This window comes from Clostridium tyrobutyricum DSM 2637 = ATCC 25755 = JCM 11008 (genome assembly GCF_000359585.1).
Lineage (GTDB): Bacteria > Bacillota > Clostridia > Clostridiales > Clostridiaceae > Clostridium_B > Clostridium_B tyrobutyricum.
The window spans coordinates 1-57671 of record NZ_APMH01000004.1 but is presented as its reverse complement, the minus strand read 5'-3'; the positions used below and the strand labels follow the sequence as shown (position 1 = coordinate 57671).

Here is a 57671-nt window from a genome sequence, read left to right as displayed (position 1 = left end):
AGTCCCTAAAGGTACAACTACTTTATGTGCAGACCTTATGGAAATTGCAAATGTATGTGGAATAGATGGAATCAAGGCACTTTTAAATTCCATAGAAAAATTACCTTACAGAACTTATATTGAAATTCCATCAAGAGTCCCTACGGCTCCGGGACTTGAAACTACAGGTGGAATCGTTGGCTTAAATGAAGTCATTGAAGCACTTGACTGGAAAGAGACGATCAGCCTTGGAGAACTTGATCCATCAAAAATATTATTTAAAAAAGAAGAGTACTTGAAGAAAATAGAAGCTGCTCTTAGCAGAAGAAAAATAGTTAACGGGCATGCTATAGGAATAACTGGAATAGATCTTAATGTATATTCTGCATCAGGTATGAGTGACGATCATGAATGTGTGTCCTTTGAAGAACTTCTTGAGAGAATAAGACTTGGAATGGACGTATTTATAAGAGAGGGAAGTTCTGAGAGAAATGTTGAGAGGCTTATAAAAGGTGTTGTAGAAAATAAGCTTTCCTATGAGCATTTGATGTTTTGCACTGATGACAAGCATGCCAGTGATATAAAAAGTGAAGGGCATATAAATTACAATGTAAATAAAGCTATTTCCCTTGGAGTACCACCTGTAAATGCCATCCAGATGGCTACTATAAACGCAGCTAGACATTTTAGACTGGAAGATGAAGTAGGAAGTATTACCCCTGGAAGAAAGGCAGATATTCTAATAGTGGAAGATTTAAATAATATAGAACCGAGTATGGTATTTTTTGAAGGAAAACTTGTAGCAGAACAGGGAAAGTTAACTTCATCAAAAGTTAGTTCTGAATATCCACACTGGATAAAAAATACTGTAAAGTTCAATAAAACAATAACTCCAAAATCTTTTGAAATAAAATCTAAAAGTAAAAATTCAACTAAAGTAAATGTAATAGAACTTATTAAAGATCAGATAATAAATAAATGGACAACGGAAGAACTTGAAATCAAAGAAGGATTAATTAAAAATAATTTACAGGAAGATATTTTAAAACTTGCAGTGGTTGAAAGGTATGGGAAAACTGGAGGTATTGGAATTGGATTTGTAAAGGGATTTCATATTAAAGATGGAGCATTGGCATCTTCTGTATCCCATGATCATCACAATATAGTATGTGTGGGTACGGATGATTACAATATATCACAGGCTGTTAATGAAGTTAAAAATATTCAGGGCGGTTTTGTGCTTGTAAAGAAAGGAAAAGTTATTGGAAAAATGAACCTCCCTATTGGAGGACTTATGAGTTCTCATGATTCGGCATCAGTTATAGATGAGATTACCAACTTAAATAATCTTACCCGTGAGATAGGATGTACACTAGCTGCACCTTTTATGACATTGTCATTTATTTCACTGCCTACTGTACCCGAACTTGGGCTTACAGATATTGGACTTGTTGATGTACTTAAGCATAAAATTATTTCTACAGAAATTAAAATATGATTTAAATGTCAAAGAAGGTGGTTCTCCATCTTCTTATTATTTTGATACGTTATAACATCTTTTATAATAAATATCCTTAATCATTTATAAAATACTAAAAAGTGATAAATAATCATAAAATATGACTATTAATTATCAATATTGCAATTAACATTAAAAAGTATTATTATATTACCAATGAACTTTTAGACAATATGTATTTAAACATAGTAGTACTGATTTTATATATTAGGTTATAATACGCTATATTATGTTATGTAATTATAATACGATAAAGGGAAGATGGTGTGACGTTAATGAAAGAAGGATTAGATACTTCTTCAACAAATATTAAAAAAGTGAGTAAATCCATAGTTAAAGAAAATGGACAAATTAAGAGAAATATATGTTATGCAAACTGGATATTTTTATTACTGCTTATAGTTACTTTTCTATTCTCCTTTACTGTAGGTACTTATAGATTATCAGTATCTGAAATTATAAATGTATTTTATACTAAAATAACAGGGGCTCCTTCTTTATATGGAGCAAATGTAGAAAATGTAATATTTAGGGTTAGAATGCCAAGAATATTTGGAGCTGTATTTATAGGATGTGCTCTTTCAGCAGCAGGTGCAGCTTATCAGGGATTATTCAGGAATCCAATGGTAGCCCCTGATATACTTGGGGCTTCAGGAGGAGCAGGATTTGGGGCAGCTCTTGGTCTTCTACTTTCTTTCAGTTCCGTGGAAACTCAGATCATCTCATTTGTATTTGGATTAGCAGCAGTACTCATTACGCTTGGCATTAATTCAGCAATAAATAGGGGAGAAGAAGGATCTGTACTTAGCCTTATACTTACAGGTATGGTTATATCAAGTCTTTGCCAGGCCTTTATAGCTTTAATCAAATATGTAGGAGATACAGAAGACAAGTTACCTGAAATAACATTCTGGCTTTTAGGAGGGCTTACTACTACTACTTCAAAAGATATTCTAATTATGATTGTACCAATGTTTATTGGATTAATTCCCCTATTTCTTTTAAGGTGGAATTTAAATGTACTTTCTTTTGGAGGGGAAGAAGCAAGATCACTTGGAGTAAACACTTATAGGATGAAGGCAATTGTAATAATCTGTTCTACGTTGATTACAGCTGCGTCGGTTTCAATAGGTGGAATAATTGGATGGGTAGGACTTATAATACCCCATCTGGCTAGAATGATTGTAGGCCCTAATTATAAAGTTGCCCTGCCTGCATCTATGATTATCGGAAGTATATATCTATTGCTGGTAGACGACATAGCAAGGGGAATATTTACAGCTGAAATTCCACTTGGAATACTAACTTCATTAATTGGAGCTCCATTCTTTATATATTTACTTTTAAAAGGAAGAAGGGGATGGATATGATTTTGGATATACAAAATATATCCTGTGGATATGGAGTAGAAACTATAATAAGCGATATATCCCTAACTGTAAAGTCAGGTGAAATATTATGTATTCTAGGACCTAATGGTGCTGGAAAAACTACTCTTTTCAAAACTATATTGGGATTTTTAAAATTAAAATCAGGTAAAATATTGATGGATAATGAAGATATAAAAAACTGGGACAGAAAGAGAATAGCAAGAGCTATAGGATATGTCCCCCAGGCACATACTACCCCTTTCCCATTTACAGTTGAGGATGTAGTAGTTATGGGGAGAACGGCTCATTTAGGTGCTATGGGTTCTCCAAGCAGCAAAGATATGGAAATTGCCGACAAGAATATACAAATGCTTGAAATAAGTTATTTGAAGCATAAAGTTTATACTGAAATAAGTGGAGGAGAGAGGCAGATGGTACTAATTGCAAGAGCACTTACTCAGGAACCGGATATTCTCATAATGGATGAACCAACTTCCAATTTGGATTTTGGAAATCAAATAAGAGTATTAAGGCAGATTTCAAATCTTGCTAAAAAAGGACTGGCAATTGTAATGACTTCTCACTTTCCTGATCATGCATTTTTGTGTTCTACACAGGTGGCACTTTTAGAAAAGAACAATAAATTTAGAGTTGGAAGTGCAAATGATATTGTTACAGAGGAAAATCTCAAAAATGCCTATGGAGTAAATGTAAAAATTATAACTACTAATTCTGGTGATGGATACGAGATCAAATCATGTGTTCCATTATTGTAAAACTAATCTTAGCTATCAAAGACAGGAAATACTGTCTAGGATATAAATAATTATATTAAAGGATGTGGAATTATAATGAAAAATAAGAAACGTATCAGAAATCTAGCTATAGTTATGCTTTCTGTAGTTTCACTATTGGCTGGATGTGGTCAAGCCAGTACAAACTCTAATAAGAGTTCTAGTGAAAATTCAACCAAGCAGGAAAGTAAACAGACTGTTGTCACAGATTCAACTGGTGCCAAGGTAACTGTACCTAACAAGATTACTAAAATAGCTGATGCATGGCCTGCACATAATGAAATAGTAGCAATGCTTGGTGGAAGCAGTAAAATAGTTGCAACTATTGATTCGAAGAAAGCATACCCTTGGCTTTATAAAGTATTTCCTGATATGAACAAGGCTCAGACTATATTTACCAATACAACTGTAAACACCGAAACCCTTGCAAAATTAAAACCAGATGTACTATTTATTCCAACTGAGTCTAAACTATTGGCAAAGACAAAGGAACTTGGAATTCCTACTGTTCAGTTGATATTCCAAAATTATGATGACTTGAAGAAAGTTGTAAATATAACAGCACAAACTCTTGGGGGCGATGCCCAGTCTAAAGCAGACAAGTACAATTCTTATTTAGACAACAGACTTAAATCAGTAAAGGCTGTAACTTCTAAAATACCAGATTCACAGAAACCAAAGATACTACATATAGAATCATTCAAACCACTTACAATTGATGGAAAAGATACTATAGTAGATGATTGGATACAGGCAGGTGGAGGTAAAGATGCAGCTGAAATATCTGGAAACAAGAAACCTGCATCTATGGAACAAGTACTTAAGTGGAATCCTGATATTATAATAATGGGAAAAAGTGTTTTGAATGACAAGAATAGTCCTATAAAGAGTTTGGATGAATTATACAGTAATCCTCAGTGGAGTCAGGTAAATGCAATTAAAAACAAGAAAGTATATGTAAATCCAATGGGAGTTTTCCTCTGGGATAGATATGGTATGGAATCGGCACTCCAATTTCAATGGCTTGCAAAATTGCTTCATCCAGATCAATTCAAAGATCTTGATATGGTAAAAGAAACACAGAATTTCTATAAGACTTTCTTGAATTACAATCTTACTGCAGATGAAGCCAACAAGATTTTAAACGCTCAGAATCCTTAACAATAAATAGCATCAAAGGAGATGTCCTTAAAATTATTTAGGGTCATCTCCTTCTTCTTTAATTTGTGTTTGAATAATACTTAAATAATATTCTAGTTAAGTGTTCAGCATGTTCTTTTTCATCACTTGATATTAGATAAATTACATGCTTGATATCTTGCTGGCGGAACTCAGCAAAAAGTTGTTCATACAAAATTACAGCTTCAAATTCACCTTTTATATCGGCTCTAACGTTATTTAAAATAATCTGACTATCATAATTGGGTTTGTATGATTGCATAACTGTTTTTATACCGGAGGATTCACTTTTTTGAATGTTGTACTTTTGATATTGAACTGGATCATATTTACGAAGTAAATTAAGTAACATTACGTAATGATTTTTTTCATCTTTCAGAATGCTTCTCCAAGCAGTATTGATATTCTCCATATTTGAGTCTGAAATGTGCTGCACATATCCATTTATAGCAATAATTTCACCTATAAGAGCTTCACGTATTTTATTTGTAAAAAAATATGGATATCCTTGCGGTTGGCCATTTTTAACTGTATAACTCATTATAATGCCTCCAAGTCTTTTATATTCATTATATTAGAGATTATTTAAAGTATGCTTAAATATAACAGTTTTTAATTTAATTTTAATCTGTTTAATATATAATATTAATGAGCAACATAACTTAAATACTGTTTTAGAGGTGATTTTTTGAAGAATTATGAAATACTTATAATTGAAGATGAAAAGAAAATGTCAATGTTTATTCAAATGGAACTTGATCACGAAGGATATGTTACTGATGTTGAATATAATGGTAGAGATGGATTGAAGAAAATACAGAATGGAAATTATAATCTTGTGCTTTTAGACATAATGCTGCCTGAACTAAATGGAATAGAAGTTTGTAGGAGAGTAAGACAGTTTTCCAAGGTTCCAATTATAATGATAACCGCTAAAGATGATGTTACAGATAAAGTAATGGGTTTGGATATCGGAGCAGACGATTATCTCACAAAACCATTTGCGATAGAAGAGCTTTTAGCTAGAATAAGGGTTATAAGAAGAAACAACGTTGAAAAATCCGGCAATCATGAGTATAAAGTAAATAATCTAATAATGAATACTAAAACACATGAGGTTATAAGAGGTGGAAAATTTATTGAACTTACCAAGAAAGAATATGATCTGCTGGAATTTCTTTTAAAGAATAAAAATGTAGTTTTAACAAGAGACAAACTTATTGAAAAAATTTGGGGATATGATTATTTTAGTGATACCAATGTAGTTAGTGTATTTATAAGATATCTTAGAAGTAAAATTGATGATGGATTTGATGATAAATTAATAACTACTGTAAGAGGGGTCGGATATGTAATAAAAGGAGATAAATAATGAGTTTGAATTTAAATATAATACGAAATGCAAAGATATCTGTTAAACTGACTGGAATATTTGCCATTATGTTCTCTGTAATGTTGACGATATCTAGTGCTTACATATTGAATGGAGTGAGGCATTATCTATATACACAGGCAAGTAAACGTGTAGAAGATGTAAATTCAATAATAATCAACAGATTAAAATCAAACAGAAATTTATCAAATAATGCGCTTTTTTCAGATATAATGCCAAACGAAAATATATTTGTAAAAGTTATAGATAGTAATAAAAAAATAATTAATGCGTCCAATGAATTTGATTACAATTTAAAAATTTCTAAACCATATGGAAAAGCAAGACATATTGAAAGTCAGGAAAGGCATCTTACTTATTTGAATGCAAAAATTTCGGATAAAAATCATGGGACCTTATATATACAGACAATTAAGGACATGGATAATGAATATGATTTTCTAAAGGTATTGTTCCTTTTTATGGCTGCAGCAGATCTATTTGGAATAATTTTATCCGTTTTATTGGGGTATATTACAAGTAAAAAAATGTTAAATCCAATTGCTGATATTACAAAAACTGCTGATGATATAAGCATTAATAATTTGAAAGAAAGAATATGCATAAAGGGACCCAATGATGAACTGAGAAGGCTTGCTGCAACATTAAATAATATGATTGATAGACTTCAGGGCTCTTTTAACAGGCAGGTCCAGTTTGTATCGGATGCATCTCATGAGCTCAGGACACCAATAGCTATAATTCAAGGATATGCCGGCCTTTTAGATAGATGGGGAAAGAATGACAGAGCAGCTCTTGAAAAGTCTATTGAAGCCATTAAATCCGAATCATACAATATGGGCAAACTTGTAGAAAAATTGCTTTTTCTGGCTCGGGGCGACAATAAGTCACAAAAGATAGAAAAAAATAAATTTCACCTTAATAAACTGATAGATAAAGTTGTGGAGGAAACTAGACTGATAGATAAAAAACATACTATATCAAATACTAACAATGAAAATATACAGATTATTGCAGATTATAAGCTTATAAAACAATTAATTAGAATAATTGTGGATAACAGCGTAAAATTTACGGCGGAACACGGTAATATAGATATAAGTTCCATTAAATCCGGGCAATACATTAATATAATAATAAGTGATACTGGAATAGGTATTCCGAAGAATGAAATCCATAAAATATTTGATAGATTTTATTGTGTAGATAAATCGAGATCTAAAGATCTTGGAGGAAGTGGTCTTGGATTATCTATTGCCAAGCAAATTATTGAAATATATAATGGAAACATTGATGTTAAGAGTGAAGAGGGAAAAGGTACAAAAATAACTATAAGTTTAAATATATGATTGAAGATTGCATATTATTGATTGCACGTCATTAGCTTAACTTAGCACGTTTATGTAGTATATTTTTAACTTCATTTATATCTTTTGCATTATTCTTTGCCATCTTTATATAAGCTAAAGCTGAAGGAATTAAAAATAGTTGAAATAATGATAAGGTAATTATGTAATTCTGAGGTTCTCTTATATTTACAGAGACAGCGGAAAGCAAAATTCCTATCCCAGCATTTCCTATAGTTCTACCCAGGCCATTAGCTAGATTAGCTATACTAAAAGCAGTTCCCCTGTGTTCTGGAAGATTTACGTCGGTTATTAAAGCAAGCCAATTTGGTGTATTTGCAGATTGCAGTGCGCTTGCAAAAAAAGACAATGTAAATATTATGCATATCCATGGGTTTGTTACAATTCCTTTTAATAAAGTCATAAGTATTATTAAAGGATAGTTGTTTTGCGGTAATTTAAGTCCATACATTGGAACTATAAACATTGCTATATAAAATGGTATTATGGCGAATACAACACATGAGGTGAGAATAGCTCTTCCTTTATATGTTTTTTTTTGAACCATATCGCCTATATGACCAAATAAAGGAGATGTTAAACCACCTAATTGAAATATAGCAAAAAGATATCCGGCAGCAATAATTGAAACTTTTGGACTGTAGTCTTGTTGCTGAATTTTTGAAATATATAGAGTTGGCAGCCATATTAGAGTACCAGTTGTAATATTCATAAAAAATGCCTGTAAAAACAATAAAATATTACTTCGCTTTGAAATGATTTCATATAAATGATTAAATTGAATGCTGTAATTGTATTCATGTCCTTCTTTAATAAGGTTTTGTAGTTCGGGTTCTGACTCGCCTACGGTAGGTTCTCTTATAAAAAAATATAATATAATTAATAAGAAACCTATGATACTTACAAATTCAAACGGTTTTCTCCAGCTTGTAAAAGAGGCTATCAGTGATGCCATTAGTGCTCCTGATATCCCACCAAATCCCTGAGCCATACCCCAAAGGCTTAATAACATTCCTCTGTATTTATTCGGAATATAGTCAGTTAAAATGCTAAAACCAATTGAGGCTATACATCCTAATCCTATGCCGGTAAAAATTTGAAGAATAAAGAGCTGAAGATAATTACTACAACGGGATATCAAAAATACTGAGAATGACCATATAATAGTTCCTATAATAACAAGTAACTTTCTATTGAATTTACCTGTGAGATAACCCCATAGAATTGATGAAAAAGATGTAACTAAAATGTTAACTGCTGAAATAATTCCCAATGAAGAAATTTGAACATTCATATCTTTTGCTATAGAAGAAAAAAGTGGTGGAAATAATCCTATGATAATATTATCAAAGGCAGCTAAAGCTATAAAAACAAAAACAGTGTAAATCATTTTTATATTATTGATGTCCATAAAAATCTACAACTCCTTTATTTTTCAGATCTTATTTATTATAATTCATTTTAAGATCAAATATTAAAATCTAATATAATCTTAATTAAGTTTTAATATTGATTTATACTTGATTATGTAAAATTATATATAGATGGTAGAAGGTTTCTACAAAATATTATTGGTAGTATCCATATTTTAACTTAACTAATGAAAGGAATTAATTATGATTAATAGTGTACTTATCATTTCGTCTAATTTTACTGGAAACGGACACAAAAGTATAGCTGAGTCTCTATGTGAAAAATTTTCAAACAATGAAAATGTCAAAATTCATATTGTTGATGGTTTTTCACTTGGTGGAACCACTTTGTTAAATATAGCCAAGGCATATGGACCCATAACTAGAAAATCAGAGAGTCTATGGAAGCTTATATGGGATATATCATCTGTTAAACCATATCTCATTAATGAAATTATTGAGTTAATGGTAAAAGATAGATTTTTAAACTTATTAAAAAAAATAAATCCAAATTTGATTTTGTCAATACATCCAAATTTCAATGGCTCTCTTATGAATATATTAAAAAAATATAATATCAAAATACCATTTGTTACACTTATTGCGGATTTGGTGAGCATATCACCTCTATGGGCAGATCCAAGAGCTAATTATATTATAAGCCCTACACAAGAAGCAAAATATAAATGTATGAAATTTGGTGTTCCTGCAGAAAAAATAAAGGTTTTGGGTTTTCCGATTCGTTCGAGATTTTATAATTGCTCATGTCAACGTGAAGAAAGTCAAAATTATAATATGAATAAACTTCTGAATTGTATGATAATGAGTGGTGGTGAAGGTGTTGGAAATATGAAAAAAATAGCCGAGATTCTGCTCGATAACTTTAATTGTACAGTAAAAATTGTGGCAGGCCGAAACGCAGAATTGAAAAAAAAATTGGAAAAATCATTAATCAAAAAATATGGCAATAAAGTTGAAATATACGGCTTTACCAAGAATATACAGGATTTGATGCGATGTTCTGATATTGCATTTACACGAGGAAGTCCTAATGTCATTATGGAAGCTATAGCATGTAATGTACCTTTAATAATAACTAATGCTTTACCTGGACAAGAAGAGGAAAATCCAAGATTTGTTGAAAAGTATAATCTTGGAGTTATATGCAAAGATACAAGAAAAATAGAAACCGTAATAAGTGATTTACTTGCGAATAATTTACAAAAACTAAATGAAATTAAAAATTCCCAGAGAATTTATGCCAAGCAAGATGCTGCAGAAGATATTGTAAATTTTATTTTAGGTATGAAAAATAATTTTAATGAAGTAGAAATAAAGGATACAAATTTTTTAATCTCAAAAGTAAAAATGTAAATGTTAAAATTTTTATTTAATTATAATTTCTTTTTAACCATATCTTAATTTTATATGTATAAGATAATACATAAAAAATTAAGTTAAAAATATTTAGCTTTTAAATAACAGAAAGGAAGAAAATTTATGAGTATTATCGGAAATCTGATTAACATTGTACTACATCTTGACAAATATTTGAATATTATAATGCAGAATTATGGCTTATGGACATACGGTATAATATTTTTGATTGTATTTTGTGAAACAGGACTGGTTGTTACACCATTTTTACCAGGTGATTCTATTATTTTTGCAACTGGAACGCTTGCTTCAGAAGGTATTATGGAAGTATTTACACTGTTTATGGTATTTTTTATTGCGGCAGTAATAGGTGATACCGTTAATTATTATATAGGCAAAAAGGTTGGAAATGGTATTCTAAAAAAGGGAAACATCAAATTTATAAATGGAGAATATCTTGATAAGGCACATAGATTTTATGAAAAACATGGAACTGCAGCCATAGTAATAGGAAGGTTTATTCCAATAATAAGGACATTTGTGCCATTTGTGGCCGGAGTTGGAGAGATGAAGTATTCAACGTTCATAATTTATAATATGTTGGGAGCATTTTTATGGATATGCTTATTTTTAGGTGGAGGATACTTTTTTGGAAATTTGCCAATTGTAAAAAATAATTTTTCCTATGTATTGATTATCATTATAATAATATCGCTTATTCCAGCGGTTATTACATTTATAAGAGGAAAGAAAAAGGATAATCATAGTGACGATATTGTCAATACGGAAATCTGATTTTTCATAAATGTAAATATATTTAATGTAAATACAATAGTTCCTTAAATAATATGGATATAAGATAATAAGTGTATTGCAAACAAATTATTATTAAATTTATCATAATATAAATGTTAAATTCATTGCATTTCAAGTTCTCAAGTAGGTATCCAATAGTATTTGGATACCCACTTTCATATAAAAGATCTATAGAATATATATTTTTGTAGAAAAGGGATGAAAATAACGATGCTAATGTTACAGAGATTTGATATATATATATTGTCTATTATCAATAAATATTTGAGAAATAAATACATGGATACATTTATGTGTATCATGACAAAATTAGGGGATATGGGTGCTATCTGGATTGCAATAGCTTTTATTTTACTATTGGACAAAACATATAGATACATGGGAAAGATGATAATAATAACTTTGGTTGCAAGCACAGTTCTTGGAGAGGGGATATTGAAACATCTGATAAAACGTTTAAGACCATGTAATGAAAAAAAGGATATCGAACTTATAATTAAGAAGCCAGTGTCATTATATTCATTTCCTTCAGGACATACTTTATCTTCTTTTGCAGTGGCAGGAGTCCTGTCAACATATTTTATACAATATGAGCTGATTTTTATTGTACTGGCATCTCTTATAGCTCTATCCAGGATATACTTGTACGTTCATTATCCTACAGATGTTATAGGCGGAATTATAATTGGATTAATGTGCTCAAAATTTATTTTGATATTTTGTAACTAATGCCATAGAAATAAAATAAGATATAGTTTTACTTTTTATTATATTTCAATTACATCCTAAAAAAATTAAAATCCCACTAAACTTAAAGATTTAAAATTTAATGTTAAGAATCTTGCTATATTGTCATTATTAAGGAAAATTTTCTATAATATTAATGCTGTCTTAATGTATATGTACTAAAATAATTAACGATAAACCGCTATTATTTTAATATATTTAAAAATGTTTATCATAAAAAACAAATTTAGGAAGGTGAATGAAAAATGTATATGTTATTTATAATAAAAGCAATTATAATAGGTATTGTAGAAGGAGTTACTGAATTTTTGCCAATATCATCTACAGGTCATATGATTATAGTAGGTGACTTGATAAATTTTAGTGCTCCAGCTTATAGAAAAGCTTATGTAGATATGTTTGAAATTGTAATTCAACTAGGAGCAATACTTGCAATATTGGTACTTTACTGGAATAAAATATCTGGTTCCTTAAAAAATCTCACTCCCGGAAAATGGGGATTTAAATTGTGGTGCAATATAATTATTGCATTTATACCAGCTGCAGTTATCGGATTCTTGCTCGATGATATAATACAGGCAAAATTATTTAATAGCATTACAGTAGCCTGTGCACTTATATTGGGTGGTTTTCTAATGATATTTATGGAAAATAAGTACAGAAGAGGGAATAAAACAGATAGGATTGAAGATGTAACTGCAAAACAGGCTCTAAAAATAGGATGCTTTCAATGTCTTTCTCTTTGGCCGGGGATGTCAAGATCTGCATCTACAATAATGGGTGCATGGACAAGCGGACTCACTAATGTGGCAGCAGCAGAGTTCTCATTTATTCTAGCAATACCCACTATGATAGCTGCAACAGGTTTTTCTCTGTTAAAAGTAAAAATAACGATGACTACACCAGAAATAATTGTACTTATTATAGGATTTGTAGTTTCGTTTATAGTAGCATTGGTTGTTGTTGACAAATTTATAAGTTTTTTAAAGCGAAAGCCTATGAAGGTTTTCGCTATATATAGAATATTTATAGGAGTACTAGTATTGATATTAGCATATATAAATATTATAAATGTTACAAAATGAATACTATTGAAATTAATTTTTTTACCTGTAGATTTGTACTCTAATATTTCTTAAAAAACATACATCAAAAAATGGGGACGATAAATGTAAATGTTACTTCTCCAAATTTGATAAAAGAAACCTATAAAGAATATAAGTCTCAACAATGTAATACTATAATAATAGATTTTGGACTTAATTATAATAATTATAACTAAAAATTTTAAATAAAATTGTTATTTGTTAATTAGTTGTTTTCTATCATTAAAAAACTTTTTATAGCTTAAGTAACCAGCTGTAAAGGAAGTTATAGAAGTAGCAGAAAGCATCATAAAAGTAACTATTATCTGATATTTTACAGCGCTAACAGGTGAAGTACCCGCTAAAATAAGTCCAGTCATCATACCTGGAAGTGCTACTACTCCAAGAGTTTTGGCTGAATCAATAGTAGGAATCATACCAACTTTAATAGAATCTTTTACTATATTTGAACATGACTGATAAATGGTTGCTCCAAGGGCGAGTTTTGTTTCAATTTCATCTCTTTTATCTTTGAAATTAAGTTTTATTTGTTTAAAACTTAATCCTAAGCTTATCATGGAATTACTTATGATCATTCCTCCAATAGGTATTATTTGATATGGCTCATATTTTATTATTCCTGAAAATATGAGAATGATTAAAGTAACTAATGTTCCCAAGGTTATTGATAAAAAAGATATAATAAAAATATTCCTGATTTTACCACCCCTTTTAGCTGCATTGTATGATGCATTTAATATCATGAATAATAATAAAAATGTAGTGAAGAATACATTTTTTAATCCAAATATATAATTTAATATATATCCTACTATAATTAATTGTACTACAGCTCTTGCCATGCTTATAAGTATATCTTTTTCAAGACCTAATTTCTGCCAATAGGAAAAGACAAGAGAAATTAAAACAAGTATTAGAGAAAAAAGAATAGAATAAATGCCAATATCTGCAGCCCTGTTCATTTTACAACCTCCAAAGATTTCAATTTTCCATTTTCAATCGATAAAATTTTGTTTGCATATCTTTTGCTTTGTTCTGGATTATGAGTTATCCATAAAATGGTAATACCTTTTTCGTTTAAAGATTTTATTATGCTTTCTACAATAAAAGTATTTTTTTCATCAAGTGCTGATGTAACTTCATCTAATAAGAGAATTTTAGGAGTAAAAATAAGAGTTCTGATTAATGAAATTCTCTGCTTTTCTCCGCCTGAAAGATCATTTATGCTTCTGGATAAATACCCGGCATTCATTTTGAAATCCTCCAATAGTTTTTTAATTATTTTTAGATCTACTTTTTTATTTCTTATAGAAAAGGGGAATTTTAGATTGTCCATAACAGTGCTCTCAAAAAGAGAAGGAGTTTGAAGGCAATAGGCTACTTGTCTCCTCCACTCTATAGGATCATATTCAGTATAAGGTATTTCCTTATAGAATATATTTCCATAGGATGGATTTATAAGTTGACAGCACAATCTAAAAAATGTACTTTTTCCACTGCCGGAAGGTCCAATTACAGATATGAAATCACTGTAGTCAATTTTTATAGAAATATCTTTTAATATAGCCTTATTATTTTTGATGTATGATACATTTTTGAATTCCATTAAAGACATAGAAAAATCTCCTTGAATATAAGTATATTTATCATAATATATAATTAACATTAAAATCAGATTAAATTCCAGAACTTATTAAAAATAGATATAGTTTATTATAGTGATATTAATAAAATTTTTAATATTATTAACAGCAAAATATAAGCACTGTATGTTGAATAAATTTTATGTTTCAAGTATTATTATATCAAGAAGATTTATATATTAAAAATGCTAAGTATGTATTATCGGTATATAAAAATTATATATTGAGTCTGTAAGCTTATCTTCAATTTAGATTTCTAAATTTTATGAGGTGAAATATATGGATATTAAGCAGCTTAAATACTTTCTTACTATAGCAGAAGAGGGAAAGATAACAGGGGCAGCTAAAAAGTTGAATATAGCACAACCACCTTTAAGTTATCACCTAAAACTGCTTGAAGAAGAATTGGGAATAAAACTTATGGATAGGGGAAATAGAAAAATTCATTTAACGGATGCAGGGAAAATACTTAAAAATAGGGCTGAACAGATACTTGAACTGGTGAATTCCACCGTTAAAGAACTAAAGGATTTTAATGAAGGAATCAGGGGGACGTTGTCAATTGGTACTGTGTCTTCCTCAGGGGCAACTCTTTTTCCTAAAATAATAGAAAACTTTCACTGCAAGTATCCAAATGTAAATTTTGAAGTGAGAGAAAGCAATACTTATAGAATAATGGAAATATTAAATAGTGGAGTTATAGAAATTGGTATAGTCAGGACTCCTTTTAATGAAGATGGATTGAATGTTGTATTTAGGCCTAAAGAGCCAATGATAGCAGTATTTAGAGATGATATGAAAAGTTTTGATAGAAATACACCCATAGAATTAAAGGAATTGGTTGATAAACCAATTATTGTATACAGAAGATTCGAAAAAATTATAATAGAAGCTTGTCAAAAATATGGGTTTGTTCCAAATATAATTTGCAAGGACGATGATGCAAGAACCACTCTCTTATGGGCGGAATCTGGCATTGGAATTGCGATAGTTCCCAAATCAGCAATAGATATTATGCAAATATATAATCTTGACTATACTCTGATTAAAGAACCAAGTTTGGAAACAAGTATAGCGGCAATATGTGTAAAGGAAAGATATATATCTTCTGTAGCTAAAAATTTTTTAGAGGTGTTTTCTACAATATAATAATATTGAATATTTTGAAAGGATGTGTTTTTATTGCCTGATTTAAGTAGAAAAATGAATAATTTTACTGATTCAGTTATAAGAAGAATGACAAGAATATCAAATAAATATGGAGCGGTTAATTTATCTCAGGGTTTTCCAGATTTTGATCCACCAAAAGAGATAAGAGACGCTCTTAAAATTGCGGCTGACAGGGGCCCCCATCAATATGCAATTACATGGGGAGCACCTAATTTTAGAGAAGCTTTGGCCGAAAAACAGTCTAAATTTATGGGAATAAATATTGATCCTGAAACTCAAATAGCAGTTACTTGTGGAAGTACAGAAGCAATGATGGCAGCAGTTATGACAGTGTGTAACCCGGGTGATAAAGTAATAGTATTTTCTCCTTTTTACGAAAATTATGCAGCAGATGCCATACTAAGTGGAGCCAAGCCTATTTATGTATCTCTTAAGCCGCCTGAATTTTCTTTTGACAGGGAGGAACTTGAGAAGGCTTTTGAGCAGAAGCCCAAAGCACTTATATTGTGCAATCCTTCAAATCCTACAGGAAAAGTTTTTACACTTGAAGAATTAAAATATATTGCAGAATTAGCTGAAAAATATGATACATTTGTTATAACCGATGAAGTATATGAACATATTGTAATGGATCCTTGTAAACATATTTATTTTGCCTCCCTTCCAGGTATGTTTGACAGAACTATAAGCTGTAGCTCCCTATCGAAGACGTATTCTATAACAGGATGGAGATTGGGATATGTTATAGCTAATGAAAGAATAATAGATAATGTAAGAAAAGTCCATGATTTTCTAACTGTAGGTGCAGCCGCTCCACTTCAGGAAGCAGCAGTAGCAGGACTTAAATTACCGGATAAGTATTATATTGAACTAAAAAATCTTTATACTGAAAAAAGAACTCTATTTCTTAAAGGATTAGATGAAGCAGGATTAAAATATTATAAGCCCAATGGAGCTTATTATGTTATAGTAGATGTATCTGAATTTAATGTAAAAAATGATTTGAAATTTTGTGAATGGTTTGCAAAAGAGGTGGGAGTGGGAGCTGTACCAGGTTCAAGCTTTTTCAAGGAAGATGTAAATTATCTTATAAGACTTCATTTTGCTAAAAAGGATGAAACACTCATAAAAGCTATTGATAGATTGAAAACACTTAAGGATAAGGTTAAATTTTATACAGAATAGAGTGTGATGTTGTGAATTCATATAGCTTTAAATATGGAAAAGATACTATCATCTTGTATGAAAGGTAAACACAATACTGACTAATAGATATGTAAGTATAAAAAAGCATATGAAATTAGCAATGATAATCCCAATGTAATTCTTATGCCATATGGAGGTAATACTCTTCCACTATTATAGGAGGGATAAGTATGAGTAAAATAATATGTATTTCAGGGGAAAGCGGAAGTGGAAAAACTACTATTGCGGAATTACTTGAAAAAAGGGGATATAACTATATAGAAAGTTATACTACACGACCTATGAGATTTCAAGATGAAGAAGGACATATATTTGTAAATATGGACAGATATAATAAGGACAAAAAAAGTGGAAATATGGTTGCAGAAACTTTTTTTAATGGCAATTACTATTGGACCTTAAAAGAACAGTATGAATCAGGAGAAAAATCTGTTTGTGTAATGGATGCAAGAGGTTCAGATGATTTAAAGCAGAAAGAATTAAATTGTCTGTGTATATTCTTAAAATGTGATGAAAAAACCAGAAAAAACAGAATGTATCTTAGAAAATATGGATATAAAATTAACAATATATTGGATTTTGAAATTGAAAATAGAATAGAACATGATAGGGATGAATTTAAAATAGTGAGATGTGATTATGTAGTAGACAGCAATAGAAGTATAGATGAAGTTTTTAGGTGTATAAAAACTATTATAGGAGAATTTTAAATATGAAGTTAGAAAATAAAAACTTAAATTTTAGTTTGAAATTAGTATGTTTTTCAGCATTAGTAATTGCATCTTATTTCTTTATAGAAAATCTATCATATATTGCAATAATACCTGTAATTATGTGTATATATGATGGATTTAAAATATTCAAATGTATGAAAAATAGAGATGGACTAAAGATAGTTTCATTTTTGGCAACAATCCTAGTATTGATCTTCATATTACATTTAGTGGTAGTAAGTGGAATCGGAAATCCTGTTCCGGTACTGTTGTTGTTTTTAATTACAAATTTATTTTTTATATATAATATAATTATATATATATACAATAGATACAGGAAACTTACTTTGCTGCTTCATATAATACTGTGGATATTATGTGACAGTATTCCAATTTTGATGATATTTATATTATCTGCAGGATTAACATCCTAATTTTAAGGTAGGTGAAATTTATGAAAAAGAATGATTCAAAAATAAAAGAACAATACGTAAACGGGAGGGTATCTCAGTGGTTTTTCATAATTCCTATAATTATAATTATTATAAATATAATTTTGGGATATGTATATTATAATTCACTACCTAATAAAGTTGCTACACATTGGGACTTCTCAGGAAATATAACAGGGTTTCAACCGAAATCCATATTTTTAATATGGGAGATGCCATTATCGCAGATATTTATTACTGTTGTGTTCTTTTTAATATATAAGGCTCTAGGACATTCCAAAAATAATACAAGTTTTTCAAATTCAAAATTTGATTTGCAAAGAAATAATATATTTGCAAGGACTTGGTCTATATACATGATAGTTTTCTGTGCTTTAATCAATATTGTACTTACTATGGGAACTCTACAAATATTAAATGTATTTTATATAAGTGAAAAGTTTTCTGCAATTGTAATCGGTATATTTTTGGTAATAACTTTCTCAAGTGTTATAATTCTTTCTGTGAAATTAGGACAGGGAGGCTCCAATATAAAATTAGAAGGTGAAACTAAGGAAAACAAAATCTCCAAAATACATAGAGATGATCGAAAATATTGGAAGTTTGGCAATATTATTTACTATAATCCAGATGATCCATCTTTATTTGTTGAGAAAAAGTTTGGAATAGGTTGGGCAATAAATGCTGGGAAACCTGCTGGAATGGCAATATATATAGGCCTAATAGTACTAATTGTAATCATTACTGCTTTAGCTAGGCATGTAGGTAGATGATTTGTAATTTAATAGCTGTAACTAATTTTTATTTTAGGGACTTGTATGATTTTATGAATTAAAAACAGCTGTATATCTTTTGAATAATATATACAGCTGTTTAGTACTTTAAACAATATTAAAATTAAGCCATTACCATTACGTTTGATGCTTTGATTACTGCTGTAGCTTCTGATCCTACTTTAAGACCAAGGCTCTTTATTGCATCCAATGTTATAACAGAACATACTTTTTTTCCGTCTCCTAAATCTATTACAACTTCTCCATTAACAGAACCTTCCTTAATTTCAACTACCTTACCTTTTAATTGATTTCTTGCACTTATTTTCATAATTGCTTCCTCCTGTATGTTAAAATTTATATTATTATAATTTACTTTACGTAATATTATTATACAAAAAATTCATTGAAAATCAAATTTTAGTTAAAATGATATTATGTGTAATATCATTTATTTATATATCGCTATATTATGTATTGATATATAAATAAGCTTATATAATAGTATAAATCTGTTTAAATATTAATAAAAAGCATATAAAAAAATTATTTTGTAATGTTATATGTATTTAAAAAATTATTTTTATATTGAAATCATACATATATTTCTTAAAAACAATATCGCCATTAAGCAATTTACTAATTGATACTATATATTTGACAATTGTATAATAATATACCTCTAAAATTATAAAATTAATAAAAAACACTTGATTGTTTATTTTATAGAATATATAATGTATAACATAGAATTGTAAAACTTAAGTGTATAATAAGTATATTATACGTTTTATCATGTTACATTAAGTTTGGCAGTAATTAAGTTTTGTATGCTGTTATAACGTTTTCACAATAAATTTTATATAAATTTAAAAAAACTTTGGGAGGGCTATTAATGAAAAGATCTAAAAAATTTTTATCTCTAATTTTATTTGTATTTATTACCATTGTATCAGTTGGATGTGGAAATACTGTACAGAAATCTGAAACCAATGATTCCAACAGTACAAAAGAGCAGGCTAAACCTGTAACTTTGACTGTATCTGCAGCAGCTAGTTTAAAGGATTCCATGAATGAAATAAAACAGCTGTACACAAAACAATATCCTAATGTAACCATTAATTATAATTTTGGAGGTTCAGGAACACTTCAAAAGCAAATTGAACAGGGCGCTCCGGCAGATTTATTTATTTCTGCTGCAACAAAGCAGATGGATGCACTGAAAAAGGAAAATTTACTTGTAAATGATACTATTAAAAACTTGTTGAAAAATGATGTAGTACTCGTAGTTCCCAAAGATTCAAGCAATGTTAAAACTTTTAATGATTTGACAGGAACTGATGTTAAAAAACTTGCACTTGGAGAACCTAAAAGTGTACCGGCAGGACAATATGCTCAGGAAATATTTACAAGCATGAAATTAACAGATAAAGTACAGTCAAAAGTTGTATATGCAAAAGATGTAAAGGAAGTTCTAACATGGGTTGAAACTGGAAATGCTGATGCCGGGATTGTGTATAAGACGGATGCACTTGTATCAAACAAGGTCAAGATTGTGGCTGCTGCACGTGAAGATTCCCATAAACCTGTTGTATATCCTGCAGCTGTAGTTAAGGCAACTAAAAATTCAAATGAAGCTAAAAATTTTCTCAAATATTTATCAGGAAATGATGCAAAAAAAATATTTGAGAAATATGGATTCAAATTTGGGGTTTAGTTAGAATACCAGATTGATGCAATAGGGGGAGATGCAATTATGGGATTTGATATTTCACCAGGATTGATTTCTATAAAAACTGTATCATTATCTACAATAATAACATTTTTTATTGGAATTGCAGTTGCTTACTGGATGACAAATTATAATGGAAAACTTAGAAATATTTTGGACACCATATTTACACTGCCACTCGTACTTCCGCCAACAGTAGTTGGATTCTTTCTACTCCTTATATTTGGGAAAAACGGCCCTGCAGGAAAATTACTTTTGAACATGGGTACTACTTTGATTTTTTCATGGCCGGCTACAGTTGTAGCAGCTACTATTGTTGCCTTTCCTCTTATGTATAGAACAACTAAAGGAGCTTTTGAACAGATAGACAATAATGTAGTAAATGCTGCCAAGACCCTTGGAGTATCTGACTGGAAAATATTTTGGAGGGTTATGATTCCAATGGCATGGCCAGGAATTGCAGCAGCTGCAGTTCTATCGTTTGCAAGAGCTCTTGGAGAGTTTGGAGCTACTCTCATGGTGGCAGGCAATATACCGAATAAGACTCAAACAATTCCTGTAGCTATTTATTTTGCAGCTGAGAATGGGGAAATGGGCACAGCATTTATATGGGTCATACTGATTGTTTTAATTTCAACTGTAGTAATTTTTTTAATGAATTATTGGAATGAACATCATCAGAAGAATATCTATGGAGTTAGGAGAAAGTAGTATGGGACTTTATGTTGACATTGAAAAAAAGTTTCCAGAATTTAATTTAAAAGTCAAATTTGAATCCAAAGATGGTGTCCTGGGTTTACTTGGAGCTTCAGGTTCAGGAAAAAGCATGACTTTAAAATGTATTGCAGGTCTTGAAACACCAGACAGGGGAAAGATAGTATTGAATGAAAAAATATTCTATGATTCAGGAAAAAATATAAATATACCAATTAAGAAAAGAAAGGTAGGATTTTTATTCCAAGATTATGCACTATTTCCGAATATGACTGTAAATCAGAATATAGGTTTTGCACTGGATAATATCTCTAAAAGCGAAAAAGGTGAAATAGTAAGAGAAAAAATAAACATGATGAATCTTACAGGGCTATCAGAAAGATTTCCAAGCCAGCTTTCAGGAGGACAACAGCAAAGAGTTGCAATTGCAAGAGCACTTGCAATTAATCCTGAAATATTACTATTAGATGAACCATTTTCAGCTTTGGACAGCCATTTGAGAAGTAAAATGGAGAAAGAAATTGTAGGTATATTGTCAACTTATAGTGGAAGTGCAGTTTTTGTATCTCATAATAGAGATGAAATATATCGTATTTGTAAAAATATTGCAGTAATTGATAATGGAGTTGTTGATGCATATGGAGAAAGGGAAGAAATTTTTTCTAATCCACCTACTCTGTCTTGTGCTAAACTTACAGGATGCAAAAATATATCAAAAATTAAAATAATAGATGAAAACACAGTAGAGGCGCTAAATTGGGGATGTACTATTAAAGTTAAAGATAAGATACAGGGATATCCAAAATATATAGGGGTAAGAGCACATTATATTGAATATACATATGATGAATATGGAGAGAATACTTTTAGCTGTATTCTTGATTCTATAAGTGAAAGCCCATTTACAGTTATGATTAATCTATATATATTAGAAAAAAAATCACCTGAAAAGTTAAAATGTATACAATGGGAAGTGAACAAAGAATTTTGGAATAAAATCAAGAATATTAAACAGCCTTGGAATATATATATCAATCCACAAAAGGTTTTTATGGTCAAATAAAATTTAATATATTATTAAATATATTCTTGTTTTTTTAAATAAGAATATATTTTTTGAGCGAATATATGCTAAACTACAAATAAACTAATGAAATTTTCTGAATGTTGTGCTATAGTAATATAAAATATGTAATCGGGGAGGAATACTATGAATGATGTAGATACCAAGTATGGAAAGTTAAAAGGAATATCACGAGCTGAATTTTATGAGAATGGTGCTATAAAAGAATGTACATTAAATGACATAAATGAATTGAAAACAGCTTATGGCATTTTAACTCCACAATATAAGGAAGATGGACTAAGAAGTAAGCATATAGGTTCACTTTCTTTTTATGATAATGGTAGTTTGAAAAGCATATATCTTCAAAATCCCACTGAAATAAAGTCTCCTATAGGATTAATTCAGGCAGAATTTATCACGTTTTATGAAGATGGAAATATAAAAAGAATATTTCCGTTGAATGGCAAAATAACTGCTTATTGGACTGAAGAAGATGAATATAAACTTTCCAAGGAAATAGAAATAAGTCTTTCTATAGGTTATTTAAAGAGAAAGGTTGTTGCTGTTCATTTTTATAAAAATGGTTCTGTAAATAGTATTACATTTTGGCGCAAAGATAAAATAAAAATAAATTCACCTTTAGGACAGGTCATAGCCCGTATAGGTATATCGTTTTATCCTGATGGAAAGCTTAAATCTTTTGAACCGGGCAACCCTGTAGATGCAAACACTGAAATAGGCATTATAAAGGCATATAATACTCAGGTCATAGGTATACATGGGGATTCAAATTCTTTGGAATTTTCAAAATGCGGTAAAGTAAAAGCACTTATAACTTGCACAGATAGAATAGAGGCAGTCAATAAGATAAGTGGGGAAAAACAGATGTACAGGCCATTGCTTAGAAAGAGTATAGTTAATGAAAATGCAATGGAAGTTATACCTTTAAATATAGAGTTTCAAGATAATAAGGTTATTTTCAGTAATGGAATGATGCATAAATTTCAGAATGAATTGAATATTGATGAATTTAACTTTAATATAAGTAATTTGAATCTTAATCTCAAATCACCTTGTTCATCCTGCAGCGAATGTTCAAATTGTAATGATTAAAAAAATGAAATGCAATTATAAAAAGCTTTACTTATGTATTCAATTTATTGTATAATATATTATATAAGGTAACAAATTGGGTTGAATGGCAAATTAGGTTTGTTAATTTTCTCTTTTTGTGTTATACTAGTATAATTAGAAACACCGATATACAAATAAATATATCAATTTTAAGTGTTTTATCTTTAGGAGGATAATAAATGAAAATAGGTACAGTAAAATGGTTTAATTCAGAAAAAGGATTTGGATTCATAGAAGTTGAAGGCGAAAATGATGTTTTCGTACATTTCACTGCTATCCAGAGTGATGAACCAAGAAAGAATCTTGAAGAAGGTCAAAAAGTTCAATTTGATGTAGAAGAAGGACCAAAAGGACTTCAAGCTGCTAATGTTGTTAAACTTTAATAAGTTTTGATATTATTGAATTTAGCGTTCATATAAACATTAAATGTTTTACCACCTTTTTTACAAGGTGGTTTTTTATATAAATTTGCACTTAACTCTTATTTAAAAGCTAGAATTTAAAACAAACTAATTATGTAAAGGAGTCTGTTATAGTGAGAAAAAATTATAGAATGAAGAAGACAATATCAGTAAAAATGTTCATTTCAGAATTAGGAGAGAAATTTTCAGAACATGTAAAAGACAGATTGATGGATTTAGATATTAGATGTGTACTTGGTAGAAAAGATAAGAATTATATAGTTGATGTAAAGCATGTTGAGCATATTAAATATGCTTGTAATGAAAGTGACAACTCAAAGGTAACTGAAAAAGAATATGTATATGGAGAGTTTATAACTATACAAGGTGTATTGTATTTCTCAAAAGAATTCATAAAAACTCCATACGTTATGCAGTCTGATGTGGCAAATAAGATATATGATTCGCTGACAAGTGAGGAATTTGTATTCAATAAAAATAATGAAGAAGATGAAAATGAAAATGAAGATGAAAATAAATCTGAAGAGGTTATATTGAAAAAGGTTGATGATACAAATATAGATTTTATAATTGACAGTATATTAGAAGTATGTCCTAATGTATCACAAAAATATCTTGATATTGTAAAAGAAATGACTTCCCATGCTGAAATTAAGAAAAATAATACATTTCATGTTAGCACTTATTAATAAAGTCTATTTATAGTTTTTCTATACTCTATATGATTTCTGTATAAAAGTTTTATTGATATTTATTTAAATTATTTATAAAAAACTGATATAGTTTTTTATGGCTATATCAGTTTTTGTACAATTAAGACATTTACTCCTTGTTATCCAACAATATTTCCAATTTATCTATTCGTTTTTCCTTAACACTTTCTATTTTAAAAGTTATATTCCCATATTTGAGAGTCTTGTACTCATTGTGTTTTGGAATATGTCCCAAGAGGTCTATTACAAAACCACCTATTGTATCAAATATATCATAAGGAAGATTTATATTTAATTCTTCATTTATATCGTCTATTGGTACAAGCCCATCAACTATATATGTGTTGGAGTTTATTCTACTTATTGGATCTGAATCATTATCACATTTGTCATGTTCATCTGGAATATTTCCCATTACCTCTTCTATTAAATCATCTATAGTTACAATACCTGTAAAATTACCATATTCATCTATCAAAATTGACATATGATTATTTGTAATCTGCATTTCTTCAAATAACTCATCTATATTTTTTGTTTCCGGAACAAAATAAGCTGATCTTATAAGATCCCTTACTGATTTATTGTTTAAAGTTCCACCATGAAATGATATAAATAAATCTTTCATATACAGTATACCAATTATATTGTCTATTGAATCCTCATATACAGGTATTCTTGAATATTGCTGTTTCGCAACTTCACTTAAAATTTCTTCTATAGGTGTGTCTACATTGATAACAAATACATTGACTTTTGGAGTCATTATATTTTTGGCAAGAGTATCATCAAACTTAAATACTCCATTTATCATTTCTTTTTCTGTCTCATTTATTATACCTGTTTCTTCTCCAGCATCTATCATAAGTTGTATTTCCTCTATAGAAATATTATCTTTTTTACCTGTAATATTGGTATTGGTTATTTTACCTAACAGATTTACTGAGAAAGTTAGTATTTTATCAAAAGGAAAAGTTACTTTTGATGTCCATAAAAGAGGTTTTACTACAAATAATGCTACTTTTTCAGAATTTTGCAAAGCCAATTTTTTTGGAAAAAGTTCACCAAAGACCAATGTAAAATAGGATAATATTAATGTTCCAAGTATTATTGATATTTCATTACTTGAAGGTATATTGAATTTTTCAAGTAATTTAGCTAAAGGCACTGAAAGCCATGTAGCTGAAAGTGCACTGGCGAGAAATCCTGCCAGGGTTATTACGTCCTGAATAGTTGCTAAAAATCTATTCGGTTCCTTCATGAGATCAAGCAGCAATTGAGCCTTTTTATTACCTTTATCTGCCATTATTTTTATTTTGGATTTATTTACAGATACTATTGCAATTTCTGCTGCTGAAAAAAAAGCGTTTAATAAGATTAATACAAAGATAAAAAAAACATCAAATAAAACGCTACTCGGACCGCTGTCCATACAAAAATTCCCCCTTGTTAATATAGAAATTGAATATATTATAACATATTATATCACATATTCAATTCCGTTAAGTTGATAAAGTCACAATTTTATTGTATTAATTTAAAATTTTAAAGGTTTCAATATGAGATTTAAGCTGTGAATAATATCAAAATGATACTAAATATTATCATTTTGATATTAAGATGTTTAAATGCTAGAATAAACTTGTTTTTCTAAAGTGGCACAAATATTGCTATTATATATATAAGGAGGGATTTTATATGCATATTCCAGATAATTATTTAAGCCCATCTACTTGTGCAGTTATGGGTGCAATCATGATTCCAGTATGGATGAAAGCTTCTAAAAAAGTGAAACAGGAAGTTAGCAAGAAAAAACTTCCTATACTTGGAGTCTGTGGGGCTTTTTCATTTTTAATAATGATGTTCAATGTTCCTATACCTGGAGGTACCACTGGCCATGCAGTAGGAGCAACATTAGCAGCTATTTTGTTGGGACCTTATGCTGCTGTTATTTCTGTTACAGTTGCACTTCTTATACAGGCACTCTTTTTTGGAGATGGAGGTATACTGGCATTTGGAGCCAACACATTTAATATGGCATTTATAATGCCTATGGTAGGGTATACCCTGTATAGGTTAATAAAGTCAAGAGTTAAAAGTGAAAAGGGAGAATACATAGCAGCTTTTGTGGGGGCATATGCGGGAATAGTTGCAGCAGCTTTTTGTGCTTCCATAGAATTTGGAATACAGCCTTTATTGTTCAAAGATGCAAGTGGGGCTGCACTCTATTGTCCTTATGGATTGAAAATAGCCATACCTGCTATGATTTTACCTCATCTTTTAATAGGATTTATCGAAGGAGGTGTTACCGCTGCAGTACTTGCATATGTTAAAAAAGTATCACCTGGAATAGTCTATAAACATGAACATACAAGTAAAAAACCATTGTATAGACTATTGATATTACTTATAATATTATGTCCTATAGGATTATTGGCAGCAGGAACTGCATGGGGAGAATGGGATATGAATCAAATAAAACATCTTGTAGGTTATGTTCCATCCGCTTTTCAAAATGGATTCAAATTCAATTCCATAGCTTCTGATTATTCCATATCAGGAACAAATGATATAATAGGATATGTTATATCGGCTGTGGCAGGAGTTGCCATTATACTTATAATTTTTAAATTAATTTCATCTGCAGGAAAAGAATCAAATTGATAGTAAAACAATAGGCCGAAACATTGGTCTATTGTTTTTTATATTTAAGTTTTTGACAATTCTACAAGGGATTCAGTTAGGATATCTATATCGCTTTTTGTGTTAAAATACCCTATTCCTATTCTTACACATCCTGTATTATAAGTACCAATAATCCTGTGGGCCGTAGGGGCACAATGAAATCCAACCCTTACCATTATATTGTATGTCTTGTCAAGTTGAAAGCCTACTTCATCACATGGAATGCCTTCAATATTAAATGAAATTACACCTACTATTTTATCAGCAGATTTTGGGCCATATATTATTATGTTTGGAATCTCTTTAAGTGTTTTCAATGCATACTCTGTTAAAATCTGCTCTTTTTCCCTTATTGAAGATATACCTATATTATTTATATAATTTACACCTTCTGAAAGACCAACTATTCCAACTACATTTAGTGTCCCGGACTCAAATTTGTTAGGAAGATATTCCGGTTGATAGGGATACTTTGAGTCAACTCCAGTGCCTCCAGCCTTTAATGCTTTTATTTCTGCATCGCAGTTTATTATAAGACCTCCAGTTCCAGTAGGACCAAGGAGACTTTTATGCCCTGTAAAAGCCAGAAGATCTATATTGTATTCTTTTATATCTATGGGATAGGCTCCTGCGGTTTGAGCACTGTCTACCAAAAATAATATATTGTTTTTTCTAGCTATTTTTCCGATTTGTTTTATGGGTTGAATGGTGCCAATTACATTTGAAGCATGAGTAAATATTATCAATTTTGTGTTTGTTCTTATTAGGTTCTCTATATCATTCGGGTTTGTCAGTCCATATGTATTGCATGGAACTTTGGATATTTGTATATTCTTTGTTTTTTCAAGAATTTTCAATGGTCTTGTAACGGAATTATGTTCTAAACTACTTATTATTACATGATCTCCATTTTTTAAAATGCCATTTATAGCTAAATTCAAGGATTCTGTAATATTATATGTAAATACAACATTTGATGGTCTATCAAAATTAAAAAGTTTGCATAGATTATTTCTACAATTATATACTAATCTATCAGATTCTATTTCAGATTTATAAGCTCCTCTGCCTGCAGTTGCACCTATATTCTTCATGAAATAGTACATTTTATCCATAACTATATCCGGTTTGGGATATGATGTTGCTGCATTATCTAAGTATATTGCCAAATTTTTCACCTCTAATAATAAAATCTAAAAAATTCCTATGAAATCTAGTTTACTACTATTTTTAATTATATACTAGAAGTATTAAATTTTATTTTCAAGTTCTATATTCCTATGTTATTATATACTTAGATAAAACAAGGATTCTAATATTCTATAAGGAGTGATATACGTGGAAAAAATTTGTTACAACAGCACGAGGGGGATAAAGGAAAATTTACCTGCATCTTGTGCGATATTAAATGGTATAGCTAAAGATGGAGGCCTTTTTGTACCTGATACTATACCTTTTATAGGTGATAAATTGGAAGATTGTAAAGATATGAGCTATAAGAAGCTGGCTTCTTTTATTATAGGTAAATTTTTTACAGATATAGAAAAAGAAGAACTTGATAGATGCTTAGACTTGGCCTATGATAATAAATTTGATTCTGAAGATATAGTTCCACTTAAAAAAACCAAAAAGGCATTTTATCTAGAGCTATATCATGGTCCTACTCTTGCATTTAAAGACATGGCATTATGCCTACTGCCCCATCTTATGAAAGTTTCTGCTAAAAAGCAAAATTTGAAAAAGGATATAGTAATACTTACAGCTACTTCAGGGGATACTGGTAAAGCGGCTCTTGAAGGTTTTGCAGATGTGAAGGGAACAAAAATAGTAGTATTTTTTCCAAAAGACGGTGTAAGTGAAATACAGAGAAGGCAGATGATAACACAGACTGGGGCAAATACAAGGGTTATTGGAATAGATGGAAATTTTGATGATGCACAGAGTGAAGTAAAGAAAATCTTCAATGATGCAGATTTAAAAAGTGAATTAGATAAAAAGGGCTATGTATTTTCATCTGCAAATTCTATAAATATAGGAAGACTTGTACCACAAATAGTATATTATTTCTATGGTTATATGGAACTTGTTAGGACAGGGGAAATAAAACTTGGAGAAAAGATAAATTTTGATGTTCCAACAGGAAACTTTGGAAATATATTAGCTGCATATTATGCAAAAAAAATGGGATTGCCAATAAAGAAACTCATATGTGCATCTAATGACAACAAAGTTTTATTTGATTTCTTGAGTACCGGTACATATGATAAAATGAGAGATTTTATCGTAACTATATCACCTTCTATGGATATACTTGTATCAAGTAATCTTGAAAGACTAATATATGATATAAGTTCAAGAAATTCTGATTTGGTAAATAAACTTATGAACAACTTGAATGAAGATGGGAAATATACGATTACAGAAGATATGAAGAAGGAGTTAAATTCATTTTATGGGGGATTTGCAAGTGAACAGGAGACTTTGGATGCAATAAATTATAATTTTGAAAATTATAATTATCTGATGGATACCCATACTGCAGTAGCACATGCTGTATATAAGAAATATGTTGATTCTACTGGAGATAATACTAAGACTATTATAGTTTCAACAGCTAGTCCATTCAAGTTTACAAAATCTGTTATGAGTGCACTTGACAGTAAATATACTAAATATAATGATATGGAACTTGTAGATATAATGAGTAAAATATCAGGTTTAAAAATTCCAAAGGGTGTAGAGCAATTAAAGAAAAATAATGTGATACACAAAACTACCTGTGAAAAAAATGAAATGAAGGATCAAATTTTAAACTTTCTTTTAAATAAGTAAATCTTATTCACCTCTATCTATTTTTAGAGGTGAATTTACTTAATCTCACAAATAAAGTTGTTGATTTTATAGAAAAGATCCTGTAACAACTAATGAAAATATGGATAATATAAATAATGTATATGAATTTAAAGATAAGTTTACATCCTCAATGGGTTCTGTAATTTCAGTAACTTAAGAAATATCTGCATCTTCTGAGAAAATAACTGCATCTACATCTGCAGTAAAATAAAACATGGATACAATAAATAAACTTTCAGGTGAGTTAAACTATTTTTCAGAGGAGTTAAATAATAGGTTTTGACTTTAGTTTACAATACTTTATTGTATATTTTTACCATGTGATTGTAGAAAATATAATATACTTATGGTATTCTATATTTATAAATCTAAATGTGAAGTAGTTCTTTTTATTAGGAGAGAAATTAATGTCATTGTTGGAACAGTATAATAGATTAAAAAAAGAATATGAAGGCTATCAAAAAATGGCCGAATATACTATGCAACAGCAGAATAAAAAAATTATTACACAAGATAAAAAATTAGATATGCTATCTTTAATAGTAGAGATAAGTCAATATATAAATAAATATCTTAGGAATGGCGAAATAGCATCTACCATTAATGACATAATGATTGGAATTTTAGGAGTAACATATTCAAGTGTATATTTAATTGAAAATAGAAAGTTAAAATTAAAAGTATCAAATCTAAAAAACATCCTTCATCATAATAGTATATATGAATTTAATAATGGAAGCAGGAATGAATTAAGTACTTCATTGATAAATTCACCTGATAATATATATAAGGGAAATGATAATATATCCATACATTCTGCCATACTCATGCCTATATATTTAAAGGAAAATCTTCTAGGTGTTATTGTAGTTGAACATAAAATATATAAATATTTAAGTGATGAACACATAAAGCTTTTAACTGCAATAAGTAATCAAATTGCTATGTGTATAGAAAATAACAGGCTTTATAACAAGATAAAAGAAAATTCACAAAGAGATTTTCTAACTGGGCTTTTTAATAGAAGTTACTTTTTTTCAGTTATATATGAGAAAATAAAGGATTGTGGTGCTGGATTTGCCATTGTTATGATAGACATAGATGATTTCAAAAAATGCAATGATACTTATGGGCATCAATATGGTGATAGGGTTTTAAGACAGGTAAGCAATATAATTAAAAATAGTTTGAGAAGAGAAGATATTGTATCAAGATATGGTGGAGAAGAAATTATAGTGTATATGTACGATATAAAGTCCATATATGATGTTTATACAAGAATGTGTAAAATAAAAGACAAGATAAAAACTTCACCAATTAATTATAGAAACATCAAGTCATATATAACCGTTTCCATAGGCATAAGTATGTGCAAAGCCGGTAATGGAAATGTAGAAGAGTTGATAAGAAAAGCGGATATGAATCTATATAGAGCGAAAGATTCTGGAAAAGATAATGTAATTTACTAAAAGAATTAGGTGATAACTATGGTTGCAAATTGGACAGATGAACAAAGAAAAGCTATATTTACAGAAAGATCAAATGTATTGGTGGCTGCAGGAGCTGGTGCAGGAAAAACTGCTGTTCTTGTAGAGAGAATAATTCGAAAGATAACAGATCCAGATTTGGATATTGACATAGATAAATTACTTGTAGTTACATATACAAATGCAGCTGCAGCTGAAATGAAGGAGAGGATTGGAGATGAACTCCAAAAATTATTGGAAGATAATTTTGAATCGAGAAGACTTCAAAGACAGCTAACACTGTTAAATCAATCCAATATAATGACTATGCATTCTTTTTGTCTCAAAATAATCAAGAATAATTTTCAATTGGTAGATTTGGATCCAAATTTTAGAGTCTCGGACAATGAGGAGAGTATACTCTTAAAAAGAGATGCTGTATTTGAACTATTTGAAGAAAAATATGATTCAAATGATAGTAGTTTTTTAAATCTGATAGATTCTTATGGTGATAAAAATGATACTAAAGTTCAGGATATTGTAATATCACTCTATGAATTCGTTCAAAGTGTCCCGTGGCCTGAAAAGTGGCTCAATAAGGCATCAGAGCAATTTAATTTATCTGATGATTTTGAATTTGAAACATCCCTTTGGGCACAAATAATAATATCAGATCTAAAAGTTGAAATAAAGAGTCTTAGAGATAGACTTAAAAGAGCACTTGAGTTGATATTTGAAAATCCTGGTTTTGAGGGATATGAGCCTATTTTTAAAAATGAAGTCGGTGAATTTGAATATTTGTTAAAGTTAAAATCCTGGAATGAGATTGATAATTATGTTCAAGAACTTAAATTTCAAAGGCTTCCAAGATTAAAAAGTGGAAGCTATGATGAAGATATAAAGATAAGAGTAACTAAGACGAGAGATAATGTAAAGAAAAGGTTAAAACATATAATGGAAAATATATTAAACTATGGAGATGATGTAGACAAAAGTATAAGGGATATGTATCCTGTTATGAAATGTCTTACTGATCTTGTAATGGATTTTGCTAATAAATATGCTGATAAAAAAAGAGAAAGGAATATACTTGACTTTAGTGATATAGAGCATTTTTGTTTAAATATACTAACCCGTAAGGATAAAAGTGGAGATATAATTCCCTCAGATACAGCTCTTTATTATAGAAAGTATTTTGCAGAAATACTTGTAGATGAGTATCAAGATAGCAATGGGGTTCAAGAAGTAATAATAAATATGATAAATAGAGATGATGAAACTTCCAATCTGTTTATGGTAGGAGATGTAAAGCAGAGCATATATAGATTCAGACAGGCAAAACCGGAATTGTTTCTTGAAAAATATAGGAACTATTCTGAAGAAGAAAATTCTAAAAATAGGAAAATAAAATTATTTAAAAATTTCAGGAGCAGACATGAAATAATAGACGGCGTAAATTATTTATTCAGCCAGATAATGCGTAAAAAAATAGGAGAACTTGATTATGTAGAAGGAGAACAACTTGAAAGTGCAGCAACTTATCCGGATACAACTGATAGTACTTTTAGTGGAGAGGCTATAGAAGTTAATCTAATAGATAAAGTCAGGAGTGAAGATGAACAGGAAGATTTAAGTAATATTCAGGTAGAAGGAAGATTAATAGCCAAAAAAATAAAAGACATTGTAAATCCTGAAGATAATCAATATTTTAAGGTTTATGATAAAGATATAAGATCATATAGAAATTTAATGTATAAAGACATAGTAATATTGATGAGAGCTACTAAGAATTGGGCTCAAACTATTATGGAAGAGTTGAACAATGCAAACATACCAGTTTTTGCAGATACATCTACAGGCTATTTTGAAACTATAGAAATAAAGACTATTATGAGTCTTCTGCAAATAATAGATAATCCAATACAGGATATACCGCTTATATCCGTACTGCGCTCACCAATAGCATCTTTTTCACCAGAAGAATTGATTGACATAAGGATTGTAAATAAAGATGTATCTTTTTACGAAGCATTAAATATTTGCTGTAACGAGGAAGATGTAACAGAAGATTTAAAAGAAAAAATCAGCAGCTTTTTGGATCGTATGGATAAATGGAGAAAAAAAATAGTATATATGCCCATAGATGAATTTTTGTGGTATTTGTATAGTGATACTGGCTATTATGGATTTGTGGGTGCCATGACTGGAGGAACTCAGAGACAGGCAAATTTGAGAATGCTTTTTGAAAAAGCAGAACAATACGAAAAAAGCAGTTATAAAGGACTATTCAACTTCATAAATTTTGTAAATAAGTTGAGGAATAGCAGTGGAGATATGGGAAGTGCAAAAATATTAGGTGAAAATGAAAATGTAGTTAGAATAATGAGCATACACAAGAGTAAGGGACTTGAGTTTCCAGTGGTAATACTTGCAGGTGCAGGTAAAAATTTTAACTTTATGGATGCCAACAATCCTATAATTTTTAACGAAGAATTGGGACTTGGCCCTGAGTATGTGGATATTGAAAGACGGATACATTATCCCACTATTATAAAACATATACTTAGAAGTAAACTTAAAAATGAGACTTTGTCTGAAGAAATGAGAATATTATACGTAGCATTTACAAGGGCAAAGGAAAAATTAATTATAACTGGAATGATAAATAACGTAGAAGATACATTTGAAAAATGGTGTGATGACTCTCTTGTAGAGGAAAATAAAGTCCCTGAATATGCTTTACAAAATGCAAAAAATTATCTTGAATGGATAGGAATGGCAATTGTAAGGCATAAAGATGGAAAAATTATAAGAAAAATTGCAAATCATAAAAATTGTAAATTTTTGCCTATAGAACATATTTCAAACTGGAAAATCAATATCTATTCAAGAGAAGATTTCTCAGAAAACTCTCAAGTAGATACTGAAATAGACATAATAGAACATATTAAAAATAGATTTCTGGATAAATATGAAGATGAATATTTTCAAGAAATAAATAGAAGGCTAAATTGGAAATATAAATATGAAGAGGCATCAAAAATACCTGCCAAATTTTCAGTATCTGAATTAAAGAGAAGATTTGCATTGATTGATATGGAAGATAGTTCACATCTGGTTGAGGATGTGAATCTTAAAAAGCCTAATTTCATTAAAGAAAATACAGAATTGTCAGGAGCTCAAAGAGGTACTTTGATGCATCTTGCAATGCAGCATATTGATATAAATAATACAGATTCCAAATCGAATATAGATACTCAAATAGAAAATCTTGTACTTGGACAATTTATTACAGATGATGAAAAAAAGGCTATTTCATCTTATAAAATATTGAAATTTTTCAATTCAAATCTTGGGATTAGAATGAAAAGTTCAAAGAAGGTATATAGGGAAGTACCATTTTATATACAGGAAAGCAGTTCTGATATATATAAGGATTTGCCAAAGGATCTATATAAAGATGAAAAGATACTTATCCAGGGAATAATAGATTGCTATTTTGAAGAAGATGATGGATTGGTGCTTATAGATTATAAAACTGATTATGTTGAAAGAACTGAAGAACTCAAAGATAAATATAAGATACAGATTTACTATTACTCGAAAGCACTTGAAAATATGACCGGTATAAATGTGAAAGAAAGATACATTTATTCATTTCACAAAGGTGATATTATTGAAGTATAGTACATATTTTTAATTTGGGGAGGAAATCTCATGGAAAGTGTAACAGATAAATTTTTAAGATATATTGTTGTTGATACCAGGTCCAGTGAGGAGTCAAATACTGTTCCAACAACTAAAAAACAGCTGAATTTAGGAAAAAAACTTGTACAAGAATTAAAACAAATAGGTATTGAAAATGCCAATTTAGATGAAAATGGATATGTTATGGCATTTTTAGCTGGAAATACTAATAAAAAAGTACCTGCAGTTGGATTTATATCTCATATGGATACAAGTCCTGAAATTTCAGGTGAAAATGTTAAACCGAATATAGTTACAAATTATGATGGATCAGATATTGTATTGAATAGTGATAAAAATATAGTTCTCAGCACAAAGGATTTTCCAGAAATAAAGAATTATATAGGAGAAACAATTATAACTACAGATGGGAATACACTTCTTGGAGCTGATGATAAAGCTGGAGTAGCTGAAATAATGACAGCTGTAGAATACCTTGTAAATCATCCTGAAATAAAACATGGGGATATTAAAATAGGTTTTACACCTGATGAAGAGGTTGGAAAAGGTCCTGATTATTTTGATGTGAAAAAGTTCAATGCTGAATTTGCATATACAATAGATGGAGGACAAATCGGGGAGCTTGAATTTGAAAATTTTAATGCAGCCTCAGCTAAAGTTAAAATTAAAGGAAGAAATGTGCATCCAGGATATGCAAAGAATAAAATGATAAATTCCATGCTTATAGCTGCAGAACTTATTGGAATGCTTCCTAAGAATGAGGTACCTGAAGCAACAGAAGGACATGAAGGATTTTACCATCTTATTTCCATAAATGGTGGAGTAGAGGAAACTGAACTTTATTATATAATAAGAGATTTTGACAGTGATAATTTTGAAAAAAGAAAAAAATTCATGCTGGATAGTATGAAACTACTTAATAAAAAGTATGGCAGTGGAGTTGTAAGTATTGATGTAAAGGACCAGTATAGAAATATGAAGGAAAAGATAGAGCACGTTAAATACGTAGTAGATATTGCATATGAAGCAATAAAGCAGTCATCTGTTGAACCTGAAATTGTTCCGATAAGAGGAGGGACAGATGGAGCAAGACTTTCATTTATGGGGCTTCCAACACCAAACATATTTACAGGAGGACATAATTTTCACGGAAGATATGAGTATATTCCTGTATTTGCTATGGAAAAGGCAGTTGAAGTTATAATAAACATAGTAGAATTAATATCAAAAATGTAGTTAAAAACGTTCACATTTGCTTTCTTGCTGAATATATATATAAATATAATAATTTTTAATTCAGGGAATAATTGTTTATGAAAATGCATATTTATATTAAATATGATTAAAATAATTATCTCAATTATTATAAGGAGGAATAGCAAATGGAAAATAATTTTATAATAACCAAAGAAGTAATAGAGGAATGTCTTGAAGAATGTTTTGATGAGTCAAGTCATAAGAGTAATAAAAAAGAAAAGATAAATTCTATTAGTAATAAATAATAGAATTTATCTTTAGAATATGTCAGGCCAAAGAAAATCTGGCTTCCAGTCGTTTGAATATAAAAACTAATATGGAACTTATTATTAAATACATTACTCCAGCTATTATAAAGGGGTAGACTGTAAAGTCACTGGTTACAATTTCTTTTGCTGCTCTTAAAAGATCACCAATACCTATAGAAGCTACCAGGGAAGTATCTTTTATTAAATTTATACTTTCGTTGCAAAGCGAAGGAAGTATAACAGGGACAGCTTGAGGAATTATAATTCTTTTCATTATCTGAGGATAATTCATTCCAAGAGCTTTTGCGGCTTCATATTGGCCTATATCTACAGAATTAATACCTGATCTAAAAAGTTCAGCAAGGTATGCTGTATAATTTATAATAAATGCTATACAGGCTGCTACCAGAGGATCCAATTTTATATTAAGGACAGGTAGTCCAAAATATATAAAAAATAATTGAAGTAGAAGAGGAGTTCCCCTAAATGCCCAGGTATATAACCCAAGTACTGATCTCAATATTTTTATTTTTGACATTTTACCTAGTGCGCATATCATACCTAAAGGTATTGAAAAAACTATTACAATTAAAAATAATTTTATGGATATTATACTTCCCTTTAGTATAAATCCTGTAATATCCATAATATCAGGCAAATGAATCAACTCCTAACTTGAGTTCTAATATATTTTGAATTAATGGGGAATTATATCTTCTCCAAACCATTTTTTGGATATTTTATCTTCAGTTCCATCTTTTTTCATTGAATTTAAAGTTTCATTTAATTTATTCTTGAAACTTGTGTCGGTTTTCCTTATACCTATACCATAGTCCTCTTTTCCAAAATTATCATTTAATACTTTGTATACACCAGGTTTTTTGGCAATATAGTATCTTCCTACAACTTCATCTACTATTACGGCTGATACACGGCCATTTTTAAGATCAAGTAGAGCTTCTGTATTATTTGAATATTTTTTTATCTCTTTCAATGAATTTTTAGTAGAAGTATCTGAATTAAGTGCGGTTTCACTGCTGCTGCCAAGTTGAAGTCCAACTACTTTTGAAGCCAAATCCTTTTTGCTTTTAATAGGTGAATCCTTTGTTGTTACTATTATCTGTTTATTTTGAAGATATACATTTGAGAAGTCTATCTGCTGCTTTCTCTTGTCTGTAATTGTAAGACCATTCCATATAAGATCTATATCCTTGTTCTTTAAACTCAATATAATGCCATCCCATTGAACTGGTTTAAATACAACTTTGACCCCCATTCTCTTTGCGGCTTCCTTAGCCATATCTATATCAAATCCAATTATTTGCCCACTGTCATTCCTAAATCCCATAGGTGGAAAACTGTCATCCAAACCTACTACAAATTGTCCTTTTTGTTTTATTTCATTCCATGAATTATCTGTTCCGGATTTGGATTGCCCACATCCTGTAAATATTGTGCCCATCAAAAATACCAGGGCAGTTAAAAGTATAATCTTTTTTTTCATAAAAAAGTAACCTCCCATAAAATAAATATTTTTTATATTCCCACATGATATTATACTTTAGCATGATAAAATTGTAAATCAACATATTAAAAAAGTCAGTCCAAATAAAATGTAAATTCATTCAGACTGACTTGAAGCATATTATTTTATTTTTAGCTGTTTTGCAGCAGAGGTTATATTCTTACTGCGGAGAATAGCAGTAACAACTGCTATTCCATCTACACCTGTAGACAGTATATCTTTAAAATTGTCATGATTAATTCCACCTATGGCAACTGCAGGTATATTTACGCTGCCATATACTTTTTTAAGGCCATCCACCCCTAGAGGATTATCTGTATCTTTTTTGGTTCCCGTATTGAATATTGTGCCGATACCTATATAATCGGCACCTCCACTTTCTGCTTCTAATGCTTCTTCTATGTTACCTGTAGATATACCTATTATTTTTTTATCGCCAAGTATTTTTCTTGCAATGGAAAGTGGCATATCACTTTGACCAAGGTGTACACCATCTGCGTCTATAGCCTGAGCTATATCAATTCTGTCATTTATTATAATCGGCACATTGTAATGGCTTGTGACTTGTTTTACTTCTAGAGCTACATTGTAAAATTCTCTTGTAGAAGCTAATTTTTCACGGATTTGAACTAAAGTAACTCCACCAATTATAGCTTCTTCTACGGCTTTTTTTAGAGGCTTTTCTCCTATAAATCTTCTATCTGTTACTAAATATAGACTGTAATCTACTGCCATATTATTTTTCCACCTTTCCTTAGCTTGTCTTCAGTTAAATCATATATGTAATCTATTAATTTTATTCTAAAGCTTCCAGGAGCCTTTGCTTCTTTGAAAGCTTCTTCTGCTGCTATATTCATTGAAAGTATAGCAGATGTAGTTGCAATGAATTTATCTTCAGAGCAGCCTGCAGCCGCACCACATAAGGCACCAAGCATACATCCTGCACCAGTTATTTTAGTCAGCATAGGTGTGTTGTTATTAATTATTGCACTGGACTTACCATCTGTTATAAAATCATTTTCTCCAGTGGCTGCCACGATGCAATTATATTTTTGAGCAAGAATTTTACAACTATCCAGGGCTCCTTCTGAATTATCTAGAGAATCAACGCCTTTTACATTTGAAGATTTACCTGCCAAAAAATTTATTTCTCCTATATTTCCCTTTATAACATCAACTTTTCCAACTTGAAAAATTCTATTTATAACATTGATTTTTCTTGGAATTGCAGCACAGGCTACAGGATCAAGAATTACAGGTATGTTATGTATTTTTGCAGATTCTGCTGCAAGTATTACTGAAGCTTCCTGTTCTTTGTTAAGGGTACCAAGGTTTATATAGAGTGCCTGAGCTATCTTTACAAAGTCAAATACTTCATCATAGGCCTCGCACATGGCAGGTGAAGCACCATAGGCAAGCAGTATATTTGCACAGTCATTGATAGTAACATGATTTGTAATGCATTGAACAAGTGGAACTTTTTTTCTAATATCTGTTAATACGCTGCATAGTTTATTTATATTGTTATCAGTCATTTTATTGCCTCCAAAATTTTATTAATCGTATGAAATTCCCGCTTTTTTATATAGCTCTATAAAATGTCCTACAGGGCCAACTCCATGTCCAATAGGAAAAGAGTTTTCTATGGCTGTTGTTATATATTTTTTTGAAAGAGAAATAGCGCTGTCTATACTATAACCTTTTGCAATATGGGAGGCTATAGCTGAAGACAATGTACAACCGGTACCGTGGGTGTTTTTAGTATGTATTCTAGTACTTTCTAAATCCAGTATTTGATTATTATACAACAATATGTCATTTGCATCGTTGCATCTGTGTCCACCTTTTACAAGAACATTTTTAGCACCTAATTTTTGTATTTCAAAAGCAGCTTTTATCATGTCATCTCGATTTTCTATCTTTAAACTAGTTAAGACTTCTGCCTCAGGAATATTGGGGGTGACTATGTCTACTATGCTTATGAGATCCTTTATAGCAGATTGAGCTTCTTTTTTTAGTAGAAAATATCCACTTTTTGAAACCATTACAGGATCTAAAATTATATTATTAACATCATATTGTTTCAATAATTTTTTTATTATAGAGATAGTTTTGCTATTTGAAACCATACCTATTTTTACAGCATCTACATTTATATCATCAAATATAGATCTTATCTGAGCTTCTACAATTTCTGGAGTTACATCCATTACCCCTTGTACACCTATAGTGTTTTGAGCTGTGACTGCTGTTATGACACTCATGCCAAATACACCTAAAGCACTCATGGTTTTCAGATCTGCCTGTATTCCAGCACCTCCTGAACTGTCAGAACCTGCAATAGTTAGTACCTTTTTCATTGGAAACACCTCGTCATTTATAATAAATTTGCTATAATATAGTATGAAATTATACGAAAAAACAACTACTTCATAAAATATATTATAGATAATATATTTATTATTAACAAGTCAGTTGGAGTATATATGGCAATATTAAAATTGCATTATAAAATGTAATGAATTTTATAAAGTATAAAATTTACACTTCAATTTTTAACAAATTAATATTATAATTATATATATTATTTGATTTTAAGGTGGAGATTCTATGAAAAATTTTATTGGAGAAAATAATGAAGCTGATATTGCAATAGAAAATTTGTATAAAGAATATCCTAATGTAAAAGACTTTTTTATAGCCATTGGAATTAGAGATTTTGACAAATCAATGAATGCAAAACAGATTATATCAACACTAGACATAGAGTATCTGGAAGAATCAGGTTCTAATAAAAAACAAATTTTACATGAATTTTTATCTTTTATAGAGAAAATGAAGGAAATAAAAAATACAGGCCGATATACCATAAAATCTATAACTGTTATTGGAGGACATGACAAATCAGGTATAGAAGAAGATGTAAAAATTACATTTAAACCCGGAGAAATAATCTGTATAGTTGGACACACTGGTTCGGGAAAAAGCAGATTATTGGAGGACATAGAGTGTCTCGCCCAAAAAGATACACCTACAGGAAGGCAGATACTTGTAAACGGAAGTGTACCAGAAGAAAATGAACGCTTTTCAATGGATAATAAATTGGTGGCACAGCTGTCCCAAAACATGAATTTTGTAATGGATGTAACTGTGGAGGAATTTATAACCATGCATGCTGAAAGCCGTATGGTTGACAATGTCGAAGAAATAGTTGAATCCATAATAAAATGTGCCAATGATCTGGCAGGAGAAAAATTTTTGAAAGATGTTCCGGTAACTCAGCTAAGTGGTGGTCAATCAAGGGCGCTTATGATTGCAGATACAGCTCTCTTAAGCAAGTCTCCTATTGTATTGATTGATGAAATAGAAAATGCAGGTATTGATAGAAAAATGGCCATTGAAGTATTGATGAAAGAAGAAAAGATAATATTGATGTCCACTCATGATCCTATACTTGCTCTTATAGGCAATAAAAGGATGGTTATAAAAAATGGCGGCATTAAAAAGATAATAGAGACTAACAGCAAGGAACGAAGCAATGTTGATATACTGGAAAAATTTGATGCTAAACTTGTTGGAATAAGAAACAAATTAAGAGAAGGAGAAACTATAGATTTTGACATAAAGAAATATTTTAAAATAGATTAAAACCGAAGGGGATGAGTATATGAAATTAATAACTGTAGCTGGTCCGCCATCTTCTGGGAAGACATCTGTTATTTTGAAGACTGTAAAAAATCTTAAGGATAGTAATTATAGGATAGGGGTTATAAAATTTGACTGCCTCTCCACATATGATGATGAATTGTATAAAAAAGCAGGAGTGGATGTAAAAGTTGGTCTTTCCGGAGGCCTTTGTCCTGATCACTTTTATGTAAGCAATATAGAAGATTGTGTTAAATGGGGAATAGAAAGTGAATTTGATTATTTGATAACTGAAAGTGCAGGCTTGTGCAATAGATGCTCGCCTCATATTAGAGGAGTTCTTTCTGTATGTGTAATAGACTGTCTTTCTGGAGTAAATACTCCTAAAAAAATAGGTCCCATGTTAAAATTTGCAGATATTGTAGTAATAACAAAGGGTGACATTGTATCTCAGGCCGAAAGAGAGGTATTTTCATTTCATGTAAAACAGTCAAATCCCAAGACCAGAATTTTGTTTGTAAATGGAATAACTGGACAGGGAGCTTTTCAACTTGGAATGAATTTTAAAAACGCAGATGGAGTTGAAGATTTTGACGGCAAGAAACTTAGATTTACTATGCCATCAGCTATATGTTCCTATTGCCTTGGTGAAACAAAAATAGGAGCACATTTTCAAATGGGCAGTGTAAAAAAAATGAAATTTTAAATTTATTTTATTGACAATGAGAAATATTGATAGTATAATTAAGGACATTGAGTTAAAGAAGAAACCAGCCGTTTCTCACCTTACAGCGCGTAATGCTGCTGGTATGGTTATCAAGGATTTGAATATAAATCCTTTATTATACTTTTACTATTGGAGTTTAAGAGACGGCGTGTGCCGTCTCTTTTTTATATGTGCTGTTTAGGTAATTTTACTTGGGAGGTGAAAACTATTAGCAAAGGCTTTCTTGTAAATGAAAATATAAGAGAAAAAGAAGTAAGGGTTATTGGAAATGATGGAAGTCAATTGGGAATAATATCTTCAAAAGAAGCTCTTGGAATTGCAGAGGAAAATGAATTGGATTTGGTAATGATATCACCAAATGCCAAACCACCGGTTTGTAAAATTATGGACTATGGTAAATTCATTTACGAGCAAACTAAAAAAGAGAAAGAGGCTAAGAAAAATCAAAGAGTTATAAATATTAAAGAGATTAGATTTAGCCCTACTATTGAAGAACATGATATCTCCATCAAGGCCGATCATGCGAGAAAATTTTTGAACGCAGGAGATAAAGTTAAAGTAACTGTTAGATTTAGAGGAAGACAGGCAGAATATTCATTTACTGGAAGAAAAATATTAGAAAATTTTTCTTCTAAGCTTGAAGATATTGGTGTAGTAGAAAAGAGACCAAAGCTTGAAGGAAGAAATATGATAATGGTTTTATCATCTAAAAAGTAATAATATATTGAGAGGAGGAATTTGTCATGCCAAAAATGAAAACTAACAGAGGCGCTGCAAAAAGATTTAAGGTTACAGGAACAGGAAAACTTAAGAGAGCAAAAGCTTTTAAAAGTCATAAATTATCAGGTAAAACTTCTAAGGTAAAGAGAAATCTTAGAAAAACAGGATATGTTTCACAGTCTCAAGAAAAAACTATGAAAAATTTATTACCTTATGTATAATTAGGAATTTCGAGAAGGAGGTTAAAAAATGGCAAGAGTAAAAAGAGCGGTAAATGCTCGTAAATATCATAAAAAAATATTAAAGTTAGCAAAAGGCTATTATGGTGGAAGAAGAAGATTATTTAAAACTGCAAATGAGTCCGTTATAAGAGCATTTAGAAATGCATATGTAGGAAGAAGATTAAAGAAAAGAGATTTTAGAAAACTTTGGATAGCAAGAATAAATGCTGCAGCAAGATTAAATGGTCTTTCATATTCAAAATTTATTAATGGTATAAAAACTGCAGGTGTAGATTTAAATAGAAAAATGCTTTCAGAAATAGCAATAAATGATCCAAAAGCATTTACTGAATTAGCTGATATAGCTAAGAAACAATTAAGTGCATAGTATGTTTTTACATAGGAGTGTAGTTTTCTACACTCTTTTATAATTTATTCAGTATATTTTTAAATACAGGATGCAGGTGAAAGTTCAATGGATATAATAAGAAGTAAAAATAATCTGCAGATTAAAGAAGCTAAGAAATTAAAAGAGAGAAAATATAGAAGTGAAAAAGGCAAGTTCTTAATAGAAGGATTTAGATTTGTAGAAGAGGCTTTAAAATCACAATTCAATGTTTCAATAATTTTTATAAATGAGAATGCATTGGACAAATGGGAAAACTACAAATCTATGAAGAGTATATGTTATCAGAATAATAGTAAAATATATTATTTATCAGATGAAGCATTTAAAACTATAAGTGATACTGGGAATTCCCAGGGAATAATTGCTGTAGTTGATGATAAAAAGTTGGAAGTTGAAAATAAAATAGGATTCTATGTATTGGCAGACAGAGTTCAAGATCCTGGAAACATGGGTACTATAATAAGAAGTGCACATGCATCAGGAGCATTGGGGTTAATAATTACAAAAGGTACAGTGGATATATACAATAGTAAAACATTAAGATCCACCATGGGCTCCATTTTTCATGTTCCAATAATTGAAGATTGCAATCTTGACAAAGTTAAATTTTTAAGAGAAAATGGTTTTAAAATTGTAGCAAGTGTTCTTGATACTGAATTTAATTTTTACGATGTTTCATTAAATGATAAAATAATATTGGCAGTTGGCAATGAAGGAAATGGACTAAGCAGTGATATAATGAATATGTCTGATATTAAAGTAAAAATACCAATGCCGGGAGGAGCAGAATCTCTAAATGCCTCCGTCGCTGCTTCTATAATGATGTTTGAGATAGTAAGACAGAATTCGAATTAGTTTAATGTTGACAATATAATAAAATAATTGTAATATTAAAAACATGTAATATAAATTATATATTGACTTTGATGGAGAGAGTAGAAGTTTGATTGTTTCATAGAGAGAGAAAATTACAGCTGAAAATTTTCTTAAATTAATCGTGTTTTGAAGTTCACTCCGGAGTCCCAAGTGTGAACAAGAGTAGCAGTTGGCGTATTAGATCGTTAAATCTATTTAAGAGGATATTTAAAAAATATCAATTTGGGTGGTACCACGGATAGTTATAGTTCGTCCTATGTTAAGGATGGACTTTTTTATTTTGAAAATTTTATGAACTTGTCTATATATTAATGAAGGGAGCAAGCAATATGATAAAAGAAAAATTGGATGACATAAAGCAAAATGCTATTGATGAACTGAAAAACATTAAAGATGATATACAGGTAGAGGATATAAGAGTCAAGTATCTTGGAAAAAAAGGTGAGCTTACTAAAATACTTAGAGGAATGAAGGATCTTTCAAAAGAGGAAAGGCCGGTAATAGGAAAACTTGCCAATGAAATAAGAAATACTCTTGAAAGTGCTATAGAGGAGACTTCAAGCAAGATAAAGAAATTAAAACGTGAAAGTAAATTGGAAAGTGAAGTTATTGATATAACTATGCCTGGAAGAAAACAGGTTATAGGTAAAAGGCATCCTCTCGAGCAAACACTAGAGGAGATGAAGCAAATATTCATTTCAATGGGATTCTCTATAGAAGATGGACCTGAAGTTGAAAAGGACTATTATAATTTTGAGGCACTTAATATACCTAAAAATCATCCTGCAAGAGGAGAACAGGACACTTTCTATATAAATGACAATGTAGTTTTAAGGACTCAAACTTCTCCTACCCAGATAAGAACTATGGAGAAGCAAAAACCACCTATAAAGATGATATCACCAGGGAAGGTTTATCGTTCAGATGCAGTAGATGCTACGCATTCTCCTATATTCTATCAAATGGAAGGACTTGTAGTAGATAAAGGAATAACTTTTGCAAACTTGAAGGGAACTCTTGAATTATTTGCTAAAAAGATGTTTGGAAGTGAAATGAAGACCAAATTCAGACCTCATCATTTTCCTTTTACAGAGCCATCAGCAGAAATGGATGCAACCTGTTTTGTATGTAATGGAAAGGGATGTAAAGTGTGCAAGGGTGAAGGATGGATAGAACTTTTAGGATGCGGTATGGTTCATCCTCAAGTACTTAGAAACTGTGGAATAGATCCTGAAGTTTACAGCGGATTTGCTTTTGGAATGGGAGTAGACAGAATGGTTATGTTGAAATATGGAATAGATGATATAAGAAATATGTATGAAAGTGATATGAGATTTTTAAATCAATTTTAAACTTTATAACTAAAATCAATATGTATTTAAGGAGGAAATTTTATGAAGGTTCCAGTTAAATGGTTAAAAGATTATGTTAATATAGATATTCCAGCTAAAGAGTTAGGAGACAGACTGACTTTAAGTGGCTCAAAAGTAGAAGAAGTCGTTACTACAGGAGATGAAATAAAAAATGTAGTTACAGGAAAGATTATAAAAATAGAACCACATCCGGATGCAGATAAATTAGTTGTTTGTCAGGTAGATATAGGAAAAGAAGATCCAATTCAAATTGTAACTGCAGCTACGAATATGAAGGAACAGGATATAGTTCCAGTTGCGCTTCATGGTTCAACCCTTAATGGTGGAATGAAGATAAAGAAGGGAAAACTTAGAGGAATATTATCAAATGGAATGTTTTGCTCTGAGGAGGAACTTGGAATAGCAGGAGATAAACCAGTTTATGGACTTATGATACTTCCACAGGATACTCCAATTGGAAAAGATATAAAGCAGGTTTTGGAGATGGAGAGCAGTATCATAGATTTTGAAATAACATCAAACAGACCGGATTGTCTGAGTGTTATAGGAATAGCAAGGGAGACTGCAGCTACTTTGAATACAAAGTACAATATGCCAGATGTTACATATAGTGAGTCGGAAAGTGAAAAAACTGAAAATACATTAAAAGTTGATATAGAAGATGCACTTTGTAAAAGATACATAGCTAAAGAAATAAAAAATGTAAAAGTTGAGCAGTCACCTGGATGGATGCAGGAAAGACTTTTAGAGGCAGGAGTAAGACCTATAAACAATATAGTTGATATAACCAATTTTGTCATGCTGGAGCTTGGTCAGCCAATGCATGCTTATGATATAAGGCAGATAAAATCTAACAATATAGTTGTAAAAAGAGCTGAAAATGGTGAAAAGTTTACTACATTGGATGGAGAAGAAAGGGAACTTGATGACAGTATACTCACTATTAGAGATGGAAGTACAGCAATAGGTATTGCAGGAATAATGGGTGGATTGGATTCAGAAGTCAAGAATGATACTACACATATAGTTTTTGAATGTGCAAATTTTGATGGAACCAATATAAGAGTTTCCAGTCAAAAACTTGCTATAAGGACAGAAGCTTCATCAAGGTTTGAAAAAGACATCGATCCAAATCTCGCAAAACTTGCCATGGATAGAGCTTGTCACTTAATAGAGGAACTTAATGCAGGTGAGATAATTGGGGAAAATATTGACATTTATAATGAAAGAGTTGAACCTCATTATGTAGAGGTTGATTCTAAATGGATAAATAGTTTTTTAGGTACAGATATATCTAAAGAAGATATGGTAAATTATTTAGACAGACTTGAATTAAATACAGGATTAAATGGAGATGTATTAAAAATATACGTTCCAACCTTTAGAAGTGACATAAATATAAGAGAAGATGTAGCAGAGGAAGTAGCAAGAATATATGGGTACGGTAAAGTCCCTTCTACTATGATAGAAAGTGTAAGTACAAAAGGTGGAAAGAATCCAAAGCAGAAGATGGATGATAAACTTATAGATATTTTAATTGGAAGTGGATTGAATCAATCCATAAGTTATTCTTTCTATAGTAAAAAGGTTTTTGATAAAATATGCCTTCCAGAAGACAGCAGCCTGAGAAATGTAGTATCCATAAAAAATCCATTAGGTGAGGACTATAGTATAATGAGAACTACTACTATTCCTTCAATGATGGAAGCACTTAGTAGAAATTATTCTAGAAACAATAAATTCGTTAGATTATTTGAAATAGGAAAGACTTATATACCAGGTAAGGATTTAAGCAAACTTCCAGTAGAAAATAATATAGTAGCCATAGGAATGTATGGGAAAGCTGATTATTTTGATTTGAAAGGTGTAGTTGAAAATATTTTGGATAATCTTAAAATAAATAATTTCTCATTTAAAAGAGAAAGTGAAAATCCAAGTTTTCATCCAGGTAAAACTGCAAGCTTGTTTATAAAGAAAAATTTGGTAGGGGTAATTGGTGAAATACATCCAAGTGTAACAGATAATTATGGTATAGATGAAAGATGCTATTTGGCAGAGTTAAATTTAGATTTACTCTATAAATATGCTGATTCAGATATAAAGTATAAACCACTTCCAAAATTTCCTGCAGTATCAAGGGACATTGCAATATTGGTAGATAAGGATATTTTGGTTCAGGATATAGAAGAAGTTATATTGAAAAAGGGTGGGAATATGGTTGAAAATATAAAGCTCTTTGATGTATATACTGGAAAGCAAGTAGAAGATGGTAAAAAATCTATTGCCTATTCCATATCCTATAGGGTGGAAAATAAGACATTGACAGATAAAGAAGTAAACAAAGTTCATGAAAAGATATTGAAATCTTTGGAAAATAAGTTTGGTGCAAAATTAAGATAGATATATTAAAAATAATATACCGATAGTAGATTTTATCGGTATATTATTTTTCCTTATTTATGTCTGAGAAAATTAAATGCATAATAATTATATAATTTACAAATTTTGAAATTTCGTACTAAATACTATTTGATATATATGTAATTTGTGATAAAATAGTCTTATATAATACTGAAAATAGCTATATCTGAGAGGGTGTTCAAATGAACGTAGTAACAGTTATTATAAATGGCATTGAATATAACTTAAAAGGGGACGAGCAAGAGGAATATTTACATAGAATATCTACTTACGTAGACAAAAAAGTAAAAAATATATTGGAAAATAATAATAAATTAAGCACTTCCTCAGCAGCTATACTGTCAGCTGTAAATGTAGCAGACGATATGTTCAAAACCAAAGAACGTAATGAGAGACTTGAACAGGAAATACAAAAACTAAAAAAGATTCAAACAGCATATGAAAATAAGTTAAAACAGACACAGGAATTTAATACAAAACTTGAACAAAGATTAAAGAATTATGAAGAAAACACACATCAAGAGGAAGATGAAGATAAAATTAAAAAATTACAGAAAGAAATAGAAATGACTAAAAATGCAGCTGAGGACTATGTGAAGGAAAATACAAAATTAAAATTGGAAAATAAGGAAAGTAGGTTTAAAATTCAGACATTGAAGTATAAACTTATAGATCTTCAAAATAAATTGCAAGAAAATCAGATAAATTTAGCAAAAGAAAGAAAAAGAAAGAATCCTCTTTTAAAAGATAAAAAAAAATGAGATCCGAACTAATTGTAGATAATTAGTTCGGATCTTTTTATTTTGAATAGATAACTAAAATTTATAATATACATATAATAATATTAAGCGCTGATACATTGGGGGAAGCTATGGAGTGAGGATACTATTTTGTATAAGAAAGGACTATCTTGAAAATTTTGCAGGGGATTCGATGCAATTTATAAAAACCTTGAAATATTTAAAGAAAAGGCATGTTGATATACACATAAATAAAGGATCAATAAGAGATTACTCCAATTATGATATTATACACTTATTTAATCTTACAAGAATAGGGGAAACATATAATTATTATAAAATAGCCAGATTTTATAATAAAAACATAGTATTAACTCCTATATACTGGAATCTAAAAAAATACTATAATTTTGTTAAGGATGAAGAAAGTATAAAATTATGGGATGAAAGCAATATATACAGGAAAGAAATACTCCAAGGATGCAGTATGATATATCCTAACAGCATATTGGAGGCAGAGCAAATATGTAGAGATTTTAGCATGAATGTTCCCTATACAGTCGTATATAATGGAATTGAACTAGAAGATAGAAATTATCCTAAATTTAATTTTAGAAAAAAATATAGTCTAAGAAAATATATTTTATGTTCAGCTAGAATATGTAATAGAAAAAATCAACTTGTATTGAGTAGAGTATTAAAAGATTCCAATTATGATTTGGTGCTTATTGGAGACATAAATGATGAACAATACTTTATGAATTGTATGAAGTATAGAAATGTCAAGTATTTGGGATTTATGGATAGATATAATTTGTACAATGCCTATAGATATGCTGATATACATATATTGCCAAGCTTTGTGGAAACACCAGGTTTATCATCTCTTGAAGCGGCCTCACTTGGATGTAAAATAATATCTACAGAAGAGGGCAGTTCTAGGGAGTATTTTAGGGATATGTGTATTTACTGTAATCCATATAATGAAGATAGTATAAAAAGATCTATTGAATATGCCATAAGGGCTAGTAAAAACAGTAAATTAAAAAAATATGTAAGTTATAATTTCAATTGGAAAAATTGTATAGATACGCTATATGACAGTTATATAAATTTAATAAATTAAGTTATCGGAGGTTGAAAATGGCTACTTTTATTCAAATGCCTACAGTTCCATACAATAAAATGTATCAAAGGCCTCAGCAAATAATGAGAAAATTAAGTGAAAAAGGTCACACTGTATATTATATAGATAATGTAAATGAAGATTATTTTATAAAAATAAATGAAAACTTATATGAAGTTGGAGTGAATTACAAAATAGATGTGAACAAATTAGTTAAACCAATAATATTGTGGTTTTCATCTCCGGAACAGATAACTAGAATAGACAGTATATATCATGATTATGTTATATATGATATCGTAGATGACTATTCACATGAATTTGCAGTTTGGAATTCATATGTAGAGGATATGTTAAACAAATCAAATATAGTATTTGTAACAGCAGATGCTCTTTATAGGAAGTTTTCAAAAAAACACAATAAAACCTACATTATAAAAAATGGGCTTGATATTGATAATTTCCCATTGACTAAAAATAAAATTCCACATGATCTACCTAGAAAACGGAGAATTGTAGGCTATGTTGGGGCTGTAGCTACATGGATAGACTGGGAATTGGTAAATTATATGATAAGCAGCAATTATGATTTTGTATTTGTCGGTCCTAAATATGGAGATGTGAATTTAAATTTTAATAAAGACAATATTTATTTTTTAGGTGAAAAAAGATATGAAGATCTTCCATATTATATTAGTAATTTTAGTTGTTGTATTATACCCTTTAAAGTAAATGAAATGACAAACAGCTGTAATCCCATAAAATTATATGAATATATGGCACTAGGCAAGCCAGTAGTAAGTACTGGGATATATGAGGTAGGAAAATTACAAGATATTTGCTATATATCAAAAGGTAAAAATGATTTCATGAAAAATATAGATATAGCAATTAATGGAGAAACTCAACAATTAATTAATTCTAGAAGAGAATTTGCATTAAATAATAGTTGGGAGAAAAGGGTATCCAATATAATTCAAGTATTGGAAGAAAATAAACTACTATAGAAAGAACTCAAATGAAGGAGTTATATAGTTAAAGTAACTAATATAACTCCTTTACTTATGTCACGATATCCCAATACCTGAAAAATATTTTTTGTTAAACAAAATTCTTTTATCTTTTGGTATGAATTTAGCTGCAATTTCATTGTGCTTATAGGCAATTTCATGTTTTCCTAATTTATCATAACATACGCAGAGTTGGAGATGGGGAAGCCATGTCCAATAAGAATCATTAAAAAATCCAAGGCTGTTTTGAGGTTTTTCTAATTTAGAAGCTGTTTCATACCAAAATATGGATTGATATAATTTATTTTCCTTTAAGAAGGAAAATCCTAGTCTGCAGCAGCCCTCAGCTCTTGGAGAATCATATTCAAAACTTTTAAATATATATGATCTTGCCTTATATTCTTGATTTATGGATTCAAAATAATCACATATTTTATTACAAACCCTTATATTGTCTTCTGACCATCCCTGTTTTGAATTTAGAAATCTCGTATAGTATTTAAGGGCTTCCTTGAATCTATTATGATCATATAGTTCATTGGCATAGTAGAGAATATCCCTCAAGGAAAAATTTACTCTCTCTTTTAATTTATTTTCGTATATTTCAATATTTCGTTTAGGTTTGAAGTCTATCTTTTTATGAGTTACTGAAACATCACTATTGATAACATTGCCATATACCTCCAAATACTCATGTACAAAGCCTATCCATTTAAAGTTTTTAGAGTGTTTAACTAATCTGTTGCGTCTGTAGCTTAGGGTTATATTCCCATACTCATCAAATCCAACATTATATTTCATAGTTATAGAGTCAATACTAGTGTCCAAACTTTTTTTTAATATCTTAAATTTTTTTATGTCATCCGGCAATATTACGTCATCAGCATCCAGCCATAATATATAGTCGCCTGTTGCTTTGGAAAATGAAAAGTTTCTTGCAGCAGAAAAGTCGTCTATCCACTTAAAATTATATATTTTATCAGTGAAATTTTTACACATATCTATAGTATTATCAGAAGAGCCTGTGTCTACTATTATTATCTCATCTACAACATCTTTTATTGAAGATAAGCATCTTCCTATTACATTTTCTTCATCTTTCACTATCATACAGAGACTAATTGTTATATGATGTACCAATACACCACCTCCGTTTATAAAGAAAACTCAAGGTGTATTACCTTGAGTTGTAATAGTTATATTAATAACATTTTTCTTCACATGCAGCTATTGCTCCTAATGTTGAATTATTGATAGAAATTGCACTACCCACAGGAGCTACGGTAGGTGTTGCAACTACTGTATATGTGCAGCAGTCATCAAAACAGGAACCGCAATCACAGTCACATACGAAGAAAGAAAATGTTGTAGCTGACCCTGCTGTACCATCTACTGTTAATGGACTAAGAGTCCATGCAGTTCCGATAGGAGTAGGTGTAAGCTGTCTTCCACATTGTTTAAATACTTGTATTGATAAAGTACCTGCAGTAAGTGTACCTGCTACAATAATATTACTTGCAAATTCAAGTTTGACACATGGATTCTTTAATTTGGCAGTATTTAGGTTGAGAGAAGCAAGGGTAAATGTAGTTGGAGCTAAAGCACCAATAGGTATTGTGCTTGAACTAGGGCAACTGCATTTTACAATAGCCTGGCAATCTTTTTCTTTTTTATAATGCTTATCATAATCATCGTAATAATCTTTTCTCCCATTTTTACAAGGATCACAATCATCTTTATAATATTTTGACATTGAATTCATAAATAAAATCCTCCTTATTTATATGCGTAGTATTGAAGTAAAAATTAGTTTATTGACAATTTTGTCATCAGCTTCTACTATAATATATGAAAATTATGAGAAAAGGTGATAACATAAGCTACTTTAAATATATTAGTTAGTCATTGTTATTTTCTTTATTTTCGTGGTCAGGAAATAGTGGCTTCAGGTGCTGATCTGGATAGAATTTAGGAACAGGGGCTTTTTTAAATATTTCACATGGTTTTTCTTCAGGCTCTTCTTCACATGGCTCTTTTGGAACTGGACAGTAACTATAGGCCGGAATTAAAAGTTGTACAATAAGTTCACATTTTACAACAATATAGTAGCCTAGTGTAATATCAAGTACAGAAGATCCGTCGGAATTTTTGGTGAATTTACCTTCTAGTGCATCAGCAACCATTTCTAGTTTTATAATATTTGAATTTAATTGTTTGGAAGATGCATCGGGTGAAGAATTTGCAGAAGTTTCAGCTATTGAATCAGGACAATAGAATTTTCCTATTATATCGGTTCTATTAACTTCATAGAATTCAGTTTTATTTACACCGTTACAATCAATAAAATCTGCGTAAAATGAAATAACATAAGAAATAATAATTTTTTTAAAGCCTTTTTTACTTTTAAGTGGAACCTCATCTACAGATAGTAGTTTTATATTAAAATCTCTACTTCCCGTATATACTTTAGGATCAGTGAGAGTATTACTTCTCAATTCACAATCTGTTTTCTTTGTATCAGGCCCTTCATCGTATACAAGACACCTTTTAATTAGGCATTGGTCAAATACTTTAGGTACTTCAACACAAACTAATTCAGAAGGATCTGGTAGACGTCCTTGTTTATTTACAAGGCCAGGACGTGGTACAAATTTATTGAAATTAATGGACATAAATTATCCTCCTTTTTAATATTATGATAAAGGAAACTTATACAATGGTTACAGTATAATAATATGCTTTATTGCTGTAATTGTGATTGTTTGCAGTGCATTTTATGAGCATTAAAATGTAAATAAAGGAGCTGATATGTATGCAGAAAAGACGCCCATGGCTATTTACCATTGATAATAATATGTGGAAGGTTTATTTAAATGATACTTATGAATTAGTATATAAAATAATGTCTGAAGATAAAAAATGGAGTGAAGAGAAAATCATTGACAGAGAAGTAATGGAGTTTACTATATCTATAGAAGATGGAATAATTCATATATTATATGTAAATAAAGATTATAAGATGCGATATTGCACTAGGAAGGATAATAATTGGTTTGGAGAAGAGCTTTATGATACAAGAATAAATAAATTTGAAATACAGGAGTTAAAGACTATAATATTGGAAGGCAAAATGCATTTATTTTATTTAATGGCTGCAGTAGATGGAACTCAACGTGGAATTTTAGAACATTGTATTTGGAATGGAAAAGAAATAAAATTAAATACTGTTCAGCATATAGTTTTGTCAGATAAAGTTTATAAGTATTATGAACTACAAATTGAAAAGGAAAATTGTATTGATATTTTTTTTGTTTCAAATAGAGGAGACGAATTATCTCTTAATTATTGTGTGTATGATGGAGTTTCCTGGACTGATCCGAAAAGGCTATATGGAATTCAGGGAGATAATATAATGTTTAGATTACTAAATACTCCATATGAATTTAATATAATCAATAAAATTAAAGAAGGAAATATATATTCTATTGAATATGTAAGAATTGAAGATGATGTGAACATGAAGGAATATACAGTTTATAGCGGAATTGAGGAACCAATTGAGCCTATTATATTTTATATAGATAATAATCTATTCATTTCATGGTTTGAGCAAAATCATATATATTCTTCACGATATAAGCTTGGAAAGTGGGAGAAGATAGTTAAGTTTAATAAGGAGGTGGAAACTCCGATTGAAGCTTACAACTTTTTAAGTGTGGAAAAGAAAAATACAGTAGATATAATTTATGGTACTGAAGATGATGGCCTATATATCTTTTATTTTGAAAATTTAGCTAAAAGTAGCATTGATATGTCATCAAATAATAAATTAAATAATAATTTTGATATAAATAATGATGATGATAGTATAGAGGAAATAAAAGAAAAGTTTAAAGGAATATGTTATGAAAACAGTGTACTTAAGGAGAAAATTGATTCCTTTAGTATTCATATGAGAAAAAGGAAACTTATTGCTCAGGAATATGAAGACAAAATTGCTAGAATGATTCAAGAAAAGAAAAGATTAAAGGAAAACTGCAACTTTTTTATGGAAGTTAAACAAAAAATCCAAAAGGAATTGGATGAGGTAAAGAAACAACTAAAAAAGCAAAGAATTTTTATAAATAATATGAAAAGTAGTTTGAATAAAAAGGATAAGGACAATAAAATGCTTGAAGAAGAAGTGAATTCTTTGATGGAAGAAAATAGTAAGCTTAAAGGAGAATTGGAATTTGAGAGAAATCAATCATTTATGTCAAAATTATTTAGGAAGAAGGAGTGATTTAATGTGCTCCTTCTTTTATAAATAATACTATATATTTATGAATTGTATATTAGTTATAGTCGTTGCCTCCATCCTGTTCTTCGTATTCGTCCTCATCTTCATATTCATCTGTTTTGGGCTTTGGTTTGGAATCAGGAAATAGAGGTTTTAAATTTTGTTCTGGATAAAATTTAGGTACAGGAGACTTATTAAATTTATCACATACATTTTCTTCTGGCTCAGGTGGACAAGGCTCTTTAGGTATTGGACAATAATCATAAGTAGGTATTAAAAGTTGAACTGTTATTTCACACTTAACTACAATATAATATCCTAACGTAATATCAAGGTATTTTTTATTATTGCATTCAGTAATTACACCTTGAAGTGCGTCTGCTACCATTTCAAGTTTTATAATATTTTTATTACACTCATTTGATTTATCCGAGTTTATGTGATCATCTGATACCTGAGCTATTGAATCAGGACAATAAAACTTGCCAATTACATCTTGTCTATTAATTTCAAAAAACTCACATTTGTTTGCTGCATTGCAATCAATATAATCTGCATAAAATGATATTACATAGCAGAGTATTATTTTTTTAAAACCTTTTTTACCAAGGATAGGAATTTGCTCTACAGATTTTAATGTTATTTTAAAATCCCTACAACCTACAAATATCTTTGGATTATCTAGTGGATTACTTCTTAATTCACAATCTGTGCTATCTGTATCATGTCCTTCACAATATGAAAGACATCTTTTTATTAAACACTGATCAAAAACTTTAGGTACCTCAACACAAACTAGTTCTGAGGGATCTGGTAGACGTCCCTGTTTATTTACAAGGCCAGGGCGTGGCACAAATTTGTCAAAATTTATGGACATAATTTTCCTCCTTCTGAGAAGTATACAGTATTTATACTATATAGTATGCTTTAAGCTTGGAGTTGTGATTTTTTTTATTGTAAATATTATAATTATTTATTATATATTGTAAGCTATATAATATCTATATTTAAGAGAGGATTGCTGTAGAGCAATCCTCTATATAAGCTTAGTCTAATTTTATAATTGTTATAGAAGCATTTTTAATATATGACATGCGATTACAAGAATTATCTTTTTTGAATAATTGCAGGCTAAGGGTATCATCGGCATTGAGTTTAATTATAAGATTTGATAATAAGTTGCAGTTATTGTTTTTTGTAGTTCTTTGGGATGCACTAACTGGTAATTTATTAATTAATAATCTAGAACTTATCTCAATATCTGTAATACAGTTTATATTATATTCTATAAAATAATATCCCCTTTTTTTAATAGTAAATACGTTATTATCGTTATTTAATTTAACATTTTTTAATTGTATATCATTTGGAAATGATAGAAGTGTCTTATTAGAACAAATGTTTATATTGTTAGTACATATATTAGTGCCAAATCCAAATGCAGAGCAGTTAGAACCAGGATCACCTTTAGGGCCGGTAGGGCCAGGACATCCTTTAGGACCGGTAGGACCAGGACATCCTTTAGGGCCGGTAGGACCAGGACATCCTTTAGGGCCAGTAGGACCGGTATCACCTTTAGGGCCAG

General features: G+C 30.0%; 55 protein-coding genes and 1 other annotated feature (1 of these 56 running past the window's edge). Of the genes, 38 read left to right on the top strand and 17 right to left on the bottom strand.

The annotated features are described in order from the left end of the window. The 4 genes from ade to J418_RS0103340 all read left to right on the top strand — a co-directional run. A protein-coding gene (gene ade, locus J418_RS0103355) for an adenine deaminase (protein ID WP_017894788.1) crosses the window boundary here: on the top strand, positions 1-1477 show its 3' portion. 287 nt of this gene lie to the left of the window's left edge; 1477 of the gene's 1764 nt are visible here — the last part of the coding sequence; its start codon lies beyond the left edge, outside the window; its stop codon occupies positions 1475-1477. Positions 1478-1773: 296 nt separating this feature from the next. Next, positions 1774-2868 carry a FecCD family ABC transporter permease gene (locus J418_RS0103350; RefSeq protein WP_017753080.1) on the top strand — a complete coding sequence of 365 codons (1095 nt, stop codon included), beginning with the start codon at positions 1774-1776 and terminating at the stop codon, positions 2866-2868. Beyond that, positions 2865-3644: an ABC transporter ATP-binding protein gene (locus J418_RS0103345; RefSeq protein WP_026093983.1), complete on the top strand. Its 780-nt coding sequence runs from the start codon at positions 2865-2867 to the stop codon at positions 3642-3644. The genes J418_RS0103350 and J418_RS0103345 overlap by 4 nt, the downstream gene beginning before the upstream one ends. A gap of 75 nt (positions 3645-3719) precedes the next feature. Further along, positions 3720-4823, top strand: coding sequence for an ABC transporter substrate-binding protein (locus tag J418_RS0103340; RefSeq protein ID WP_017753078.1), 1104 nt, complete (start codon positions 3720-3722; stop codon positions 4821-4823). A 58-nt stretch (positions 4824-4881) separates the two neighbouring features. Here the strand turns inward: J418_RS0103340 and J418_RS0103335 are convergent, their stop codons facing one another. Next, the gene (locus J418_RS0103335) at positions 4882-5382 is read right to left on the bottom strand and encodes a hypothetical protein (protein ID WP_017753077.1); all 501 of its coding nucleotides are present in this window, start codon (positions 5380-5382) and stop codon (positions 4882-4884) included. A gap of 147 nt (positions 5383-5529) precedes the next feature. Here J418_RS0103335 and J418_RS0103330 point away from each other — a divergent pair, with 147 nt between their 5' ends. Together J418_RS0103330 and J418_RS0103325 are read left to right on the top strand one after the other, a co-directional pair. Then, positions 5530-6213, top strand: coding sequence for a response regulator transcription factor (locus J418_RS0103330; RefSeq protein ID WP_017753076.1), 684 nt, complete (start codon positions 5530-5532; stop codon positions 6211-6213). Next, complete coding sequence (locus J418_RS0103325; protein ID WP_017753075.1) at positions 6213-7583, top strand: sensor histidine kinase; 1371 nt, start codon at positions 6213-6215, stop codon at positions 7581-7583. Before J418_RS0103330 ends, J418_RS0103325 begins: the two co-directional genes overlap by 1 nt. A gap of 31 nt (positions 7584-7614) precedes the next feature. On the opposite strand, the gene J418_RS0103320 is transcribed toward J418_RS0103325, so the two are convergent. After that, on the bottom strand, positions 7615-9012 hold the full coding sequence (locus J418_RS0103320) for an MFS transporter (RefSeq protein ID WP_017894787.1): 1398 nt from the start codon (positions 9010-9012) through the stop codon (positions 7615-7617). A 205-nt stretch (positions 9013-9217) separates the two neighbouring features. Between J418_RS0103320 and J418_RS0103315 the strand changes: the two genes are divergently transcribed. The 4 genes from J418_RS0103315 to J418_RS0103300 all read left to right on the top strand — a co-directional run bounded on the left by J418_RS0103315 (position 9218) and on the right by J418_RS0103300 (position 13038). After that, positions 9218-10387: an MGDG synthase family glycosyltransferase gene (locus tag J418_RS0103315; RefSeq protein WP_017753073.1), complete on the top strand. Its 1170-nt coding sequence runs from the start codon at positions 9218-9220 to the stop codon at positions 10385-10387. Positions 10388-10513: 126 nt separating this feature from the next. Continuing rightward, complete coding sequence (locus J418_RS0103310; RefSeq protein ID WP_017894786.1) at positions 10514-11185, top strand: DedA family protein; 672 nt, start codon at positions 10514-10516, stop codon at positions 11183-11185. Positions 11186-11416: 231 nt separating this feature from the next. Further along, the gene (locus J418_RS0103305) at positions 11417-11935 is read left to right on the top strand and encodes a phosphatase PAP2 family protein (protein ID WP_017753071.1); all 519 of its coding nucleotides are present in this window, start codon (positions 11417-11419) and stop codon (positions 11933-11935) included. Between the two features lie 263 nt (positions 11936-12198). Beyond that, the gene (locus J418_RS0103300; protein WP_017753070.1) at positions 12199-13038 is read left to right on the top strand and encodes an undecaprenyl-diphosphate phosphatase; all 840 of its coding nucleotides are present in this window, start codon (positions 12199-12201) and stop codon (positions 13036-13038) included. A 215-nt stretch (positions 13039-13253) separates the two neighbouring features. Here J418_RS0103300 and J418_RS0103295 read toward each other — a convergent pair whose 3' ends face one another. Beyond that, complete coding sequence (locus J418_RS0103295; protein ID WP_017753069.1) at positions 13254-14021, bottom strand: ABC transporter permease; 768 nt, start codon at positions 14019-14021, stop codon at positions 13254-13256. Beyond that, on the bottom strand, positions 14018-14674 hold the full coding sequence (locus tag J418_RS0103290) for an ABC transporter ATP-binding protein (protein WP_017753068.1): 657 nt from the start codon (positions 14672-14674) through the stop codon (positions 14018-14020). The genes J418_RS0103295 and J418_RS0103290 overlap by 4 nt, the downstream gene beginning before the upstream one ends. 307 nt (positions 14675-14981) lie before the next feature. Here J418_RS0103290 and J418_RS0103285 point away from each other — a divergent pair, with 307 nt between their 5' ends. From J418_RS0103285 to J418_RS0103265, 5 genes are all read left to right on the top strand, one after another. Further along, the gene (locus J418_RS0103285; protein ID WP_017753067.1) at positions 14982-15851 is read left to right on the top strand and encodes a LysR family transcriptional regulator; all 870 of its coding nucleotides are present in this window, start codon (positions 14982-14984) and stop codon (positions 15849-15851) included. A gap of 33 nt (positions 15852-15884) precedes the next feature. Then, the gene (locus tag J418_RS0103280) at positions 15885-17057 is read left to right on the top strand and encodes a pyridoxal phosphate-dependent aminotransferase (protein ID WP_017894785.1); all 1173 of its coding nucleotides are present in this window, start codon (positions 15885-15887) and stop codon (positions 17055-17057) included. A gap of 191 nt (positions 17058-17248) precedes the next feature. Beyond that, entirely contained in the window at positions 17249-17788 is a 540-nt protein-coding gene (locus tag J418_RS0103275; protein ID WP_017753065.1) for an AAA family ATPase, read from the top strand. A gap of 2 nt (positions 17789-17790) precedes the next feature. Continuing rightward, positions 17791-18225, top strand: a complete 435-nt coding sequence (locus J418_RS0103270) for a hypothetical protein (protein ID WP_017894784.1) — start codon at positions 17791-17793, stop codon at positions 18223-18225. 20 nt (positions 18226-18245) lie between these two features. After that, positions 18246-19016, top strand: coding sequence for a DUF1648 domain-containing protein (locus J418_RS0103265; protein ID WP_017753063.1), 771 nt, complete (start codon positions 18246-18248; stop codon positions 19014-19016). A 124-nt stretch (positions 19017-19140) separates the two neighbouring features. Here J418_RS0103265 and J418_RS0103260 read toward each other — a convergent pair whose 3' ends face one another. Further along, positions 19141-19347 (bottom strand): TOBE domain-containing protein, encoded by a 207-nt coding sequence (locus J418_RS0103260; RefSeq protein ID WP_017753062.1) that lies wholly within the window; start codon positions 19345-19347, stop codon positions 19141-19143. A gap of 564 nt (positions 19348-19911) precedes the next feature. Between J418_RS0103260 and modA the strand changes: the two genes are divergently transcribed. The 6 genes from modA to J418_RS0103230 all read left to right on the top strand — a co-directional run bounded on the left by modA (position 19912) and on the right by J418_RS0103230 (position 24773). Then, complete coding sequence (modA, locus tag J418_RS0103255) at positions 19912-20733, top strand: molybdate ABC transporter substrate-binding protein (protein ID WP_017753061.1); 822 nt, start codon at positions 19912-19914, stop codon at positions 20731-20733. A gap of 39 nt (positions 20734-20772) precedes the next feature. Beyond that, complete coding sequence (modB, locus tag J418_RS0103250) at positions 20773-21459, top strand: molybdate ABC transporter permease subunit (protein WP_017894783.1); 687 nt, start codon at positions 20773-20775, stop codon at positions 21457-21459. 1 nt (position 21460) lies between these two features. Then, the gene (locus J418_RS0103245) at positions 21461-22525 is read left to right on the top strand and encodes a sulfate/molybdate ABC transporter ATP-binding protein (RefSeq protein WP_017894782.1); all 1065 of its coding nucleotides are present in this window, start codon (positions 21461-21463) and stop codon (positions 22523-22525) included. Positions 22526-22672: 147 nt separating this feature from the next. Beyond that, the gene (locus J418_RS0103240) at positions 22673-23641 is read left to right on the top strand and encodes a hypothetical protein (protein ID WP_017753058.1); all 969 of its coding nucleotides are present in this window, start codon (positions 22673-22675) and stop codon (positions 23639-23641) included. A 200-nt stretch (positions 23642-23841) separates the two neighbouring features. Then, positions 23842-24045, top strand: a complete 204-nt coding sequence (locus J418_RS0103235; protein WP_017753057.1) for a cold-shock protein — start codon at positions 23842-23844, stop codon at positions 24043-24045. A 152-nt stretch (positions 24046-24197) separates the two neighbouring features. Beyond that, on the top strand, positions 24198-24773 hold the full coding sequence (locus J418_RS0103230; protein WP_017753056.1) for a hypothetical protein: 576 nt from the start codon (positions 24198-24200) through the stop codon (positions 24771-24773). Positions 24774-24906: 133 nt separating this feature from the next. On the opposite strand, the gene J418_RS0103225 is transcribed toward J418_RS0103230, so the two are convergent. After that, positions 24907-26229 carry a hemolysin family protein gene (locus tag J418_RS0103225; protein ID WP_017894781.1) on the bottom strand — a complete coding sequence of 441 codons (1323 nt, stop codon included), beginning with the start codon at positions 26227-26229 and terminating at the stop codon, positions 24907-24909. Between the two features lie 266 nt (positions 26230-26495). Here J418_RS0103225 and cbiM point away from each other — a divergent pair, with 266 nt between their 5' ends. Further along, a complete protein-coding gene (gene cbiM, locus J418_RS0103220) occupies positions 26496-27461 on the top strand; it encodes a cobalt transporter CbiM (RefSeq protein WP_017753054.1) in 966 nt (321 codons plus the stop codon). Positions 27462-27505: 44 nt separating this feature from the next. Here cbiM and J418_RS0103215 read toward each other — a convergent pair whose 3' ends face one another. Beyond that, a complete protein-coding gene (locus J418_RS0103215; RefSeq protein ID WP_017753053.1) occupies positions 27506-28651 on the bottom strand; it encodes an aminotransferase class V-fold PLP-dependent enzyme in 1146 nt (381 codons plus the stop codon). A gap of 169 nt (positions 28652-28820) precedes the next feature. Between J418_RS0103215 and thrC the strand changes: the two genes are divergently transcribed. From thrC to pepT, 4 genes are all read left to right on the top strand, one after another. Beyond that, positions 28821-30314, top strand: coding sequence for a threonine synthase (thrC, locus tag J418_RS0103210; protein ID WP_017894780.1), 1494 nt, complete (start codon positions 28821-28823; stop codon positions 30312-30314). A gap of 428 nt (positions 30315-30742) precedes the next feature. Next, a complete protein-coding gene (locus tag J418_RS0103205) occupies positions 30743-31804 on the top strand; it encodes a sensor domain-containing diguanylate cyclase (protein ID WP_017753051.1) in 1062 nt (353 codons plus the stop codon). An 18-nt stretch (positions 31805-31822) separates the two neighbouring features. Next, complete coding sequence (addA, locus tag J418_RS0103200; RefSeq protein ID WP_017894779.1) at positions 31823-35488, top strand: helicase-exonuclease AddAB subunit AddA; 3666 nt, start codon at positions 31823-31825, stop codon at positions 35486-35488. Positions 35489-35518: 30 nt separating this feature from the next. After that, on the top strand, positions 35519-36745 hold the full coding sequence (gene pepT, locus J418_RS0103195) for a peptidase T (RefSeq protein ID WP_017894778.1): 1227 nt from the start codon (positions 35519-35521) through the stop codon (positions 36743-36745). 288 nt (positions 36746-37033) lie between these two features. Here pepT and J418_RS0103185 read toward each other — a convergent pair whose 3' ends face one another. From J418_RS0103185 to thiD, 5 genes are all read right to left on the bottom strand, one after another. After that, positions 37034-37672, bottom strand: coding sequence for an amino acid ABC transporter permease (locus J418_RS0103185; RefSeq protein WP_017753379.1), 639 nt, complete (start codon positions 37670-37672; stop codon positions 37034-37036). 39 nt (positions 37673-37711) lie between these two features. Continuing rightward, positions 37712-38518, bottom strand: coding sequence for an amino acid ABC transporter substrate-binding protein (locus J418_RS0103180; protein WP_017753380.1), 807 nt, complete (start codon positions 38516-38518; stop codon positions 37712-37714). Between the two features lie 141 nt (positions 38519-38659). After that, positions 38660-39274, bottom strand: coding sequence for a thiamine phosphate synthase (gene thiE / locus J418_RS0103175; protein WP_017753381.1), 615 nt, complete (start codon positions 39272-39274; stop codon positions 38660-38662). Then, entirely contained in the window at positions 39265-40074 is an 810-nt protein-coding gene (gene thiM, locus J418_RS0103170; protein WP_017753382.1) for a hydroxyethylthiazole kinase, read from the bottom strand. The genes thiE and thiM overlap by 10 nt, the downstream gene beginning before the upstream one ends. 21 nt (positions 40075-40095) lie before the next feature. Beyond that, positions 40096-40899, bottom strand: coding sequence for a bifunctional hydroxymethylpyrimidine kinase/phosphomethylpyrimidine kinase (thiD, locus tag J418_RS0103165; protein ID WP_017894776.1), 804 nt, complete (start codon positions 40897-40899; stop codon positions 40096-40098). A gap of 250 nt (positions 40900-41149) precedes the next feature. On the opposite strand from thiD, the gene J418_RS0103160 reads away from it, so the two are divergent. The 11 genes from J418_RS0103160 (at position 41150) to J418_RS0103110 (ending at position 51804) form a co-directional block, all read left to right on the top strand. Continuing rightward, complete coding sequence (locus tag J418_RS0103160) at positions 41150-42187, top strand: ATP-binding cassette domain-containing protein (protein WP_017753384.1); 1038 nt, start codon at positions 41150-41152, stop codon at positions 42185-42187. 19 nt (positions 42188-42206) lie between these two features. Further along, on the top strand, positions 42207-42890 hold the full coding sequence (locus J418_RS0103155) for a GTP-binding protein (protein ID WP_017753385.1): 684 nt from the start codon (positions 42207-42209) through the stop codon (positions 42888-42890). A 219-nt stretch (positions 42891-43109) separates the two neighbouring features. Continuing rightward, positions 43110-43628: a translation initiation factor IF-3 gene (gene infC / locus J418_RS0103150; protein ID WP_023625476.1), complete on the top strand. Its 519-nt coding sequence runs from the start codon at positions 43110-43112 to the stop codon at positions 43626-43628. Positions 43629-43654: 26 nt separating this feature from the next. Beyond that, complete coding sequence (gene rpmI / locus J418_RS0103145) at positions 43655-43852, top strand: 50S ribosomal protein L35 (RefSeq protein WP_017753387.1); 198 nt, start codon at positions 43655-43657, stop codon at positions 43850-43852. Between the two features lie 28 nt (positions 43853-43880). Then, positions 43881-44240 carry a 50S ribosomal protein L20 gene (rplT, locus tag J418_RS0103140; protein ID WP_017753388.1) on the top strand — a complete coding sequence of 120 codons (360 nt, stop codon included), beginning with the start codon at positions 43881-43883 and terminating at the stop codon, positions 44238-44240. An 87-nt stretch (positions 44241-44327) separates the two neighbouring features. Then, entirely contained in the window at positions 44328-45116 is a 789-nt protein-coding gene (locus tag J418_RS0103135) for a TrmH family RNA methyltransferase (RefSeq protein WP_017894775.1), read from the top strand. Positions 45117-45175: 59 nt separating this feature from the next. Next, positions 45176-45397, top strand: a binding site (T-box leader). Between the two features lie 72 nt (positions 45398-45469). Continuing rightward, entirely contained in the window at positions 45470-46489 is a 1020-nt protein-coding gene (gene pheS, locus J418_RS0103130) for a phenylalanine--tRNA ligase subunit alpha (RefSeq protein WP_023625477.1), read from the top strand. A 42-nt stretch (positions 46490-46531) separates the two neighbouring features. Then, on the top strand, positions 46532-48910 hold the full coding sequence (pheT, locus tag J418_RS0103125) for a phenylalanine--tRNA ligase subunit beta (RefSeq protein ID WP_017894773.1): 2379 nt from the start codon (positions 46532-46534) through the stop codon (positions 48908-48910). Between the two features lie 203 nt (positions 48911-49113). Next, the gene (locus tag J418_RS0103120) at positions 49114-49692 is read left to right on the top strand and encodes a cell division protein ZapA (RefSeq protein ID WP_017753392.1); all 579 of its coding nucleotides are present in this window, start codon (positions 49114-49116) and stop codon (positions 49690-49692) included. A gap of 115 nt (positions 49693-49807) precedes the next feature. Next, positions 49808-50797 (top strand): glycosyltransferase family 4 protein, encoded by a 990-nt coding sequence (locus J418_RS0103115; RefSeq protein ID WP_017894772.1) that lies wholly within the window; start codon positions 49808-49810, stop codon positions 50795-50797. A gap of 17 nt (positions 50798-50814) precedes the next feature. Next, positions 50815-51804, top strand: a complete 990-nt coding sequence (locus J418_RS0103110; RefSeq protein ID WP_017894771.1) for a glycosyltransferase — start codon at positions 50815-50817, stop codon at positions 51802-51804. Positions 51805-51864: 60 nt separating this feature from the next. Here the strand turns inward: J418_RS0103110 and J418_RS0103105 are convergent, their stop codons facing one another. The 3 genes from J418_RS0103105 to J418_RS0103095 form a co-directional block, all read right to left on the bottom strand. Beyond that, entirely contained in the window at positions 51865-52917 is a 1053-nt protein-coding gene (locus J418_RS0103105) for a glycosyltransferase family 2 protein (protein WP_017894770.1), read from the bottom strand. A 91-nt stretch (positions 52918-53008) separates the two neighbouring features. After that, positions 53009-53569 carry a DUF4489 domain-containing protein gene (locus J418_RS0103100; RefSeq protein ID WP_017753396.1) on the bottom strand — a complete coding sequence of 187 codons (561 nt, stop codon included), beginning with the start codon at positions 53567-53569 and terminating at the stop codon, positions 53009-53011. A gap of 136 nt (positions 53570-53705) precedes the next feature. Further along, on the bottom strand, positions 53706-54479 hold the full coding sequence (locus tag J418_RS0103095) for a hypothetical protein (protein ID WP_017894769.1): 774 nt from the start codon (positions 54477-54479) through the stop codon (positions 53706-53708). Between the two features lie 140 nt (positions 54480-54619). On the opposite strand from J418_RS0103095, the gene J418_RS0103090 reads away from it, so the two are divergent. After that, positions 54620-56089 (top strand): coiled-coil domain-containing protein, encoded by a 1470-nt coding sequence (locus tag J418_RS0103090; protein WP_017753398.1) that lies wholly within the window; start codon positions 54620-54622, stop codon positions 56087-56089. Between the two features lie 52 nt (positions 56090-56141). On the opposite strand, the gene J418_RS0103085 is transcribed toward J418_RS0103090, so the two are convergent. Both J418_RS0103085 and J418_RS15420 read right to left on the bottom strand, forming a co-directional pair. Next, positions 56142-56963: a hypothetical protein gene (locus J418_RS0103085; RefSeq protein ID WP_017753399.1), complete on the bottom strand. Its 822-nt coding sequence runs from the start codon at positions 56961-56963 to the stop codon at positions 56142-56144. 169 nt (positions 56964-57132) lie between these two features. Continuing rightward, positions 57133-57671, bottom strand: a 539-nt coding sequence (locus tag J418_RS15420) for a collagen-like protein (protein ID WP_017894768.1), incomplete at its 5' end; no start/stop codon positions are given.

What these genes read in the sequence shown, in the direction of transcription:
- J418_RS0103350 (WP_017753080.1), top strand. Translation starts at nt 1,774, where the DNA reads ATGAAAGAAGGATTAGATACTTCTTCAACAAATATTAAAAAAGTGAGT.
- J418_RS0103320 (WP_017894787.1), bottom strand. Translation starts at nt 9,012, where the DNA reads ATGGACATCAATAATATAAAAATGATTTACACTGTTTTTGTTTTTATA.
- J418_RS0103225 (WP_017894781.1), bottom strand. Translation starts at nt 26,229, where the DNA reads ATGGACAGCGGTCCGAGTAGCGTTTTATTTGATGTTTTTTTTATCTTT.
- J418_RS0103235 (WP_017753057.1), top strand. Translation starts at nt 23,842, where the DNA reads ATGAAAATAGGTACAGTAAAATGGTTTAATTCAGAAAAAGGATTTGGA.
- J418_RS0103085 (WP_017753399.1), bottom strand. Translation starts at nt 56,963, where the DNA reads ATGTCCATAAATTTTGACAAATTTGTGCCACGCCCTGGCCTTGTAAAT.
- pheT (WP_017894773.1), top strand. Translation starts at nt 46,532, where the DNA reads ATGAAGGTTCCAGTTAAATGGTTAAAAGATTATGTTAATATAGATATT.
- J418_RS0103135 (WP_017894775.1), top strand. Translation starts at nt 44,328, where the DNA reads ATGGATATAATAAGAAGTAAAAATAATCTGCAGATTAAAGAAGCTAAG.
- J418_RS0103160 (WP_017753384.1), top strand. Translation starts at nt 41,150, where the DNA reads ATGAAAAATTTTATTGGAGAAAATAATGAAGCTGATATTGCAATAGAA.
- J418_RS0103345 (WP_026093983.1), top strand. Translation starts at nt 2,865, where the DNA reads ATGATTTTGGATATACAAAATATATCCTGTGGATATGGAGTAGAAACT.
- rplT (WP_017753388.1), top strand. Translation starts at nt 43,881, where the DNA reads ATGGCAAGAGTAAAAAGAGCGGTAAATGCTCGTAAATATCATAAAAAA.
- J418_RS0103205 (WP_017753051.1), top strand. Translation starts at nt 30,743, where the DNA reads ATGTCATTGTTGGAACAGTATAATAGATTAAAAAAAGAATATGAAGGC.
- thiE (WP_017753381.1), bottom strand. Translation starts at nt 39,274, where the DNA reads ATGGCAGTAGATTACAGTCTATATTTAGTAACAGATAGAAGATTTATA.
- pepT (WP_017894778.1), top strand. Translation starts at nt 35,519, where the DNA reads ATGGAAAGTGTAACAGATAAATTTTTAAGATATATTGTTGTTGATACC.
- J418_RS0103245 (WP_017894782.1), top strand. Translation starts at nt 21,461, where the DNA reads ATGGGACTTTATGTTGACATTGAAAAAAAGTTTCCAGAATTTAATTTA.
- thiM (WP_017753382.1), bottom strand. Translation starts at nt 40,074, where the DNA reads ATGACTGATAACAATATAAATAAACTATGCAGCGTATTAACAGATATT.
- cbiM (WP_017753054.1), top strand. Translation starts at nt 26,496, where the DNA reads ATGCATATTCCAGATAATTATTTAAGCCCATCTACTTGTGCAGTTATG.
- J418_RS0103090 (WP_017753398.1), top strand. Translation starts at nt 54,620, where the DNA reads ATGCAGAAAAGACGCCCATGGCTATTTACCATTGATAATAATATGTGG.
- J418_RS0103275 (WP_017753065.1), top strand. Translation starts at nt 17,249, where the DNA reads ATGAGTAAAATAATATGTATTTCAGGGGAAAGCGGAAGTGGAAAAACT.
- J418_RS0103105 (WP_017894770.1), bottom strand. Translation starts at nt 52,917, where the DNA reads ATGATAGTGAAAGATGAAGAAAATGTAATAGGAAGATGCTTATCTTCA.
- J418_RS0103305 (WP_017753071.1), top strand. Translation starts at nt 11,417, where the DNA reads ATGCTAATGTTACAGAGATTTGATATATATATATTGTCTATTATCAAT.
- modB (WP_017894783.1), top strand. Translation starts at nt 20,773, where the DNA reads ATGGGATTTGATATTTCACCAGGATTGATTTCTATAAAAACTGTATCA.
- thiD (WP_017894776.1), bottom strand. Translation starts at nt 40,899, where the DNA reads ATGAAAAAGGTACTAACTATTGCAGGTTCTGACAGTTCAGGAGGTGCT.
- J418_RS0103120 (WP_017753392.1), top strand. Translation starts at nt 49,114, where the DNA reads ATGAACGTAGTAACAGTTATTATAAATGGCATTGAATATAACTTAAAA.
- J418_RS0103155 (WP_017753385.1), top strand. Translation starts at nt 42,207, where the DNA reads ATGAAATTAATAACTGTAGCTGGTCCGCCATCTTCTGGGAAGACATCT.
- J418_RS0103265 (WP_017753063.1), top strand. Translation starts at nt 18,246, where the DNA reads ATGAAAAAGAATGATTCAAAAATAAAAGAACAATACGTAAACGGGAGG.
- rpmI (WP_017753387.1), top strand. Translation starts at nt 43,655, where the DNA reads ATGCCAAAAATGAAAACTAACAGAGGCGCTGCAAAAAGATTTAAGGTT.
- J418_RS0103095 (WP_017894769.1), bottom strand. Translation starts at nt 54,479, where the DNA reads ATGTCCATTAATTTCAATAAATTTGTACCACGTCCTGGCCTTGTAAAT.
- J418_RS0103300 (WP_017753070.1), top strand. Translation starts at nt 12,199, where the DNA reads ATGTATATGTTATTTATAATAAAAGCAATTATAATAGGTATTGTAGAA.
- J418_RS0103315 (WP_017753073.1), top strand. Translation starts at nt 9,218, where the DNA reads ATGATTAATAGTGTACTTATCATTTCGTCTAATTTTACTGGAAACGGA.
- J418_RS0103335 (WP_017753077.1), bottom strand. Translation starts at nt 5,382, where the DNA reads ATGAGTTATACAGTTAAAAATGGCCAACCGCAAGGATATCCATATTTT.
- J418_RS0103325 (WP_017753075.1), top strand. Translation starts at nt 6,213, where the DNA reads ATGAGTTTGAATTTAAATATAATACGAAATGCAAAGATATCTGTTAAA.
- modA (WP_017753061.1), top strand. Translation starts at nt 19,912, where the DNA reads ATGAAAAGATCTAAAAAATTTTTATCTCTAATTTTATTTGTATTTATT.
- J418_RS0103100 (WP_017753396.1), bottom strand. Translation starts at nt 53,569, where the DNA reads ATGAATTCAATGTCAAAATATTATAAAGATGATTGTGATCCTTGTAAA.
- J418_RS0103290 (WP_017753068.1), bottom strand. Translation starts at nt 14,674, where the DNA reads ATGTCTTTAATGGAATTCAAAAATGTATCATACATCAAAAATAATAAG.
- J418_RS0103295 (WP_017753069.1), bottom strand. Translation starts at nt 14,021, where the DNA reads ATGAACAGGGCTGCAGATATTGGCATTTATTCTATTCTTTTTTCTCTA.
- J418_RS0103180 (WP_017753380.1), bottom strand. Translation starts at nt 38,518, where the DNA reads ATGAAAAAAAAGATTATACTTTTAACTGCCCTGGTATTTTTGATGGGC.
- J418_RS0103285 (WP_017753067.1), top strand. Translation starts at nt 14,982, where the DNA reads ATGGATATTAAGCAGCTTAAATACTTTCTTACTATAGCAGAAGAGGGA.
- J418_RS0103110 (WP_017894771.1), top strand. Translation starts at nt 50,815, where the DNA reads ATGGCTACTTTTATTCAAATGCCTACAGTTCCATACAATAAAATGTAT.
- J418_RS0103310 (WP_017894786.1), top strand. Translation starts at nt 10,514, where the DNA reads ATGAGTATTATCGGAAATCTGATTAACATTGTACTACATCTTGACAAA.
- J418_RS0103240 (WP_017753058.1), top strand. Translation starts at nt 22,673, where the DNA reads ATGAATGATGTAGATACCAAGTATGGAAAGTTAAAAGGAATATCACGA.
- J418_RS0103270 (WP_017894784.1), top strand. Translation starts at nt 17,791, where the DNA reads ATGAAGTTAGAAAATAAAAACTTAAATTTTAGTTTGAAATTAGTATGT.
- addA (WP_017894779.1), top strand. Translation starts at nt 31,823, where the DNA reads ATGGTTGCAAATTGGACAGATGAACAAAGAAAAGCTATATTTACAGAA.
- J418_RS0103260 (WP_017753062.1), bottom strand. Translation starts at nt 19,347, where the DNA reads ATGAAAATAAGTGCAAGAAATCAATTAAAAGGTAAGGTAGTTGAAATT.
- J418_RS0103340 (WP_017753078.1), top strand. Translation starts at nt 3,720, where the DNA reads ATGAAAAATAAGAAACGTATCAGAAATCTAGCTATAGTTATGCTTTCT.